The 53,950-nt window shown below is 73.6% G+C and carries 57 protein-coding genes, 1 tRNA gene and 2 pseudogenes (2 of these 60 running past the window's edge); 26 read left to right on the top strand and 34 right to left on the bottom strand.

What is annotated here, in order from left to right; genetic code table 11:
• Positions 1-2,080 carry the 3' portion of a transglycosylase domain-containing protein gene (locus ACTMS0_RS19610; protein WP_441156659.1) on the top strand. The gene continues 53 nt to the left of window position 1, outside the view, so only the last 2,080 of its 2,133 coding nucleotides appear in the window; its start codon lies off the left edge, out of view; its stop codon occupies positions 2,078-2,080.
• Positions 2,081-2,128: 48 nt separating this feature from the next.
• On the opposite strand, the gene ACTMS0_RS19605 is transcribed toward ACTMS0_RS19610, so the two are convergent.
• Positions 2,129-2,698: a GNAT family N-acetyltransferase gene (locus ACTMS0_RS19605; RefSeq protein ID WP_441156658.1), complete on the bottom strand. Its 570-nt coding sequence runs from the start codon at positions 2,696-2,698 to the stop codon at positions 2,129-2,131.
• Positions 2,695-4,095 (bottom strand): cobyrinate a,c-diamide synthase, encoded by a 1,401-nt coding sequence (locus ACTMS0_RS19600; protein WP_441156657.1) that lies wholly within the window; start codon positions 4,093-4,095, stop codon positions 2,695-2,697. Before ACTMS0_RS19600 ends, ACTMS0_RS19605 begins: the two co-directional genes overlap by 4 nt.
• Positions 4,096-4,261: 166 nt before the next feature.
• Between ACTMS0_RS19600 and ACTMS0_RS19595 the strand changes: the two genes are divergently transcribed.
• A complete protein-coding gene (locus tag ACTMS0_RS19595; protein ID WP_441156656.1) occupies positions 4,262-5,080 on the top strand; it encodes an SURF1 family cytochrome oxidase biogenesis protein in 819 nt (272 codons plus the stop codon).
• 6 nt (positions 5,081-5,086) lie between these two features.
• On the opposite strand, the gene ACTMS0_RS19590 is transcribed toward ACTMS0_RS19595, so the two are convergent.
• The 4 genes and pseudogenes from ACTMS0_RS19590 to ACTMS0_RS19575 all read right to left on the bottom strand — a co-directional run.
• The gene (locus tag ACTMS0_RS19590; protein ID WP_441156706.1) at positions 5,087-6,670 is read right to left on the bottom strand and encodes an ATP-dependent DNA ligase; all 1,584 of its coding nucleotides are present in this window, start codon (positions 6,668-6,670) and stop codon (positions 5,087-5,089) included.
• A 111-nt stretch (positions 6,671-6,781) separates the two neighbouring features.
• Positions 6,782-6,988 (bottom strand): hypothetical protein, encoded by a 207-nt coding sequence (locus ACTMS0_RS19585; protein ID WP_168001487.1) that lies wholly within the window; start codon positions 6,986-6,988, stop codon positions 6,782-6,784.
• An 85-nt stretch (positions 6,989-7,073) separates the two neighbouring features.
• The gene (locus ACTMS0_RS19580) at positions 7,074-8,426 is read right to left on the bottom strand and encodes a dipeptidase (protein WP_441156705.1); all 1,353 of its coding nucleotides are present in this window, start codon (positions 8,424-8,426) and stop codon (positions 7,074-7,076) included.
• Positions 8,416-9,294: pseudogene (locus ACTMS0_RS19575) on the bottom strand (uridine kinase family protein); the annotation flags it as partial. The gene ACTMS0_RS19580 and the pseudogene ACTMS0_RS19575, both read right to left, overlap by 11 nt.
• Between ACTMS0_RS19575 and ACTMS0_RS19570 the strand changes: the two are divergent.
• Positions 9,229-9,630, top strand: a complete 402-nt coding sequence (locus tag ACTMS0_RS19570) for a rhodanese-like domain-containing protein (RefSeq protein ID WP_441156704.1) — start codon at positions 9,229-9,231, stop codon at positions 9,628-9,630. The pseudogene ACTMS0_RS19575 and the gene ACTMS0_RS19570 overlap by 66 nt on opposite strands.
• Here ACTMS0_RS19570 and ACTMS0_RS19565 read toward each other — a convergent pair.
• The 3 genes and pseudogenes from ACTMS0_RS19565 to ACTMS0_RS19555 form a co-directional block, all read right to left on the bottom strand.
• Positions 9,526-11,211: pseudogene (locus tag ACTMS0_RS19565) on the bottom strand (cobyric acid synthase); the annotation flags it as partial. The gene ACTMS0_RS19570 and the pseudogene ACTMS0_RS19565 sit on opposite strands and share 105 nt — an antisense overlap.
• Positions 11,208-12,332, bottom strand: coding sequence for a cobalamin biosynthesis protein (locus tag ACTMS0_RS19560; RefSeq protein ID WP_441156655.1), 1,125 nt, complete (start codon positions 12,330-12,332; stop codon positions 11,208-11,210). The pseudogene ACTMS0_RS19565 and the gene ACTMS0_RS19560, both read right to left, overlap by 4 nt.
• A 291-nt stretch (positions 12,333-12,623) precedes the next feature.
• The gene (locus ACTMS0_RS19555) at positions 12,624-13,442 is read right to left on the bottom strand and encodes a single-stranded DNA-binding protein (protein WP_441156654.1); all 819 of its coding nucleotides are present in this window, start codon (positions 13,440-13,442) and stop codon (positions 12,624-12,626) included.
• Between the two features lie 312 nt (positions 13,443-13,754).
• Here ACTMS0_RS19555 and ACTMS0_RS19550 point away from each other — a divergent pair, with 312 nt between their 5' ends.
• Both ACTMS0_RS19550 and ACTMS0_RS19545 read left to right on the top strand, forming a co-directional pair.
• Positions 13,755-14,174, top strand: coding sequence for an HPF/RaiA family ribosome-associated protein (locus tag ACTMS0_RS19550; RefSeq protein WP_441156653.1), 420 nt, complete (start codon positions 13,755-13,757; stop codon positions 14,172-14,174).
• Between the two features lie 73 nt (positions 14,175-14,247).
• Positions 14,248-15,285 carry an alpha/beta hydrolase gene (locus tag ACTMS0_RS19545; RefSeq protein WP_441156652.1) on the top strand — a complete coding sequence of 346 codons (1,038 nt, stop codon included), beginning with the start codon at positions 14,248-14,250 and terminating at the stop codon, positions 15,283-15,285.
• Between the two features lie 167 nt (positions 15,286-15,452).
• Here the strand turns inward: ACTMS0_RS19545 and ACTMS0_RS19540 are convergent, their stop codons facing one another.
• Positions 15,453-16,139: a hypothetical protein gene (locus ACTMS0_RS19540; protein ID WP_441156651.1), complete on the bottom strand. Its 687-nt coding sequence runs from the start codon at positions 16,137-16,139 to the stop codon at positions 15,453-15,455.
• Positions 16,140-16,306: 167 nt separating this feature from the next.
• Here ACTMS0_RS19540 and ACTMS0_RS19535 point away from each other — a divergent pair.
• Positions 16,307-16,379 (top strand) — tRNA-Arg (locus ACTMS0_RS19535).
• A gap of 388 nt (positions 16,380-16,767) precedes the next feature.
• Here ACTMS0_RS19535 and ACTMS0_RS19530 read toward each other — a convergent pair.
• Positions 16,768-16,998 (bottom strand): hypothetical protein, encoded by a 231-nt coding sequence (locus tag ACTMS0_RS19530; protein ID WP_441156650.1) that lies wholly within the window; start codon positions 16,996-16,998, stop codon positions 16,768-16,770.
• Between the two features lie 10 nt (positions 16,999-17,008).
• Between ACTMS0_RS19530 and ACTMS0_RS19525 the strand changes: the two genes are divergently transcribed.
• Positions 17,009-17,818 carry an O-antigen ligase family protein gene (locus ACTMS0_RS19525; RefSeq protein ID WP_441156649.1) on the top strand — a complete coding sequence of 270 codons (810 nt, stop codon included), beginning with the start codon at positions 17,009-17,011 and terminating at the stop codon, positions 17,816-17,818.
• Between the two features lie 38 nt (positions 17,819-17,856).
• Here ACTMS0_RS19525 and ACTMS0_RS19520 read toward each other — a convergent pair whose 3' ends face one another.
• Complete coding sequence (locus ACTMS0_RS19520) at positions 17,857-19,494, bottom strand: esterase/lipase family protein (protein WP_441156648.1); 1,638 nt, start codon at positions 19,492-19,494, stop codon at positions 17,857-17,859.
• A gap of 431 nt (positions 19,495-19,925) precedes the next feature.
• Here ACTMS0_RS19520 and ACTMS0_RS19515 point away from each other — a divergent pair, with 431 nt between their 5' ends.
• Entirely contained in the window at positions 19,926-20,768 is an 843-nt protein-coding gene (locus ACTMS0_RS19515) for a glutamate ABC transporter substrate-binding protein (RefSeq protein WP_441156647.1), read from the top strand.
• A 183-nt stretch (positions 20,769-20,951) separates the two neighbouring features.
• Here ACTMS0_RS19515 and ACTMS0_RS19510 read toward each other — a convergent pair whose 3' ends face one another.
• The gene (locus ACTMS0_RS19510) at positions 20,952-21,512 is read right to left on the bottom strand and encodes an isochorismatase family protein (protein ID WP_441156646.1); all 561 of its coding nucleotides are present in this window, start codon (positions 21,510-21,512) and stop codon (positions 20,952-20,954) included.
• A gap of 60 nt (positions 21,513-21,572) precedes the next feature.
• On the bottom strand, positions 21,573-22,109 hold the full coding sequence (locus tag ACTMS0_RS19505; RefSeq protein ID WP_441156645.1) for a DinB family protein: 537 nt from the start codon (positions 22,107-22,109) through the stop codon (positions 21,573-21,575).
• Positions 22,110-22,297: 188 nt separating this feature from the next.
• Here ACTMS0_RS19505 and ACTMS0_RS19500 point away from each other — a divergent pair, with 188 nt between their 5' ends.
• The 5 genes from ACTMS0_RS19500 to ACTMS0_RS19480 all read left to right on the top strand — a co-directional run bounded on the left by ACTMS0_RS19500 (position 22,298) and on the right by ACTMS0_RS19480 (position 26,797).
• Positions 22,298-22,690, top strand: a complete 393-nt coding sequence (locus tag ACTMS0_RS19500) for a VOC family protein (protein ID WP_441156644.1) — start codon at positions 22,298-22,300, stop codon at positions 22,688-22,690.
• Between the two features lie 119 nt (positions 22,691-22,809).
• Positions 22,810-24,048, top strand: coding sequence for a sensor histidine kinase (locus ACTMS0_RS19495; RefSeq protein ID WP_441156643.1), 1,239 nt, complete (start codon positions 22,810-22,812; stop codon positions 24,046-24,048).
• Positions 24,038-25,291 carry a hypothetical protein gene (locus tag ACTMS0_RS19490; RefSeq protein WP_441156642.1) on the top strand — a complete coding sequence of 418 codons (1,254 nt, stop codon included), beginning with the start codon at positions 24,038-24,040 and terminating at the stop codon, positions 25,289-25,291. The genes ACTMS0_RS19495 and ACTMS0_RS19490 overlap by 11 nt, the downstream gene beginning before the upstream one ends.
• Positions 25,264-25,977 carry a response regulator transcription factor gene (locus ACTMS0_RS19485; protein WP_441156641.1) on the top strand — a complete coding sequence of 238 codons (714 nt, stop codon included), beginning with the start codon at positions 25,264-25,266 and terminating at the stop codon, positions 25,975-25,977. Before ACTMS0_RS19490 ends, ACTMS0_RS19485 begins: the two co-directional genes overlap by 28 nt.
• 97 nt (positions 25,978-26,074) lie before the next feature.
• On the top strand, positions 26,075-26,797 hold the full coding sequence (locus tag ACTMS0_RS19480) for a hypothetical protein (protein WP_441156640.1): 723 nt from the start codon (positions 26,075-26,077) through the stop codon (positions 26,795-26,797).
• On the opposite strand, the gene ACTMS0_RS19475 is transcribed toward ACTMS0_RS19480, so the two are convergent.
• The 5 genes from ACTMS0_RS19475 to ACTMS0_RS19455 form a co-directional block, all read right to left on the bottom strand.
• Entirely contained in the window at positions 26,679-27,659 is a 981-nt protein-coding gene (locus ACTMS0_RS19475; RefSeq protein WP_441156639.1) for a GlxA family transcriptional regulator, read from the bottom strand. The genes ACTMS0_RS19480 and ACTMS0_RS19475 overlap by 119 nt on opposite strands.
• Before the next feature lie 4 nt (positions 27,660-27,663).
• Positions 27,664-28,332: an isochorismatase family protein gene (locus ACTMS0_RS19470; RefSeq protein ID WP_441156638.1), complete on the bottom strand. Its 669-nt coding sequence runs from the start codon at positions 28,330-28,332 to the stop codon at positions 27,664-27,666.
• A 116-nt stretch (positions 28,333-28,448) separates the two neighbouring features.
• The gene (locus ACTMS0_RS19465; RefSeq protein ID WP_441156637.1) at positions 28,449-29,177 is read right to left on the bottom strand and encodes a lysophospholipid acyltransferase family protein; all 729 of its coding nucleotides are present in this window, start codon (positions 29,175-29,177) and stop codon (positions 28,449-28,451) included.
• Between the two features lie 129 nt (positions 29,178-29,306).
• Positions 29,307-31,355 carry an amylo-alpha-1,6-glucosidase gene (locus ACTMS0_RS19460; protein WP_441156636.1) on the bottom strand — a complete coding sequence of 683 codons (2,049 nt, stop codon included), beginning with the start codon at positions 31,353-31,355 and terminating at the stop codon, positions 29,307-29,309.
• Positions 31,355-31,726, bottom strand: a complete 372-nt coding sequence (locus tag ACTMS0_RS19455; RefSeq protein ID WP_441156703.1) for an SCP2 sterol-binding domain-containing protein — start codon at positions 31,724-31,726, stop codon at positions 31,355-31,357. The genes ACTMS0_RS19460 and ACTMS0_RS19455 overlap by 1 nt, the downstream gene beginning before the upstream one ends.
• Positions 31,727-31,913: 187 nt before the next feature.
• Here ACTMS0_RS19455 and ACTMS0_RS19450 point away from each other — a divergent pair, with 187 nt between their 5' ends.
• On the top strand, positions 31,914-33,008 hold the full coding sequence (locus ACTMS0_RS19450; protein WP_441156635.1) for a DNA glycosylase AlkZ-like family protein: 1,095 nt from the start codon (positions 31,914-31,916) through the stop codon (positions 33,006-33,008).
• A gap of 77 nt (positions 33,009-33,085) precedes the next feature.
• Here ACTMS0_RS19450 and ACTMS0_RS19445 read toward each other — a convergent pair whose 3' ends face one another.
• Positions 33,086-33,502 carry a CBS domain-containing protein gene (locus ACTMS0_RS19445; protein WP_441156634.1) on the bottom strand — a complete coding sequence of 139 codons (417 nt, stop codon included), beginning with the start codon at positions 33,500-33,502 and terminating at the stop codon, positions 33,086-33,088.
• An 87-nt stretch (positions 33,503-33,589) separates the two neighbouring features.
• Positions 33,590-34,060 carry a PPOX class F420-dependent oxidoreductase gene (locus tag ACTMS0_RS19440; protein WP_441156633.1) on the bottom strand — a complete coding sequence of 157 codons (471 nt, stop codon included), beginning with the start codon at positions 34,058-34,060 and terminating at the stop codon, positions 33,590-33,592.
• 53 nt (positions 34,061-34,113) lie between these two features.
• On the opposite strand from ACTMS0_RS19440, the gene ACTMS0_RS19435 reads away from it, so the two are divergent.
• Together ACTMS0_RS19435 and ACTMS0_RS19430 are read left to right on the top strand one after the other, a co-directional pair.
• Positions 34,114-34,914 (top strand): helix-turn-helix domain-containing protein, encoded by an 801-nt coding sequence (locus ACTMS0_RS19435; protein WP_441156632.1) that lies wholly within the window; start codon positions 34,114-34,116, stop codon positions 34,912-34,914.
• 45 nt (positions 34,915-34,959) lie between these two features.
• Entirely contained in the window at positions 34,960-35,418 is a 459-nt protein-coding gene (locus tag ACTMS0_RS19430; protein ID WP_441156631.1) for a VOC family protein, read from the top strand.
• A gap of 15 nt (positions 35,419-35,433) precedes the next feature.
• Here the strand turns inward: ACTMS0_RS19430 and ACTMS0_RS19425 are convergent, their stop codons facing one another.
• From ACTMS0_RS19425 to ACTMS0_RS19415, 3 genes are all read right to left on the bottom strand, one after another.
• On the bottom strand, positions 35,434-36,459 hold the full coding sequence (locus tag ACTMS0_RS19425) for an aspartate-semialdehyde dehydrogenase (protein WP_441156630.1): 1,026 nt from the start codon (positions 36,457-36,459) through the stop codon (positions 35,434-35,436).
• 345 nt (positions 36,460-36,804) lie between these two features.
• Positions 36,805-38,151 (bottom strand): M16 family metallopeptidase, encoded by a 1,347-nt coding sequence (locus ACTMS0_RS19420; protein ID WP_441156629.1) that lies wholly within the window; start codon positions 38,149-38,151, stop codon positions 36,805-36,807.
• Positions 38,148-39,440: a M16 family metallopeptidase gene (locus ACTMS0_RS19415; RefSeq protein ID WP_441156628.1), complete on the bottom strand. Its 1,293-nt coding sequence runs from the start codon at positions 39,438-39,440 to the stop codon at positions 38,148-38,150. Before ACTMS0_RS19415 ends, ACTMS0_RS19420 begins: the two co-directional genes overlap by 4 nt.
• Before the next feature lie 158 nt (positions 39,441-39,598).
• On the opposite strand from ACTMS0_RS19415, the gene ACTMS0_RS19410 reads away from it, so the two are divergent.
• On the top strand, positions 39,599-40,336 hold the full coding sequence (locus ACTMS0_RS19410; protein ID WP_441156627.1) for a phosphodiesterase: 738 nt from the start codon (positions 39,599-39,601) through the stop codon (positions 40,334-40,336).
• Here ACTMS0_RS19410 and ACTMS0_RS19405 read toward each other — a convergent pair.
• Both ACTMS0_RS19405 and ACTMS0_RS19400 read right to left on the bottom strand, forming a co-directional pair.
• Entirely contained in the window at positions 40,303-40,515 is a 213-nt protein-coding gene (locus ACTMS0_RS19405) for a hypothetical protein (RefSeq protein ID WP_441156626.1), read from the bottom strand. The genes ACTMS0_RS19410 and ACTMS0_RS19405 overlap by 34 nt on opposite strands.
• Before the next feature lie 102 nt (positions 40,516-40,617).
• The gene (locus tag ACTMS0_RS19400) at positions 40,618-41,772 is read right to left on the bottom strand and encodes an alkaline phosphatase PhoX (RefSeq protein WP_441156625.1); all 1,155 of its coding nucleotides are present in this window, start codon (positions 41,770-41,772) and stop codon (positions 40,618-40,620) included.
• Between the two features lie 305 nt (positions 41,773-42,077).
• On the opposite strand from ACTMS0_RS19400, the gene ACTMS0_RS19395 reads away from it, so the two are divergent.
• The 3 genes from ACTMS0_RS19395 to ACTMS0_RS19385 all read left to right on the top strand — a co-directional run bounded on the left by ACTMS0_RS19395 (position 42,078) and on the right by ACTMS0_RS19385 (position 43,760).
• Positions 42,078-43,175, top strand: coding sequence for a 3-deoxy-7-phosphoheptulonate synthase (locus ACTMS0_RS19395; RefSeq protein WP_441156624.1), 1,098 nt, complete (start codon positions 42,078-42,080; stop codon positions 43,173-43,175).
• A 78-nt stretch (positions 43,176-43,253) separates the two neighbouring features.
• On the top strand, positions 43,254-43,490 hold the full coding sequence (locus tag ACTMS0_RS19390) for a hypothetical protein (protein WP_441156623.1): 237 nt from the start codon (positions 43,254-43,256) through the stop codon (positions 43,488-43,490).
• Positions 43,491-43,562: 72 nt separating this feature from the next.
• Positions 43,563-43,760, top strand: coding sequence for a hypothetical protein (locus tag ACTMS0_RS19385; protein ID WP_441156622.1), 198 nt, complete (start codon positions 43,563-43,565; stop codon positions 43,758-43,760).
• Positions 43,761-43,811: 51 nt separating this feature from the next.
• Here ACTMS0_RS19385 and ACTMS0_RS19380 read toward each other — a convergent pair whose 3' ends face one another.
• From ACTMS0_RS19380 to ACTMS0_RS19370, 3 genes are all read right to left on the bottom strand, one after another.
• On the bottom strand, positions 43,812-44,342 hold the full coding sequence (locus ACTMS0_RS19380) for a DUF1360 domain-containing protein (protein ID WP_441156621.1): 531 nt from the start codon (positions 44,340-44,342) through the stop codon (positions 43,812-43,814).
• A 132-nt stretch (positions 44,343-44,474) separates the two neighbouring features.
• Positions 44,475-44,795 (bottom strand): hypothetical protein, encoded by a 321-nt coding sequence (locus tag ACTMS0_RS19375; RefSeq protein WP_441156620.1) that lies wholly within the window; start codon positions 44,793-44,795, stop codon positions 44,475-44,477.
• Positions 44,795-45,115 (bottom strand): DUF6158 family protein, encoded by a 321-nt coding sequence (locus tag ACTMS0_RS19370; RefSeq protein ID WP_441156619.1) that lies wholly within the window; start codon positions 45,113-45,115, stop codon positions 44,795-44,797. The genes ACTMS0_RS19375 and ACTMS0_RS19370 overlap by 1 nt, the downstream gene beginning before the upstream one ends.
• A 123-nt stretch (positions 45,116-45,238) precedes the next feature.
• On the opposite strand from ACTMS0_RS19370, the gene ACTMS0_RS19365 reads away from it, so the two are divergent.
• A complete protein-coding gene (locus ACTMS0_RS19365; RefSeq protein ID WP_441156618.1) occupies positions 45,239-45,667 on the top strand; it encodes a hypothetical protein in 429 nt (142 codons plus the stop codon).
• 25 nt (positions 45,668-45,692) lie between these two features.
• Positions 45,693-46,031: a DUF3817 domain-containing protein gene (locus tag ACTMS0_RS19360; protein ID WP_441156617.1), complete on the top strand. Its 339-nt coding sequence runs from the start codon at positions 45,693-45,695 to the stop codon at positions 46,029-46,031.
• 4 nt (positions 46,032-46,035) lie between these two features.
• Here the strand turns inward: ACTMS0_RS19360 and ACTMS0_RS19355 are convergent, their stop codons facing one another.
• Positions 46,036-46,563 carry a DUF6232 family protein gene (locus ACTMS0_RS19355; protein WP_441156616.1) on the bottom strand — a complete coding sequence of 176 codons (528 nt, stop codon included), beginning with the start codon at positions 46,561-46,563 and terminating at the stop codon, positions 46,036-46,038.
• A gap of 486 nt (positions 46,564-47,049) precedes the next feature.
• On the opposite strand from ACTMS0_RS19355, the gene ACTMS0_RS19350 reads away from it, so the two are divergent.
• Complete coding sequence (locus ACTMS0_RS19350) at positions 47,050-48,021, top strand: NlpC/P60 family protein (protein ID WP_441156615.1); 972 nt, start codon at positions 47,050-47,052, stop codon at positions 48,019-48,021.
• 79 nt (positions 48,022-48,100) lie between these two features.
• Here ACTMS0_RS19350 and ACTMS0_RS19345 read toward each other — a convergent pair whose 3' ends face one another.
• The 3 genes from ACTMS0_RS19345 to ACTMS0_RS19335 form a co-directional block, all read right to left on the bottom strand.
• Positions 48,101-49,090 carry a sigma-70 family RNA polymerase sigma factor gene (locus ACTMS0_RS19345; RefSeq protein WP_441156614.1) on the bottom strand — a complete coding sequence of 330 codons (990 nt, stop codon included), beginning with the start codon at positions 49,088-49,090 and terminating at the stop codon, positions 48,101-48,103.
• Between the two features lie 416 nt (positions 49,091-49,506).
• Positions 49,507-50,451, bottom strand: coding sequence for an N-acetylmuramic acid 6-phosphate etherase (gene murQ, locus ACTMS0_RS19340; RefSeq protein ID WP_441156613.1), 945 nt, complete (start codon positions 50,449-50,451; stop codon positions 49,507-49,509).
• On the bottom strand, positions 50,448-51,362 hold the full coding sequence (locus ACTMS0_RS19335; protein WP_441156612.1) for a MurR/RpiR family transcriptional regulator: 915 nt from the start codon (positions 51,360-51,362) through the stop codon (positions 50,448-50,450). The genes murQ and ACTMS0_RS19335 overlap by 4 nt, the downstream gene beginning before the upstream one ends.
• 285 nt (positions 51,363-51,647) lie before the next feature.
• Here ACTMS0_RS19335 and ACTMS0_RS19330 point away from each other — a divergent pair, with 285 nt between their 5' ends.
• Positions 51,648-52,340 carry an SDR family NAD(P)-dependent oxidoreductase gene (locus ACTMS0_RS19330; protein ID WP_441156611.1) on the top strand — a complete coding sequence of 231 codons (693 nt, stop codon included), beginning with the start codon at positions 51,648-51,650 and terminating at the stop codon, positions 52,338-52,340.
• Positions 52,341-52,353: 13 nt separating this feature from the next.
• Here the strand turns inward: ACTMS0_RS19330 and ACTMS0_RS19325 are convergent, their stop codons facing one another.
• Positions 52,354-53,079, bottom strand: a complete 726-nt coding sequence (locus ACTMS0_RS19325; protein ID WP_441156610.1) for a dTMP kinase — start codon at positions 53,077-53,079, stop codon at positions 52,354-52,356.
• 158 nt (positions 53,080-53,237) lie between these two features.
• Here ACTMS0_RS19325 and ACTMS0_RS19320 point away from each other — a divergent pair, with 158 nt between their 5' ends.
• Together ACTMS0_RS19320 and ACTMS0_RS19315 are read left to right on the top strand one after the other, a co-directional pair.
• Positions 53,238-53,834: a nucleotidyltransferase gene (locus ACTMS0_RS19320; RefSeq protein WP_441156609.1), complete on the top strand. Its 597-nt coding sequence runs from the start codon at positions 53,238-53,240 to the stop codon at positions 53,832-53,834.
• Positions 53,818-53,950, top strand: partial view of a hypothetical protein gene (locus ACTMS0_RS19315; RefSeq protein ID WP_441156608.1) — the start only. It continues 143 nt past the right edge of the window; only the first 133 of its 276 coding nucleotides appear in the window; its start codon is at positions 53,818-53,820; its stop codon lies beyond the right edge, outside the window. The genes ACTMS0_RS19320 and ACTMS0_RS19315 overlap by 17 nt, the downstream gene beginning before the upstream one ends.

Here is a 53,950-nt window from a genome sequence, read left to right as displayed (position 1 = left end):
CGGTCTCATCGCCGGCATCGTGGTCGCCGCCGTGGCCTATCCCGTCGCCGCCGCGACCGGCATCGGCGCCAAGGTCACCGCCCACGCGCTGCAGCACAAGACGAAGATCCTCACGACCGCCCTGCCCGCCGAGACCTCGTACCTCTACGCGCCGGACGGCAAGACCGTGCTGACGATGTTCTACGAGGAGTACCGGCAGTACACGAAGCTCGCCGACATGTCCCCGAACATCCAGCAGGCGATCGTGGCGGCCGAGGACTCCCGCTTCTACCAGCACCAGGGCGTCGACCCGAAGGGCGTCGCCCGCGCGTTCGTGGCCAACGCCCGCTCCAGCGGAGTCTCCCAGGGCGCGTCGACGCTCACCATGCAGTACGTCCGGATGGCCCTGCGGGACAGCGCGACGACGCCGAAGGAGGTGCAGGAGGCGACCCAGCAGACCAGCGTCCGCAAGGTCCGGGAGATGCGGATGGCCCTGGACCTGGAGAAGGAGCTGAGCAAGGAGCAGATCCTCGAGCGCTACCTCAACTCCGCCTACTTCGGGCACCGCGCGTACGGCATCTACGCCGCCAGCGAGATCTTCTTCTCGAAGACCCCGAAGGACCTCACCCCCGTCGAGGCCGCCACGCTCGCTGGCCTCGTCAAGTCACCGTCCGAGTACGACCCGGCCAGCTCCGACCAGAAGGACGCCACGGCGCGCCGCAACTACGTGCTGGACCGGATGGCCGGGCTCGGCTACCTCTCGCCGAACGCCGCCGCCGCGGCGAAGGCCGAGCCGATCCGGCTGAAGCTGAGCCACCCCTCCAACGACTGCGCCTCGGTCCCGGAGAAGTGGAACAGCTGGGGCTTCGCCTGCGACTACCTGAAGAACTGGTGGAGTGCCCAGCCCGCGTTCGGCGCGAACCCGCTGGAGCGGATGGACAAGCTGCGCCGGGGCGGATACCGGATCGTGCTGAGCCTGGACCCGAAGATCCAGGCGGCAGCGGAGAAGAACGTGGGCGCCAAGGAGAGCACCGGCAGCCCGTTCGCCAACGGCGTCGTGGTCGCGGAGCCCGGCACCGGGCGGGTGAAGGCCATGGCGGTGAACCGGACGTACTCGCTCAACCTGGACGAGAACCCGCCCAGCTCCAACCCGGAGGCCAGTCCCAAGGTCAAGGCCAACTACCCGAACACGGTGGCGCCCCTGCTCGGCGGCGGTGACCTACCGGGCTACCAGGCGGGGTCGACCTTCAAGATGTTCCCGATGCTTGCCGCCCTCGACGCCGGCATGACCCTGAACACCACCTTCAACGCGCCGTACCGGTACCGGTCGGAGGTCTACAACGGCTGGGCGCCGTCCAACGCCAGCGGCGCGATGTCCGGTACGCAGACCATGTGGTCCGGCTTTGGCAAGTCGGTGAACACGTACTTCGTCTGGCTCGAGGAGCAGGTCGGCGCGGACAGGGCGGTGCGCCTCGCCGAACAGCTGGGCCTGCGCTGGCGGACCGACGTGGACCGGGACCACGCGTCCCCGGCGAAGGCCAAGACGTGGGGCGCCTTCACCCTGGGCGTCTCCGACGCCACCCCGCTGGAGATGGCCAACGCGTACGCCGCCGTCGCCGCGGAGGGCCGGTACTGCGAGGCGATGCCGGTGCAGGCGATCTACAACCGGGACGGCACCCCGGCGATGTACCGGACCGCGTCCGGGATCCAGCGGGAGGTCGCCAAGCCGCGCTGCCGCCAGGTGGTCAACGCCGATGCCGCCCGGGCCGCCACCGACGCCGCCCGGTGCCCCACCGGGGACACCCCGGCGAAGGGCAGCTGCGGGGGCTGGTCGACGGCGGACAGCGTCCGCGGCACGGTGGGCCGCCCGGTCGCCGGCAAGACCGGTACCACGGACAGCACCCGGTCGGCCTGGTTCGTCGGGTTCACCCCGGAGCTGGCGGCGGCGAGCTTCATCTCCGACCCGGACAACCCGTTCAACGCGGTCGGCGACGGCCAGTCGCAGATCCCCATCGCGGCGGTCGCCAACACCCTGCGCGACGCCCTCAAGGGCAAACCCACGCGCGAGTTCACGCCACCGTCGGACGCGATCGTCGGCTGAGCGGGCCGGACCGGGTCCCGGGTGCCGGCCAAGCCGCCCCGCCCAGGCTCAGTGCAGGTCGGCGGCGACCAATGACCAGAGCTCCAGGTCGACCCGGGCGCCCCGCACGTACCCGGCGTTGCGGAGCAGGCCCTCGTAGCTGAAGCCGGCCTTCTCGGCGACCCGCCGCGACGCGACGTTGCCCGGCGCGACGCGAAGCTCGACCCGCTGGAACCCGTGCTCCAGGAGCAGCGCGATGGCCAGCGCGTCCACCGCCTCGACGGCCAGCCCGAAGCCGCGGGCGTGCGCGGCCATCGCGTACGAGACCTCCGTGCACCGGGCGCCCCAGTCGGTACGCCGCGTCCAGAGGCAGCCGACCACCCGGTCGTCCTCCCGCCGGAGCACCGCGTAGTGGTCCCCGTCGCCGCTGTCGCGCCGCTGCCGCGCCAGGTCGGTGCACCAGGCGTGCCCGTCGATCTGGCCGGTCTCCTCGGCCAGCGGCAGCCAGCGCTGGGTCTGGCGGTCGGCGAAGACCTCGTCCGCCGCCTTCGCGTCGGCCGCCGTCAGGGGCCGCACCTCCGTACGCGGCGTGGAGACCGTCAGCTCCGGGAACCGGCGGACCGCCACCTGACCGATCACGCGGGGACCCCGCCGGCCGGGGACTCCGCGGGCTCCGCCTGCGCGGCGGCGGCGACCAGCCGGGCGGCCAGCTGCGGGTGCGCGGCCCAGTGCAGCGCCAGCTGCGAGGCGTGCACGCCCCGCCAGACGAAGCCCTCCGGGGCGCCGCCCTCCCAGGTCCAGGCCGGCCGCTGCCCGGCGCGCGGCGTGAGCACGGCCCGATGCTCCTTGTGCCCGGTCACCGTCGCGCCGGCCGCGGCCACCACGCTGTCGGTGGCCGCGGTCGCGGTGCGGTAGCCCACCACGAGGCCGTCCCGGCTGCTGCCGATGGCGTCGATCACCCCGCACATGGGCAGGCCATCCAGCTCCCGGGCCAGCCACAGCAGCCCGGTGCCCTCGGCGACCACCGGCCGGCCGGTGCGCGCCAGCTCGGCGACCGCGATACAGAGCCGGCGGTTCGCCGACAGGCGGTCGGCGTACGACTCGGGCAGGCCGCCGCCGACGACCAGCGCGCGGGTGCCGGCGGGCAGGGTCTCGTCGTGCAGCGGGTCCAGGGTCACCACCTCGGCACCGGCGGCCCGCAGCAGCTCGGTCGTCTCGGCGTGGCTGTAGCTGCCGCCGGCGCCACCGGCCACCGCGATCAGCGGCCGCTCGCCGGTCACCGGCGTCTCGGCACCACCCGCCTCGGCCTCCGGCGACCACGGCGCCACGCTCAGCGGCGGGGCGGACCGGGCGAGCCCCAGCAGCCGTTCCAGGTCGACGGTCGCCGCCACCGCCTCGCCGAGCCGGCGGACCGCCCGGTCGGCCTCGGCGGAAGCCGTGACCACGGGGACCGTCCCGTGCCGGCGCGCCGGCAGCACCGGCGGCAGGTCCTGCCGGCGCAGCGCGCCGTAGACGGGCACGCCGATGTCGTCCAGCGCCTCGCGCAGCAACGTCTCGTGCCGGCCGGAGGCGACCCGGTTGAGGATCACGCCGCCGAGCCACAGCTGCTCGTCGTACGCCCGGAAGCCGTGCACCAGGGCGGCCACCGACTGGCCCATGGCGGCCACGTCGACCACCAGCACGACCGGGCTGCGCAGCGCGGCGGCGACCGCCGCGGTGGACTCGGTCTCCTGGTGGCCGGTGAGCGAGTCGTACAGCCCCATGCTCCCCTGGACGACGGCGAGCCCGGCGCCGGCGGCACCGTGCGCGACCAGCGGGGCGATCCGGTCCGCGCCGACCAGCCGGGGGTCGAGCGTGCGCCCGGGCCGGCCGGCGGCGAGCCCGAGGTAGGCGGTGTCGACCCGGTCGGGCCCGACCTTGAAGCCGGCGACGGTCACGCCCCGGTCGGCGAGCGCGGCGAGCAGCCCGATCGCCAGCATGTTCGTCCCATGCCCGGAGGAGGGCGCACTGAGCACCAGGCGCGGCACGACGGTCATCATCGACTCCCTCGCGGGCGGCGGCGGGTACGCGGGGTGGACCGACGGCGCGGTCCGCCCGCGTGACGATAGCGGACGGGACCGACGTGGGAGCGTCACCGGACCGGGCCGGTCGCGTCGTCGCGGGGTCGCGCGGGCCGGTGGCCCAGGTCATACGGGTAACCTCGTGGTCGTGTACCGGTTCCTGCTGACGCCGCGCTGGCTGGGCGCGCTCGCGCTGACCCTGGTCGCGGCGGCGGTGATGGTGCTGCTGGGCAACTGGCAGCTGGACCGCTACCACGAGCGGACGGAAATCAACGAGCGGATCGACGCCGGCCGCCGGATGACGCCGGTGCCGCTGCGCGACGCGGTGGCCGCCCCGACCGGGGGCGCGGGCACCGTCGGGGCCCCGCCCACCGACGAGAAGACCTGGACGAAGGTCACCGTCACCGGCCGCTACGACGACTCGAACGTGGTCCTGGTCCGGGGCCGCTCGGTGGACCGTACGGTCGGCTTCGAGGTGCTGACCCCGCTGGTCCTCGCCGACGGCACGGCCGTCCTGGTGGACCGGGGCTGGATCCCGCCCGCCCGGGGCGGCGACGCGACCGCGCAGCCGGCGGTGCCGGCGACGCCCGCCGGTGAGGTGACCGTGACCGGCCGGGTCCGCCCCGGCGAGGGCGGCTCGGTCCCGGTCGCCCGGCGCGAGGGCAAGCTGGAGACGCGCCGCATCATGCTGCCTCGACTGGCCCGCGAGCTGCCCTACCCGGTGCACGGGGCGTACGTGCTGCTCGACGAGCAGACCCCCGCGGCCGACCCGACCTTCGCGGCGATCCCCGTCGGCTACACGAACAACTGGCAGAACTTCGGCTACGTCGTTCAGTGGTGGATCTTCGCCGGGATGACCCTGTTCGGCTACGGCTTCTTCGGCCGGCGGGAGGCCCGCCGCCGCGCCGGCGTGGCGCCGGAGCGACCGGCCGACCGCGCGGCCGAGCACGCCCCGGTCTAGCCGCCGTCAGCCGGTGGCGCGGCCGGCGTGGATCGCGCGCACCGCGTCGATCGTGTCCGCCTCGGCCGCCGTCTTGTCGTCCCGGTAGCGCACGACACGGGCGAAGCGCAGCGCCATCCCGCCCGGATAGCGGGAGCTGGTCTGCACGCCGTCGAAGGCGATCTCGACCACCTGCTCGGGACGGACGCGCACCACCCAGTCGCCCTTCTCCACCGCCAGGTCGAGGAAGCGCTCGGTCTGCCAGCGCAGCAGCTCGTCGGTGAGCCCCTTGAACGTCTTGCCGAGCATGACGAACTCCCCGGTGCGCGGGTCGCGCGCGCCGAGGTGCAGGTTCGACAGCCAGCCCTGCCGCCGGCCGCTGCCCCACTCGACCGCGAGGACCACCAGGTCCAGCGTGTGCCGGGGCTTGACCTTGACCCAGGCGGCACCGCGCCGGCCGGCGTCGTAGGGGGCGTCGGGGTCCTTCACCACCACGCCCTCCTGCCCGGCGTCGAGGGCGGCGGCGAACGCCGCACCCGCCGCCTCCGGGCCGTCGACCTCCATCCGCCCGACCAGCAGCCGCGGGTCGACCGCAGTGGCCAACGCGGCCCACCGCTCCCGGCCGGACCGGTCGATCAGATCATCGCCGTCGAGGTGCAGCAGGTCGAAGAAGTACGGGGTGAGCACGGTCTCGCCGGTCGTCTCGGCGGCGGCGAGCACGGCCGGGGCGACCGGGGTGTCGCCGGTGGTGCTGGGTGTGGTGCGGCGGGCCGCCCGGCTGGAGGTCTCCTGGAACGGCAGCGGGCGCCCGGTGGCGTCCAGCCCGATGGCCTCGCCGTCGAGCACCAGTTCGCGGGCGGGCAGCGCGCGCACGGCGGCGACCACCTGCGGCACCCGGGCGGTGATGTCGTCGAGGCTGCGGGTGAACACGGCGATGTCCTGCCCCGAGCGGTGCACCTGGATGCGGATGCCGTCGAGCTTGACGTCGACCACGGCGGGCACGCCGGTGGCGACGAGCGCCTCGTCGACCGACGGGGCGCTCTGCGCCAGCATCGGTGCGAGCGGCCGCCCGACCTGGAGGTTGAAGGCGGCCAGCGCGGCCGCGCCGCCGTCGAGCGCGGCCACCGCGACCGCGCGTAGGTCACCGGCGAGCAGCAGCGCCCGCCGGACGGCCGCGACCGGCACCCCCGCCGCGCGGGCCACCGCGTCGGCGAGCAGCCCCGCCTGGGCGCCCTGGCGGAGTTCCCCGCTGAACAGCCCGGTCAGCAGCCGCTGCTCGTCGGCGGTGGCCGACCCGAAGAGGGCGTGCAGCAGCGCCCGACGGCGGCCCTGGGAGCCCGCCCCGCGCACCGATGAGATGCCCTCGATCGCCGCGTCCACCGCGGCCACGGTCAACGTCGGGGTGTCGGCCGGTGGCGGCAGGTCACGCAGGCTCGCCCAACCCACCCCGGTCTGGCGCTGGCGCAGCTCACCGGCGAGGTAGCCGGAGCCGGCCGCCACCTCGTCCGGCTCGAGGCGCCGCAGCGCGTCGGCGAGCAGCTCCACCTTGGCGCGGCGACCACTGGTCGCGGCGACGGCGGCGGAGGTGGCTGCCAGGTCCAGGAACCGCACGGGCTCCATCCTGCCAGCCACCCCCGACACCACCCGGGCATTGCCGTGCCCGGGCCGTCCGTCCCAGCCCCGGTGCGCCGGCCGTGCCGGCGCCCGCCGCGTCTCGCCGGATCAGGCCGAAACGGGCTCCTCGATGCGCAGGCCACGGGCGCGCACCTCGTCGGCGACCCGGGACAGCAGCGAGTCGAGCGCGACCAGGGCGGCGGACAGCTCACCGAGCTGTTCCTTGAGCGTGTCCTCGGACCACGCGGAGACGTCGACGTCCCCCAGAGCGCTGACGGCGGCCTCCAGGCGGGCCATCACCTCGTTCGTACTCATGTACGAAAGGCTATAACAGGCCCGCGCCCGACACACCGCAAACTCCCAGATGAACCAGGAAGTTACGGTTCCGACGCCGGGGGCCCTAGCTCACCCGCGTGCCCGTTTCGGCCACATTGCGCAGCAGCAGCGCCTCGGCGAGGCACACCCGGGCGAACTCGCCGAGGTGCAGGCTCTCGTTCGGGCCGTGCGCCCGGGCGTGCGGGTCCTCCACGCCGGTCACCAGGATCGCGGCGGCCGGGAACATCTCCTGGAACGTGGCGATGAACGGGATCGAGCCGCCGACGCCGATGTCCACCGGGTCGGTGTCGTCCCAGGCGGTGCGGAACGCGGAGCGGGCCGCGTCGAACATCGGGCCGGAGGCGTCGATGACGCACGGGTCGCCGTCGTGCTCGAACGTGACCGTCACCCGGGCGCCCCACGGCGCGTGCTTCTCCAGGTGGGCGCGCAGCGCCGCGTACGCCCGCTTGGGGTCGTCGCCCGGCGCGAGCCGCACGCTGAGCTTGGCCTTCGCGGCCGGCACCAGGGCGTTCGGGGCCTCGCCGGTGGCCGGCGCGTCGACGCCCAGCACGGCCAGCGCCGGCTTGGTCCAGAGCCGGTCGGTGATCCGGCCGGTGCCGATGAACTGCACGCCCTCGGCGAGGCCCGCCTCGGCGCGGATCCGGTCCTCCGGGTAGTCCACGGCGGCGCCCTCGCGGGCGACCAGCCCGTCGACGGCGACGTTCCCCGCGTCGTCGTGCAGGGTGGCGAGCAGCCGGACCAGCGCGGTCAGCGCGTCCGGCACCGCGCCGCCGAACATGCCGCTGTGCACGGCGTGGTCCAGCGTCCGCACCTCGACGAAGCAGTTCACGATGCCGCGCAGCGACGTGGTCAGCGCCGGTACGCCGATGTCCCAGTTGCCGGAGTCGGCGATCACGATGACGTCGGAGGCGATCTCGTCCCGGTGCTCGGCCAGCAACTGCTCCAGGGAGTCGGAGCCGTACTCCTCCTCGCCCTCGATGAAGAGCACCACGCCGACCGGGAGCGCGTCACCGAACGCGCGCAGCGCCGCGACGTGCGCCATGATGCCCGCCTTGTCGTCGGCGGCGCCGCGCCCGTAGAGGCGGCCGTCCCGCTCCACCGGCTCGAACGGGTCCGACTCCCACAGCGACAGGTCGCCGACCGGCTGCACGTCGTGGTGCGCGTAGAGCAGCACCGTCGGCGCGCCGGGCGGGGCCGCCTTCTTCCCGATCACGGCCGGCTGGCCACCGGAGCGCACGATCTTGACGTCGAGGCCGCAGCCGCGCAGCAGCTCGGCGACCGCCTCGGCGGAACGCTCCACGTGCGAGTGGTCGAAGCCCTCGAACGCGATGCCGGGGATGCGGACGAGGCGTTCGAGGTCGGCGCGGACGCCGGGCAGTTCCCGCTCGACGGCGGCCCGCAGGTCGGACTCGGACATGATCGGTGTGGTCATGACCGGCATCGTATTCCGGCCTTACCCGAGCGCACCCGCCGCAGGTAGTAGCGGGACCGGTCGTGGGGCAGCTCCGGCGCCCCGTCGACCACCAGGTCCGCCCGTTCCTCGGTGCCGTCGGCGGCGAAGTGCGCCCGCTCGCCGGCGTGCCAGCGGCGCAGCTCCGGGAGGATGCCCGGGCCGTCCCGCGCCACCGCGCGGGTGAGCCGCAGCTCCGGCGGGGCGGTGACGAACACGGCGAGGCTCAGGTCGGGCACCACCGCGGCGCGCGCCGCGCTCACCCCCTCCAGGAGGAGCACCGGCGCCACCGGCACCGGAACCGGGCGGGGCAGGAAGTCCCGGCGGACCCAGCTGTACCGCCGGTACGCCCCCGACCGGCCCTCCCGGACCGGCGCGAGGACGCACTCCTCCAGCCGGGCCCAGAAGGTGAGCTGGTCGTTCCAGCCGTCGAGCAGGTCGTCGGTGTGCACCACCGGTGGGCGGGTGCCGCCCGGCAGCTCGGCGAGGGCGTCCGCGAGCCGCGCCGCGAACCAGCTCTTGCCCGCGCCGCTGGCCCCGTCGACGGCCACCAGCCGGGTCCGCCCCAACCGCGCCGGCGCCGCCCGCACCCGGCGCGCCAGCTGGGCGTACGCCTCGAGCACCGCCACCACCACGGGCCGACCGTATCGGGTGGTGCCGGCGTGACGACGACCCGTCGCCCGTTCGGGCGGTCGTGGTGGGCAGCCGGACCGTTCGGGCGGCGGAGCCCCGGGCGGGACGGGATGATCGGCTCGTGTCCCACAGCGTGATGAGTCCGGGCGTCGACGCCCTGCTGGAACAGGCCCGCGCCGGGGTGCGCCGGCTGACCCCGCACCAGGCCGTCGAGGCGGTCCGCACCGGGGCGTTGCTGATCGACACCCGCACGGACGCGCAGCGGCGGGAGCAGGGCGACCTGCCCGGCGCGATCGTCATCGACCGCACGATCCTGGAGTGGCGGCTGGATCCGGCGAGCGCCTGGCGGATCCCCGAGGCCACCGGGTACGACCTGAAGATCGTCGTGGTGTGCCGCCAGGGCTACGCCTCCAGCCTGGCGGTGGCGAGCCTGCGGGCGCTCGGCCTGCACCGGGCCACCGACGTCATCGGCGGCGTGGAGGGATGGCGCGAAGCAGGACTGCCCATGTCCGACCGCCCCGCCGACATCCGCTACTGACCGCTCGATCATCCGTCAGGCCGGACCGGAATGCCTCAGGTCGCTCGGCGGGGCGCCGGGTGGGATGAACGGGAGGTCGGCCTGAGGGCCGGACTCGATGAGGCGCCACAGGGCGTCGGTGTCCAAGTGCTCCTCGACGAGGTCGCCGAGCAGGTCCAGCGAGCGCTCGCGGGCGGCGGCGAAGGACGTGTCCGGGGCGGCCCGGAAGCCGGCCCGCCCGGCCTGCCGGGCCACCTCGGCGAGGAAGCGGCGGCGGAAGGCGTCCGACTCGAACGCGCCGTGCCAGTGCGTGCCGTACACCGCCCCGGCGACCGCGCCCTCCCCGGTGCCGTCCGCGTACGCCAGCAGCGGGGTGAGGTCCGGGTCGGTGGACGAGACGTACCCGTGGTGGATCTCGTAACCGCGGACCGGGACGTCACCCCACGCCGTGCCGGCCGACTGGCGGACCGTCTTGCGGGGATCGAAGGTGACCTCGATCGGCAGCAGGCCGAGGCCAGGGACACTGCCCCGTCGGCTCTCCACCGGGTCGTGGATCGCCCGGGCGAGCATCTGGAACCCGCCGCAGACCCCGAGCAGGGGGCGGCCGGCGCCGGCGTGGGCCAGCACCGCGTCGGCGAGCCCGGTCTCCCGCAGCCAGGCCAGGTCGGCCACGGTCGACTTCGAGCCGGGTAGGACGATCAGGTCGGCGGCGGCGAGTTCGGCCGGCTCGACGGTGAGGCGGACCCGTACGCCGGGCTCGGTGGCGAGCGCCTCGACGTCGGTGGCGTTGCTGATCCGGGGCAGCCGGACCACGGCCACGTCCAGCCACTCGTCCCCGCGCGGGGCGGCCGGACGGCCCAGCACCCGCCCGTACGCGAGCGAGTCCTCCGCGTCCAGCCAGAGGTCGAGCGACCAGGGCAGCACCCCGTACGTGGGGCGGCCGGTGACCTGGCGCAGCATGTCCAGCCCCGGCCGGAGCAGCCCGAGGTCGCCGCGGAACTTGTTGATGACGAAGCCGGCGACCAGGGCCTGGTCGGCCGGGTCGAGCAGGGCGACGGTGCCGAACATCGAGGCGAACACCCCGCCCCGGTCGATGTCACCGACCACGATCGTGGGCAGGCCCGCGTGCCGGGCCAGTCCCATGTTGACGTAGTCACCGGCCCGCAGGTTGATCTCCGCCGGGCTGCCCGCCCCCTCGCAGATCACCACGTCGTACGCCGCACGCAGCTCGGCCAGCGCCGCGTACGCCGTCTCGGCGAGGCGGGGCCGCAACTGCCGGAAGGTGCCGGCGGTGATCGTGTCGACGGCCTCGCCGAGCAGCACGACCTGGCTGGCGAGGTCGCTGCCCGGCTTGAGCAGCACGGGGTTGAAGCGCAGGTCCGGTGCGAGGCCGCAGGCCGCCGCCTGCATGGCCTGCGCGCGCCCGATCTCGCCACCGCGCCCGTCCGGGCCGACCACCACGGCCGAGTTGTTCGACATGTTCTGCGCCTTGAACGGCGCGACCTTGACGCCCCGCCGGTGCAGCCACCGGCAGATGCCGGCGGTGAGCACGCTCTTGCCGGCGTCGGAGGTGGTCCCGGCGACCAGCAGGCCGCCGCTCACCGCCCGCTCCCCCGGCCGAGCCCCGCCGCGACCGGACCGGCGGCGGGCCCCGGCCGGCGGGCCCGGACGGCGGGGCCTGCCGCGACCCCGGGTGCCGTGGACGCGCCCCCGACCCGGCCGGCCGCGGCGCCGAGTCCCGCCGCGAGCCGGCGGCCGGCGGCGTTCATCAGGCGGCCGACAGTCAGCGGGTACGCCGCCGCCAGCCCGAGCGCGGCCAGCCCCACCGCACCGGAGATCCGGGCGGCCCGGGGTAGGTGGCGGGCCTCCGGACGCGGCCCGTCGCCGAGGAAGGGGCGGACCTCGGAGCGGCCGAAGTAGACGTTGCGACCACCGAGCCGGACGCCCAGCGCCCCGGCCATCGCCGCCTCGCACTGCCCCGCGTTGGGGCTGGGGTGGTCGTGGCGGTCCCGGCGCCAGATCCGCCAGGTCCGCGCCGGGTCGCCGTGCACCACCGGGGCCACGGCGACCGTCAGCAGCCCGGTCAGCCGGGACGGGACGAGGTTCAGCAGGTCGTCGAGGCGCGCGGCCGGGGTGCCGAACCGGCCGTATCGCGGCGAGCGGTGGCCGACCATCGCGTCGAGGGTGTTCGCCGCGCGGTAGCCCAGCAGGCCGGGCAGGCCGGCGACCGCTCCCCAGAAGAGGGGAGCGACGACGGCGTCGGAGGTGTTCTCGGCGACCGACTCGACCGTGGCACGCGCCAACTCGGGCTCGTCCAGCGCCGACGGGTCCCGCCCGCACAGGTGACCGAGGCGCTGCCGGGCCGCCGGCAGGTCGCCGTCGCGTAGCGCCCGGCCCATCACTCTGGCCTCGTGCCGCAGCGTACGCCCGCCGAGCACCGTCCACGTGCCGGCGGCCACCAGAGCGGCCCGGGCCAACGGCCGCCGTCGGGTGGCCACCGTCGCCGCCGCCCCGAGCAGCACCGGCACGCCCACCGCCAACGCCGTGTACGCCGCCCCGGCCGCCCGCTCGGGCCGGTAGATCCGCCGTTCCAGGGCACCGGCCGCCTGGCCGAAGCCCGCCACGGGGTGCCACCGGCGCGGGTCGCCGACCATGGCATCCAGCGCGTATCCCGCGACGAGTCCCGCCGCGGTCGCCATCGGCGTCGCCTGCCGCACCGGCATCACCTCCGGCCGGCCAGCCTAACGGAGCCCCGCCCCCTCCCACTCCCGCCCGCCGCCCCGCCCATCACGCTCCGTGTGCTGCCGTCGGGTGCCCGCGCCGGGTGCCCAGGATCGGATACGTCCCATCGGCTCGACACGCCGTGACGACAGCCGGTGAGAGATATCCGATCTTGGCGACCGCGCCGCGCCCGCCGCCCGGCGCGCGGGGTGACGGCCGTCGTCCGCCGCCACCCCGCCCCCGTCGCACCAGCCGGCCGGGCACAGCCCTCGCCCGGGCAGTGCCGACCCCGGTCAGGCCGGCGTCGGTACCCGGCCGCGGCCCCGCCGGCCCCGCCCGCCGGACACCGGCCCGGCCTCGGGCCCGCCGACCAGCTCCGTCTCACCGACCAGCTCCGTCTCACCGACCAGCTCCGTCTCACCGACCAGGTCCGGCCCGCCGAGCGGGTCGCCCGCCCCGCCCAGGTCCGAGCCGGAGCCACCGCCCGGACCCGAACCCGCACCGGATTCGTCGGTCAGGTCCGACTCGCCGTCCTCCGGGTCGGAGTCGTCCAGCGGGTCCACCGGACCGAGGCCCAGCGCCCCCGATCGGGCCCGCGTCACCGCGAACTCGGGCAGCTCGAAGTCGTCGTCGAGCGGCCGGGCGTCGAGCAGGGCAGGTGCCTCGGCGGGCGGCACCGGCTCGGTCGGCTCACCGTGGACGCGCTGCTCGGCCTCGGCGTCCTCCACGGCGCTGGTCGCCCTCGTCGGGCGGTTACGCAGGAACCGGCCGCGCCCCCGGGACAGGTCGTGCCCCACGGCGACGGCCTCCAGCTCGTAGAGGGTGCGGTGGTTGCCGGCGTCGTCGGTCCAGTCGCGGGTGTAGAGCCGCCCGCACACGATCACCGGATCGCCGACCATCACCGACGCGGCCACACCCTCGGCGAGCTTCCGCCAACAGTTCACGCGGACGCGGAGGCTGTTGCCGTCGACCCAGCGGCCGCTGTCGCGGTCGAGCCGGCGGGCGGTGGAGGCGACCTTGAAGTTGGCCACCAGGGTCTGGCTCTGGGTGGTCCGCCGCCACTCGGGTGTGGTGAGCACGTTGCCCACGATCGTGACGTACGTGTCGAACATCGTCCCTCCAGGGGGATCGGGCCTGACATCAGCGAGTCGACTCGACACCGAGCCTGTCGGTCGAGGACTTCCGCCGCGATCCCGGAGCGTCGATCTGTGGACAACGGGGCCGCCTGTGGACAAGAACCTGATCAAGGTCTCGGTGTGCTAGGGCGGCGCGGCCCCGGGTGGCCGCGCAGGTCACGAGCAGGATCGATCACGTTCCGGACCGGACGACGTGGGGTATGGCTTTGATCAACGGCACACCACCCCGAACGAAAGGTCAGCGATCATGACGACGACCACCACCACCGGCACCCGTCAGGTGCAGCGATGAGCGCCGTGACGAACCCGGCCACCGTCGCGGAGTGCCTGCGCGTCGGGGCGGGCTTCTCGCAGGGCGACCGGGCCTGGATCGCCGAACAGTTCGCCACCCTCGACGCCCGGCTGGCCGGCTTCCACGCCGACGCGACAGAACTGGAGGTGTCGGTCAAGGACCGCGCGGCCAAGGGCCAGAAGGTCACCCTGGAGTGCTGGATCGCCGGCCGGCAGAGGATCGTCACCACCTCCGCCGAGGAGGACCTGCACGCCGCCCTCAACGACGTCCGGGACGACCTGCGCCGCCGCCTGAACGACGCCAAGACCCGGCAGGAGCCCCGGCACAACAAGCACCTGCGCGACACCGGTCTCCAGGAGGCGGACCCGCAGGCCGTCGACACCGAGCCGGCCCGCGCCGACGCCGAGACCGTCTGAGGCGTACGCCCTCCTCGTCCGGCCCGCGGAGAAGGGCTACCGCCCGGTAGCTTGTCGGCGTACCGTCGCTGTCGTGGAACCGGACGTGCTGGGGCCGCCCTACGAGCGGCAGACGATCGACCTGGGCACCGACGACGAGGGTCCGGTGGTGGCGACGCTGGTCCGCCGCCGCGCCGACCGGCCCACCGGGCGCGCCGTGCTCTACGTGCACGGTTTCGTGGACTACTTCTTCCAGACCCACCTGGCCGACTTCTTCGCGGAGCGGGGCTGGGACTTCTACGCGCTGGACCTGCGCAAGTACGGGCGCAGTCTGCTCCCGCACCAGACCCCGAACTTCTGCCTGGACCTCGCCGAGTACTTCCCGGAGCTGGACGCCGCGGCGAAGATCGTCCGGGAGGACGACGGGCACGACATCGTGCTCGGCATGGGCCACTCCACCGGCGGGCTGATCATCTCGCTGTGGGCACACGCCCGGCGTGACGCCGGCCTGGTCGACGGGCTCTTCCTGAACAGCCCCTTCTTCGACCTCAACCTCCCGTGGGTGCTGCGGCGACCCGGCGCGGCCGCCGTCGCGCGCCTGGCCCGCAGCGCGCCCAAGCGCGTCGTCCGTCCCGGTCTCGGCACGGTGTACGGCGAGAGCATCCACGCCGACCACCGCGGCGAGTGGAACTTCGACCTGGCCTGGAAACCGCTCGCCGGCTTCCCGGTGCGGGCCGGCTGGCTGGCCGCGGTCCGCCGGGGCCAGCAGCAACTCCACGCCGGGCTGGACATCCAGGTGCCGGTGCTGGTGGCCGCCTCCACGCGCAGCTTCAAGGGGATGAAGTGGCAGGACGCGGCCGCCCTCGCCGACGCCGTCCTGGACGTGGAGCACATGGTCCGCTGGGCGCCCCGGCTCGGCCGGCACGTCACCCTGGCCCGCTTCGACGGCGGCCTGCACGACCTCACGCTCTCCGGTTCCGCCGTACGCGAGAAGGTCTTCGCCGAGGTCGGCCGCTGGGCCGACGCGTTCCTCGGCGCCGGGCCCACGGTCCGCGACGGCGAGGCTCCGGCGACCAGTGTGCCGCCGGCGCCCCGGCCGGCCGAGGCGGAGGCCGCGGCACCGCACGCCTGACAGCCTCCACGTCGTCCACGTCGTCCGCGAAGCCCTCGGCCGCGCGGCTCACGCGGCGCTCGCCCCTTGCCGCGCGGCCGACGTCGCCCTACCGCTCGCCCCTCACCCTGCGGCCGGCCGCACTGCCGCCGCACCGTCTCGCCCGGGCGCGGGCGGCAACGGCCGACTCAGTTGACGATGTCGGCGACCGCCGCCCGGATGCGGTCGAACGTCGCCACGGCGTGTCCACCCTCCTCGGCCGGGAGCACCAGCCCGAGGCAGCGCAGGCCGACTTCGCCGTCGCCGCCGGGCAGCACCCCGAAGACGGGCGCACCGACGTACCCGTCCGGCAGGTCGGCCGCGATCCGGACCGCGTCGCCCTCCCGCACGTACCGTTCGATCGCCACCTCCAGCGGCCGCCCGCCGCCCTCGGCGACGCCGAGCGCGAGGACGATGGCGGACCCCGGCTCCGCGCCGATCCCGGCGATCCCGTCCGCGTCGGCCGCGATCACCTCCGGCACCTGCTGGGTACGCCACCGCCAGCCGGCCTCCTCCGCCAGCTCGTGCAGCCGAGCGGTCGGCATGATCGCCGCACCCAGGCCCGGCCGGCGGCTCCACCACTCGGCGAAGTGCGGCACGGCGAGCGCGTCACCCGCCACGTCCGCCGGCTCGGTGACACTGGGTCGAAGCCCGAACTCGCCGACCGGCAACCGGGTGAGCGGCTCGGCGGTCACCAGGTACTCCCGACCACCGGCCGTCACGAAGAAGAACGCGGTGCCCAGCCCGTCGCCCGCGCGGACCGGCAGGATCGCCCGCCCGACAAGCTGGCACAACTCGTACGCGACGTCGATCTCGGTGTCCGGATCAAGCAGCACGACGCCGAGGGTACGACGGGGCGAGGGTGTTCCGGGCGACCGGGACAATCCGGGTGACCTGCGGCGGCCGTCCGTGGCAGGCTGAGCCGTCGACGTGGCCGGAGCCACCTGCTTTCCCGTTGACCGGGGACTCGGCGGTACCCTTCTCGCGCGACGATCCACGACACGCGCCCGTAGCTCAGCGGATAGAGCAGGGGACTTCTAATCCCAAGGCCGCAGGTTCGAATCCTGCCGGGCGCGCCTCCCCCGCCGCAGCTCACCGGCCTGCCGCGCCCGGCTCGGTCGATCACCACGGCCCCTGTACAGCCATTCGTACAGCCAACTCACCCGAAGAGGTGCCTCGCGGCCTCGTCCACGGCGGCCCGCTCGATCTCCGGCAGGACGTGGGCGTGCCGACCTTCGACGGGAAGACCAGGCCGTGATCCTGCCACCGCTCCCCCGCCGCCAGTCGGTCCGCGGCTTGCTGCCGGCGATGAGCCCGGAACAGCGCGAGGGTCTGGGCACGCACGGGCACCGTTCGCCGGGACCGCTCCGTCTTGGGCGCCCCGTCCGAGGAGGCTGGACGGTCTACGACTGCCCGACGAGGAGATCCGCTTCTAGTTACCAGCAGCGGTGCGGGACCAGGTGACTAGCTCGGCCAGCCAATAGCGTCGAGGAACTCCTCAACGGCGACCACGACTTGACTGAGCACCGCGATCGACTCGGTAAGCGGGCCGGGTACGTACATACCGTGGTCCGCGCCTTCCACCTCAAGCACCTGGGGCGACAGCCGGCGGGCGATGTCACCGTCCCATAGCTTGTCGGCAGTGCCACCCACGAGCAGGAACGGCGCGGTTGCGCGGCCCAACGCATCAGCCACCCACGGCAGGGTGAGCAAGGGCGTGAGCCACACGGCGGGCAAAGGATCTTTCGGCGGCAATCGTTGCCGCGTTCGTGCCGAGCGACTTGCCGATCAGCAGTGGGCAACCGCTAATGGTGTCGATCAGTGGAACGATCTCACCGCCAACCCAGCTCTCGATTTCACCGCGCTGCTCGCCGTCGCGATCGGCGGCTGTTGGGCGCTGGCCCGCGGCGGACTCCCGGCCACGGCGCGCGCCATCGGCATCGCCGTACCGGTGGCACTCACGACCTACTTCCTCGGCGGCTTCGACCACCTGCGTAACGCCGGATGGGTTGACTCCCTCGCGGGGAGGTTCATCACGCCCGACGGTTCCGACGTCCTCACTCACCGTCCCGTCGCCTGGCAGTTGACGACCGACTTGTTGGGTGCTCGGCCGGCAGAGGGCTACGGATACGCAGTCACCGGCTCCCTTTTCGAAGCCATCCGGCAGTCGGACTTCTTCGACTTCCCGGTGAATTCCGTGCACAACAGCTACCTCCAGTGGTTGCTGGAGTTGGGTGTGGTGGGAGGGCCAGCTCTCTTGCTCGTGGTGGCGGTCTGCCTCTGGGCCGTGATCCGGGGCAGACTCGCCGGGATCGGAGCTGGCCTGGTCTGGCTCGTCGTCGCTGGGCTGCTGGTGCAGACCATGGAGTCGGCCATGTTCGGAACCGGCCAGCCATACCCCTACGTGTTCTGGCTCGGGGTCGCGGCCGTGCTGGCCTGGACCCGCCACACTGAGTCGTACCATCCCCACCACCGACGTCCAGGCGCCGAACTGCCGCGCCCGCGCACGAATTAGATCTACGCCGCCACCGCCTCCAACCCTGGCGGTTCGGCTCAGGTCCGGCAGGGTTCCCGTCGCAATGCCGCGTCGGGCTGGTCGGCGGCATGCCATGCCGGGTTGAGTGCCAACGGCAGGGCTGGCGCCTGCCATGCCCCGGCGAACCGCTGGAGGGCCGAGTATTCCCAACGGAGCAGGTTGCTTGGCGGCTTGCCGGTGAGGTGATCGGCCAGGTGGCGCAGTCCGGCTGGTCGGTCGATCAGGTGGCCATGGAAGCCGGGCATTTGGATCACGGGAATCTGGGCGTTGAGCTCCGCCGGGACCGTGATGGCGTCGACAATCGGCAGTAGCGCGATCATCCGCACGCCCGGCACCGGGCAGAGCAGGCGGTTGCGGTAGAACGGCGCGTCGTCCAGCAGGGAGCGAATGAACGGCGAGTCGGGAGTGTCCGGTGCCTCGCTAGTGGCTTCCATCAGCTTGAACATGCCGCGCAGTTGCCAACCCGTGGCGATGCCCCAGCCCGAACGAGCCTGCGGCGGCGGGTAGTAGGCACGCCCGGCCCGCAGGATTGGGCTGTCCAGGACCACCGTGTCGACTGCGGGGTGCGGGAAGCGGTCCAGGTAGTAGAGGACGACGAGGGCGCCTTCGCTCTGTCCGACCAGGGAAACCGGTTTGCCGCTACGCGAGTGCAGCTGATCCACCTGGGTGGCGAGCAGTTGGGCGCTGGTGGACAGCGACTGGTGGGTGTCGACCGGTGAGTAGAACACCGGCTTCCCGTGGTGGTCGGTGCCCCGGTACGAAAAGCGCACCACGGGAGGTTGGGATTCTGACGGGTCGCCATGATGGGCCGAGTTGTAGCCGCCGAGGAAGATCACCGGATGGCCGATGTCCCCGAACTGTGGCAGGGCGTCGATGGGTTGCAGCGACTGGCCGGCGCCGCGGGCCCCCCGGTCCTCGGCATATTCGACCAACAGCAAGCTGCTCACCACCAAGGCGACGACCAGCGGCGTCACGGGCAGTCGGGACCACCGCACCCGTTGCTGGAGCACCGTGGCGCGCACCTTTCGCTGCCACAGCAGGCCGTTGACCATTCCGGTCACGGCGGCTGCCGGTACCGTCAACGAATCCGGGACGGACCAGACGAGCGCGGCGCCCGCGGTGAGGGTCACGAAGTTGAGCAGCGACCAGCCGACCGTGGCGGCCGACGGCAGGCCGCGCCACCAGTTCGGCACAATCCCGCCCCGCTGGAGCAGCGGGGCCAGGACTATCACCGGCACCAACTCAAGGAACTGGAAGTAGGCCAGCGAAACGTCCGAGGCGACCACGGCCAGCGCGGTCCACGGCGAGAGAATCACGACGACGACGGCCGCGAAGACCAGGTTGCGGCCGGCCAGCCGGCGAAACGACGGACACGGCCGCTCGGCCGGCCAGGCGAGCGCGACCAGTACGGCCGAGAACAGTCCGCGGAGCACGATGGCGCCCAGCAACAGGCCGGCGAACATGGCCCAGGAGTTGTGATACACCAGCACCCAGCGCAGGTCGAAGAACGCCCCGTACGGCGAGATCGCACTGGCCTGGGGCGCCAGGCCGAACGCCGAGGTGAAGTTGACGGCGTACAACACGGCCGCCACGGCCGCCGCCGGCACGGCAGTCAGGACGAGCAGCCACAGCAGACGTAACCGCTCAGGGCGCACGCTTTCCTCCCTTCCGCCGGCCGACCGGAGGGTGCGAGACCAGTTGGGGCCAACTTACCGTTCTGTGAATATTTCCGGACTAAGTAGGCGAGCCCGGGCAGCCTGTGGCACAGCACGTCAGGTCCCCTTGGGCTGCCCTCACCGAAATAATCGCAACTGACCCGTACGGCCGAGACGAGACAGTAGGATCGGGCGGGGCGATCGGCCGCCTGCTCATCCCGCTTGCCGCGGTCGACACGTGGTCAGCCGGCGCCCGCGCCGCTGCGGTGCAGCCCACGGCGATGCTCTTCGACGAATTGTCCGGTGCACTCGACCCGCACCCTCGTCGGTGAGCGAGCGGCCAAGGCCTTCCTGCCGACGATCCCGATGCGCGAGGGGTCCCGTGTGGCTGTGCGGCTCCGGGCCGTGCGCCGTCGAAGAAGGAGAGAGGAATGCGTGTCACGCGGGCGGCGGCGATAGTCGTGGTTGCGGCACTCTCATTCACCACCGGCGCCTGCGGTGGGGGCGACAGCGGCCCCGGTGTCATCGAAAAGGCCGCGAAGACAAAGACGCTCGCCATCGGCGTAATTCCCGACCAGCCGGGCCTCAGCCTGAAGACCGATGGCACCTACGTGGGCTTCGACGTCGAGATCGGGAAGATCGTCGCCAAGGGACTCGGCGTCGACCCGGCCAACATCCAGTGGAAGGACACCAGCCTGCCGGACCGCGAACAGGTCATCCAGGAGGGTACGGTCGACTTTGTCCTGGCCGCCTATACGATCAACGACGCGCGCAAGAAGGAGGTCAGGTTCGCCGGTCCGTACTACGTCGCCGGCCAGGACCTGTTGGTCAGGGCCGACTCGACCATCAGGGGGCCGGAGGATCTCGAAGGCAAGGTCGTCTGCTCGAACGCCGGCTCGACGTCGGCCAGGCGGATCCGGTCGGAGTACCCGAAGACCCGCTTGCAGCAGTACGACCAGGACATCAGGTGCCTGGCGGACCTCGAGTCAGGCGCGGTCGACGCAGTGAGCACCGACGACGTTGTCCTCCTCGGCTACTCGATGCGGCCGGAGAACGTGGGCAAGTTCAAGCTGGTGGGCAAGACCTTCTCCGAGGAGCCCTATGGCATCGGGATGAAGAAGAAGGACAAAGCCGGCTGCGAGAAGATCAACGAGATCCTGAAGACCGCCGCGCGGGACGGGTCGTACAAAGCGGCCTGGGACGCCACGTTGGGCAAGGGTGGCAAGTCGGTACCGCCGCTGGACACCAGCAAAATGACCCATTGCAGTGCGTGAGCGACCCCAAGGCCGGCGCCGGCAACGTCGCGATCAGCCCGCCGGGGGCGGATGGTCCGGTGTTGGTCCATCGGTCCTCGACATCAAGCCCTGGTTCTCCGCTCCGGCGAGGGCGGACGGGCTGACCGAGCCGCGGAGCGCTCGACCAACCCGTCGGCGTCTCGATCTGCGGTGGCGCTGGGGTCAGGACGCGGCAGCGAAGTCGACCTCAGCGGTCTTGACCGTGCCCCCCGTGCGGCCCGGCGCCGACTGGTACGTCCAGTAGAGGTTGGTGTGGGCGATCACCTGCGCCGGCGGCGGCGCACCCCACGCCGACTGGTCCTCCGTGGTGTGGGCGTCGCTGACGAGGGTCGCGTCGTAACCCCGGACCAGCGCGCCGTGCAGCGTCGACCGGATGCACGCGTCGGTCTGCGCGCCCGTGACGACGAGTCGACCGACGCCCAGCCCGGACAGCACCGTCTCCAGGGTGGTGGCCTCGAAGGAGTCGCCGTAGTTCTTCTCGACGAGCGGCTCGGTGTCGGCCGGCTTCAACTCCGGGACGATCCGCCAGTCGTCGCTGCCCCGGGTGAGCCCTTCGTCGGAGTGCTGGACCCAGACGACGGGGACCTGCTCCCGCCGCGCCTTTTCGACGAGGCCGGCGATGTTGGCGACGACCGCGTCGCGCTCGTGCGCCCCCGCGACGACGCCGTTCTGCACGTCGATGACGAGGAGTGCGGTGTTGGGACGGTTGTCCAGAGTGGTCATGGTCTCTCCCCCGGATCGGCTGCCTGCCCCGCAGACGCTAGCCCCACCCACCGACAGAAATCAGTGCGGCGGATCCTCGCCGACCAGCCCGTCGACCGACTCCCGGATGAGGTCGGCGTGGCCGACGTGGCGCGCGTACTCCTCGATGAGGTCGATCAGGATTCGCCGGAGGCTGGGCGACTCGCCCTCGGGGCTGGTCCACCGTGCCAACCCGTCCAGGCCGCCCTCGGCGAGCGCCTCCTCGACCATGAGCCGGGAGGTGGCGACGGTGTCCCGCCAGAGCGTCAGAAGCTGCTCGGGCGAGTCCTCGGCGGCGGATCGCCACTCCCAGTCCGGTTCGGCGTCCCAGTCCACGGTGTTCCACGGCGGCCCCGGGTCCCGGCCGCGCAGCCGGAGGCTGAAGTAGATGGCCTCGACGGCGGCCAGGTGCTTGAGCAGCCCGCCGAGCGTCATCGTCGAGGCCCCGACCGTCGCCCGCATGCCCTCGGCGTCGAGGCCGCCGCATTTCCACGCGAGGGTCCTGCGCGAGCGCTCGAGAGCGCCCAGGAGGGTCGCCGTCTCATCCCCGGCCACCGGTGGCCCCTGCACCACGGTCATGGGTGCGACCCTAGCGGTGACGTCGCCGGCCCCGCTGCCCCGAAGCACCGCCCGACGCACCATGAACCAGCGCTGCAGATCTTGGAAGCGCGCGGCCCCTGGAGGGGCCGAAGTCCTCCAAGGTCTACGACGAGCACGGTGAGAGCGACGACATCGGCGTGGACCGTCGCGGCCGGCATGATGGCGGCATGGCACATCTGGGACTGGTCGCGCTGGTGGTGCGCGAGTACGACGAGGCGATCGCCTTCTACACGGAGCGTCTCGGCTTCGAACTGCTGGAGGACACGCCGCGGCCGGACGGCTCGCGGTGGGTGGTGGTCCGGCCGCGCGGCACACGGGAGACCGCGATGCTCCTCGCCCGCGCGGCGACGCCGGAGCAGCGGGCGCGCGTCGGGGACCAGACCGGTGGGCGGGTCGGGCTGTTCCTGTACACCGAGGACTTCGCCGCCGACCACGCCCGGATGAGCGCAGCCGGCGTGCGGTTCCTCGAGGAGCCGCGGCACGAGCCGTACGGATCGGTCGCGGTCTTCGAGGACCTGTACGGCAACCGGTGGGACCTGATCCAGCCGCGGAGGGACTGATCGGTCGGCGACAAAACGCGCACCGTGGGTGATCGCGGGACCTTGCACGTGCTATTCTCCGGCGTCGATTTCTGCCGACCGGACCCGGATCGGGTCGTTTCGGAAGGACGTCTCGCCCGATGCCGGCCCTTCCCGCCGCGACCGCGTCACCCGGCACCGCGCAGGCCGCCAGGACCACGCCGCCCGGCTCCAGGCCGGCCGGCACGACCGCGGCACCCGGCACTCTGGACACGCCGGCCGGTGGCGCCCTCAACCTCATCTTCGCCACCATCCCGGCCCTGCTCCGGCTCACCTTCGGGGTGGTGGGCGCGGTCGTGGCGCTGTCGGTGCGTACGCCGCCGGTCGAGCCGGCACTGCTGCTGCCGGCCGTCGCGGCACTGACCGCCTGGTCGTTCTGGTACGCGGTCCGCGGGCTCCGGCACGGCGTGACCGCTCCGCTGGTGGCCGGTGACGTCGCGCTGACCACGGTCGCCTGCCTGGCGATCCCCGTGCTGGTGGCACCGGAGGTGCTGCCCGGCGAGGGGAGCTGGATCGCGGTCCTCGCGAGCACCACGGTCATCAACGCCCAGGCGACCGCCGGGGCCCGCTGGTCGGTCCCGGCGGGGCTGCTGGTGACCGCCGCGTACGCGACCGGCGCGCACGCGGCCGGGGATCCCGTCGAGGCGGGCGCCCACGCGGCGACGCTGCTGGCGCAGACCGGCTGCACCGCGGTGATGGCCGGCGTCATGCGCCGCCGGATCGGCCGTGCGGACCGGGCGTTCGCCGACCACCAGCGGCTCGCCCGGGAGAGCCGGGTCGCCCGGGCCACCCGGGAGGCCGAGCGGCAGCAGAACCGCGACCTGCACGACACCGTCCTGGCCACCCTCACCATGGTCGGCCTGGGCGCGGTGTCCGGCTCGTCGGCGGCGCTGCGCGACCGGTGCGCCCGCGACCTGCGGACCCTCGACGCCCTCGCCAACGGCCACCCGGCGGACCGGGACGGCCCGCTGGACGAGCGGCTGCGGCAGGTGCGGGCACGGCTCCCCGAGCTGCCGGTCACGGTGGAGCTGAGCTCGTGCGAGGTGCCGGCGGCCGTCGCCGAGGCCCTCGCGGAGAGCGCGTACGCGGCGCTGTCCAACGTGGTCCGGCACGCACCGGGCGCGACGGCCGCGCTGCACCTGACCCGGGCCGGCCGCACCGTGGTGGTCGAGGTGGTCGACGACGGTCCGGGCTTCGATCCGGCGAGGGTCCCGGCCCACCGGTACGGGCTGCGCGAGTCGGTACGCGGCCGGATGGCCGCTGTCGGCGGGCGGGCGGAGGTCCACTCCCGTCCCGGGGCGGGCACCCGGATCCGGCTGGAGTGGTCCGATGTCGACTGAGCTGACGGCGCCGCCGGTCCCGGCGGTGCCCGCACCGCGTACCCCCGGGGAGAGCCGGACCGGCGCGGACGCCGCGGCCGCGGTGGCCCGCGCCTCCGACCGCGGGGCGCGGATCGTCGTGGTGGTGATCGCGCTGGCGTGGCACACGGCGATCGGCCTGCCGGCGGTGCTGTCGGCCCGCGCGGACCTGGCGGCACCGTCGGCGGTGCTCGGCGGTTGGCTGCTGGTCGCGGCTCTGGGCGGCCTCGCGGGGGCGCGCCTGCTGCGCGGCTCCCCGCTGCCGGCCTGGCCGCTGGCGGGGATGCTGCTGGCCGTCGACGCGGTGGTCTTCGCCGCGACCGGCGAGCGGCAGCTCTTCACCGCCGCGAACTGGGTGTGGGGCACCCTCGGCTGGTTCTTCGTGCTGGTCCTGTGGGGCCGCCGGCTGGTCGGGCTGCTGCTCCTGCTCACCGCGCACTCGACGATCGCGCTGGTGGCCGTCCTCGGGTACGGTGCGACCGCCCCCGCCGACCTGGCGCGCTGCGTGATGTACGTGTACGGCACGTCCTCCCTGCCGGTCGCCGTGTTCGCCGGTGGCGCGGCGATCGCCGCGCTGGCCCGGCAGCGGGCCGCGACGGCGGCCGTCGCGTACGCCCTGATGGCCGAACGGGAGGCGGCCGAGCTGGCCCGGCGGGAGCGGCGGGAACGGCTCGCCCTGGCCGGCACCGCCGCCCGGGAGGTCCTCGCCGAGGTGGCCGACGGCCGGGCCGACCCGGCGGACGCGGACGTGCAGCGCCGGTGCGTGCTGGCGGCCGCGCGGCTGCGCCGGCTCATCGCCGAGTCCGACGACGTGCCCGACCCGCTGTTGCACGAGCTGCGGGCCGCGGCCGACCTGGCCGAGCGGAACGGCCTGCCGATCGACCTGGTGGCCATCGGCACGCCGCCGCCGCTGCCGGTGGAGATCCGCCGCCGGCTGGCCGACCCGCCGACCGCGACCCTGGCCGGGGCCCGGGACTGGGCCCGGCTGACCGTGGTTGCGGGGCCGGACGAGGTGGCGGTCAGCCTGGTCACCCCGGATCGCGGGCACGCCGGCCCTCCGGAGCCGGCCAGCGGGTCGCCGGCACCCGACGCCGGCGCTCCGGACGGCGGGACGGCGGCGGCCGACGCCGCTGCTCCCGTGCCGGACGGCGGGGACGGCCGGGTGGAGCACCTCGACGAACGGGACGGGGAGATCAGATGGACGCAGACCCGGTGGCGGCGGTGAGCGCGCGGCGGCCGGTCGGGGTGGCGATCGTCGACGACCACCCGGTGGTCGTCGACGGGGTGCGGGCGTGGCTGGCCAGCGAGCCACGCCTGGAGGTGGTCGCCACCGGGGACGATCCCGACGAGGTGCTACGCGAGGCGCCGCACGCCGACGTCGTCCTGCTGGACCTGCGGCTGCACGGCCGGATGGCGCTGGACAAGCTCGCCGAGCTGAGCGCGGCGGGCCGGCGGGTGGTCGTCTACTCCGAGCACACCGACCCGGCGACGATGCTCGCGGCGCTCGATGCCGGAGCGGTCGCGTTCCTCGCCAAGCACGAGGGACGGGAGCACTGCGTGGCGACGGTGCTGGCCGCCGCGAGCGACCGGCCGTACGTGCCGCCGGCGCTGGCGGGCGCGATGGTCGGCGACCCCCGGCCGGACCGGCCGGTGCTGTCCGACAAGGAGCGGGAGGCGCTGCTGCTGTGGTTCCAGTCGATGTCGAAGGCGTCGGTGGCCCGGCGGATGCGGATCAGTGAACACACGGTTAAGCAGTACGTCGACCGGGCGCGGATCAAGTACACCCGGGCGGGGCGACCGGCCGCCACGAAGGCCGCCCTGCTCGCCCGCGCGATCGAGGACGGCCTCATCCGGCCGGAAGAGATCGGCACCTACCGGTCACAGGCGTCGAACGACCGGCCGACCCCCTAACGGGCGTCATGACACTGATGGTGAAGGTCGGCGAGGCTGACGGTGAACAAGGGGTGATCCGGCAGCCCCACCGCCGTCTGCACGGGAGGTCGTGACGATGCACGATGACGCGTCCCCCTTCTTCATCGCCCCGCACCGCTTCGACGCGGCGGACGACGCCGGGCCGGTACTGGACCGGCGGCACGAGCTGGTCCCCGAGCCCGGCGAGCGGGTGCTCGGGCGGCACCGGCTGCACGCGGCGGGCTACCTGCTGGGCCCGACCGAGGCCTGGCGGCGCTGGACGTTGCCGGGGACGGTCGCGGTGACGGTCACCGACCGGCGGCTCGCGTACGTCGGGACGACCGCGCAGCTGTCGGTGGTGGGCGGTGGCACGGGCGAGCCCCGCCACCGGCGCGGGATGCGCCTCCCGGGCCTGGTCAGCGGCCAGATCCGCTGGCAGTGGCCGTCCCGACTGGAGGTGGTGCCGCCCGGCCCCGGGCGGCCGGAAGAGGTGCTGGTCGTCTGCGACGCGCTGCGCACGATCCACCAGCCGGCGCTCGCCCTCGGCGACCCGGAGGGGGTCGTCGACCTGGCCCGGCGGATCCGCCGGGCGGTGGCCGGGTTCCGGCTGACCCACCCCGAGCTGGTGGACCTGTCCCCGCCGGAGCGGGACGTGCTGGCGCTGCGCGCCAATGCCGGCCCGCTCGCTGCCGAGGCGCGGATCACCCTGCCCGGGTCGCTGCCGGTGGAGTTCCGCTCCCGGGACGACTACTACCGGCGGGACGGGTTCGAGGGGGTGTGGCCCGGGCCCGCAGCCGGCGCAGCATCCGGGCATCGGTGAACCCGACCGCGCGGGCCGCCGCCTCGACGGTCGTCCCGTGCCCGATCAGGTGTTCCGCGCGCTCGACCCGCAGGAGCTGCTGGTAGCCGAGCGGCGTCAGTCCGGTGGTCTGCCGGAACAGCCGGGTCAGGGTGCGCTCGGCCACCCCCACCTCGGCGCAGAGGTCGGCGAGCGGCAGCGGCCGGTCGTACTGTGCGTCGATCAGGTCCTGCGCCCGGTGCACCGCGTCGGAGAGGTGCGAGCGGTGCCGCATCATCGCGCTCGCCTGCTGTTCGTGGCCGTTGCGGCGGGCGTACACCACCAGGACGCGGGCGATGCGGGCGGCCGCGCCGGGCCCGTGCCGGGTGGCCATCAGGTGCAGCGCGACGTCGATGCCGCTGGCGATGCCGGCCGAGGTGACCACCCGGTCGTCGACCACGTAGAGCACGTCGCGGACCACCCGCGCCGCCGGGTGTCGGCGGGCCAGGTCGTCCTGCACCTCGTGGTGGGTGGTGCAGCGCCGGCCGTCGAGCAGGCCGGCGCGACCGAGGGCGTACGCCCCGGCGCACACGCTCGCCACGGTGCCGCCGGCCGCGTGGTGGTCCGCCAGCCGCCGCAGGTCGTCCGGGCCGACCGGCCCCGCCGGGCCGTGCGCGCGGGGCCGCCATCCGGGTACGACCACCAGGTCGTCACGGGTCAGCTCGGGCCACTCGCGCCCGGCCACCAGCGGTACGCCCTGCACGGTGGGCACCACCGCACGGTCGGCGACGTAGTGCAGGCGATAGTCGTAGCCGAGGTCGGCGGCGGTGGAGAAGACCTGGGCCGGCCCGGCGAGGTCCAGCAGGTGCAGCTGCGGGACGAGCAGGAAGACGACCCGGGCCATGCGGTCAGCCTCGCACGCCGGCGGGTTCGGGCTGCCCGGCACCGGCCCCGGTCCCGTCCCCCACGGCGTCGGCGGCCCGGCCCGTGACCGTGCCGGTGACCTCGGCGACGGTACGGACGGTGGCGAAGCGGCCGGCGAGGGCGTACTCGGTACGGGCGGTCATCTCCTCGACCGACAGGGTGCGCGGGTCGGCGAGGATCTCGGCGAGGGTGGCGGTCGCCGGCACGTCGCGGTGCGGCGTCGGGAAGGTGACGGTCGCGTCGGTCACGAACGTCATCTCGTACCCGAGGTCGCAGCCGACCCGGGCGGTGGTCTCCACGCACTGCTCGGTGCGGATGCCGCACACCGTGATGTCGCGGATGCCGGCGAAGGTCAGCAGCTGCTGGAGGTTGGTCGTGGTGAAGGCGTTGTGCGACGTCTTGACCAGCGTGGGCTCCCCGGGGACGGGCGTGAGACCGTCGATCAGCCGGACGTGACCGTTGGCCGGGTCGAAGACGCCGCCGCTGCCGGGCTCGGCGTGCAGGACCCAGACCACCAGGTCACCGCGCCGCCGGGCGGCGGTGACCAGCCGGTCGACCTGGCCGACGATGTCCGGCTGCGAGGCGTACGCCCAGCTGTCGCGCTGCCGGAAGGACTCCTGGACGTCGATGACGACGAGTGCCGCTCTGCTCATGACCTGAACAATGCCGTCGCAGGGCCGACCCACGCGAGACACCATCCCGTCCCACTCCGGAACGATCCGGCCAGGACGAATGCCGGTGAGCCTGGCCCCTCCCCTGACGGAGAGGGTCAGGCGCGGTCCAGGGTGGCGGCTTCGGCGAGGGTGGGGGCGGTGCCGCCGAGGTGGGCCGGGAGCCACCAGGTGTCGTCGGGGCCCGACGGACGGTCCGGGTACTCGCGTTGGGCGCGGTCGACCAGCGCGCTCAGCCGGGCGCTCAGGTCCTCGGTCATCGCGTTGCCGTCCGGGTAGGCGGCCGGGTCCATCGGCTCCCCCACCAGGATGGTGATCGGGGTGTGCCGGCGGGTCAGCGTGCGCGGACGGCCCTTCGTCCAGAGCCGTTGGGTGCCCCACAGCGCCACCGGCAGCACCGGCACACCGGCCTCGCGGGCCATCCGGGTCGCCCCGCTCTTGAGTTCCTTGACGGTGAACGAGCGGCTGATCGTGGCCTCCGGGAAGACGCCGATGACCTCGCCGCGCTTCAGGGCGCTGACCGCTTCCGCGTACGAGCCGGCGCCGGCCCTGCGGTCCACCGGGATGTGCCGCATCCCGCGCATGAGCGGCCCGGAGACCTTGTGCGTGAAGACCGACTTCTTCGCCATGAACCGGACCAGGCGCTTCGACTCGTGCGCGCCCAGCCCGCAGAAGATGAAGTCCAGGTAGCTGACGTGGTTGCTGGCCAGTACGGCCCCGCCGGTACGCGGGACGTGGTGGGCGCCCTCGATGGTGATCTTCAGGTCGAGGACCCGGAACATCGTCTTGGCGGCGGCGATCACGGGCGGGTACACGAGCTCCGGCATCCGGCAACTTTACCCCGAGTAAGTTACGCGACCGTAGGGCGGAGGGGCTCGGAAATCAGGTGTCACCAAGGGCCCCTCCCCGACGCCAGGCGCCGAGAAGGGGCCCGACCGCGCACCTCACTAGGCGAGCTAGTGCATGTCGAGCCGGCCGCGGGCGAAGGCGTCCACCCGGCCCCACCGGCCCGGGATGTCCAGCACCTCGATCCGGCCCATGCCGATCGGCAGGCGCGGCTCGACGGCGAGGTGGCCCTCGTGCGGCTCCAGACCGAGCATGGTCCGCAGGAGCAGCAGCGGCGTTCCGGTGGACCAGGCCTGCGGGCTGCACGCCGTCGGGTACTCGACCGGGAACTTCGTCAGGTCCCGCGGGTAGCCGCCGAAGGCCTCCGGCAGCCGGCCGTCGAAGTACCGGGCCGCGTCGAGGATGCCGCTGGCGATGGTGGCCGCCTCCTCGGCGAAGCCGTAGGCCCGCAGGCCCCAGGCGATGAAGGAGTTGTCGAACGGCCAGATCGTGCCGTTGTGGTAGCCGATCGGGTTGTAGCGGACCTCACCCTCGGCGAGCGTCCGCACGCCCCAGCCGGAGAAGAGCCGCGGCCCGACCAGGTGCTGGGCGATCTTCTCGGCACGGTCGGCGTCGACGATCCCGCTCCACAACAGATGGCCGATGTTGGAGCTGAGCACGTCACACTGCCGGCCGTCCGGGTCGAGGCCCAGCGCGTAGTACTCGCCGTCCTCCACCCACCAGTCCCGGTTGAACCGCTCCTTCAGGGCGGCCGCCTCCCGCTCCAGCCGGTCCGCGAACTCCGGGTCACCCCAGAACTCGCGAGCCATCCGGGCGGCGCGGACCTTCGCGTCGTACGCGTACCCCTGCACCTCGCACGTCGCCCGAGGGAACGGAGGCAGTTTGCCGTCGCGGTAGGAGATCGAGTCCCAGGAGTCCTTCCAGCACTGGTTCTCCAGACCCGTGTCGCTGTTGCGCCGCTCGTACCAGATGTAGCCGGTGCCGACCAGGTCGGCGTAGTCGTCGATCCACCTCAGTGCGGCTCGGCACTCGCCTTCCAGTTCCTTGACCAGCGCGACGTCGCCGCTCCACTTCTCGTACTCGTCGAGCAGCACGATGAACAGCGGCGTCGCGTCCACCGAACCGTAGTACGGCGAGTGCGGCTGCTCCTCGAAGGCGGCGGTCTCGCCGTACCGCATCTCGTGCAGGATCCGGCCCGGGTCCTCGTCCCGGAAGTCGTCGAACCGGGTGCCCTGGAGGGCGGCGAGGATGCGCAGCGTCGTCTTCGACAACTCCGGCGTGAACGGCAGCACCTGCAGGCAGGTCAGGATGCTGTCCCGGCCGAACATCGTCATGAACCACGGCAGACCGGCCGCCGGCAGCGACGCCCCACCCAGGGACAGCGGCGAGAAGCGCAGCGCCGCCAGGTCCACGAGACAGCGCCGGTATGTCGCGGCCAGGTCCTCGTGCTCGGTGTTGACCTTCGGCGCGTTCCTGACCCACTCCTCCAGGTCGTGCTGGAGGGCGAGCCGTTCGGTGCCGTGCGCCCGCAGCCCCATCCGCAGGTCCCGGTCCCCTGGCCCGAGCGCCATCGTCTTCACTTCGACCTGGGTGACCCACTGCTCGTTGGGTTCCAGGTGGACGGTGTACGCGAAGCCACCCCTGTCGTACCGGGCCGGCATCGACGACGAGACGGCCGTCTCCCGCCGGAAGTTGCCCCGCCGGTAGCCCAGCCGCAGCCCGTCCGGCTCGACCTCGGTGTAGATCTCGCCCTTCTTGTTCACGATCTCGTCCTTGACCTGGAACAGGTCCGCGAAGTCGGACGCCACGTCCATCCGGATCTCCAGGTCGACCGGCTTCTCGTCGTGGTTGAGGATGTTGATGGTCTCCCGGAAACTGCCCCCCACCGCCCGTTCCCGGATCACCGACAGCTTCGCGTCGATGTAGTGCGTCGCCAACCCGGGCACGAGGAAGAACCGTGCCTCGTAGTACTGCAGGTCGTCGTACGAGAGCGGGTTGAGTCGCTCACCGTTCACGGTCAGCACCCAGGTCGACAGGAACCGGGTGTCGAGGGAGAAGAGTCCGGTCGGTTCGCTTGGTGTCGCCTCGATGTCCCCGGTGTCCTCGGAGACGACGAACGTACTACCGTCCAGGATCCGGATGTGATTGCTCTTGGTCATCAGCGCGCCTCCCGGTGGAAGACCCGGCGCGGACCGCGCGAGTTGGGGTCGCCGGGGAAGAGCCGCTCGATCTGGACCGCAAGCCGGGGATCTCCGGAGACCGTCATGTCACCGCGCAGGATGGCCGCGATCCCGTCCTCCCGGCCGGAGGCGAGCTCCTCGAACAGCGCCGGACTGGTCCAGACCACCGTGTCCGCGTCCCGGTCCTCCTGGGTCACCTTCAGGTTCCCCCGGTCGATCCGGACCATCCAGTGGTGCGTCTGCGCTCCCTCGTGCAGGTCGAAACGCACGGTCCCCGAGGTCTTCGCCAGCAGGGGTTCGTATCCCCTCCGGTCGAGATCCTCGAAGAACCGTGTGGTCGCGTCCACCATCGGGTCCTCTCCTCCCCCGTCGTTCATGTCCCCCACCGCCCGGTGCAGCGGGTCCCGCCCGGTCGGTGACTCGACGTCCGAGCACGGGTCCCCGTCCCCGGCGCGGTCAACCTCGCCCGGATCGGGTGAGTCGGCCGGCGGAAGCGTCCGACGGCGGCGGTAGCCTGCGGACGACGGAGGGGGCGCGATGACAGCGGTCGATCGGCGGCGGGTCCTGGCCTACCGGGCGGCCGCCCAGGAGCTGCACCGGCCGGGTGGCCGGGCTGCCGACCTGGCGGTGGCGGGGCTGGGCGTGCGGGACACGCCGTACGGGTCGGCCCGGCTCGCGCTCGCCGCGCGTGGGGTCTCACCCGAGGACGACCGGCTGGAGCTGGTCTGGTCGATGCGTGGCGCGCCGCACCTGCACCGCCGCACGGAGCTGCCGGCCCTCGCCGCCGCCGTCTGGCCGCTGTCCGACGCGGACGCCACCCGGCGGATCGCCGGCCAGATCCGTGCGGGTGCCGCGCTGGGCATCGCCGCGTTCACCGCCGCTGCCGCCGCGTTCGCCGAGATGGTCACGGCGCCCATGCCCAAGGGCGAGGTGAGCCGGGCGGTCAGCGACCGGGTGCCGGCCGAGCTGACGTACGACTGCGGGCCGTGCGCCGCGCGGCACATCTCCGGGTCGCTCTTCCAGCAGGCGGGCCTGGCCGGCGGCGTCCGCCTGGCGGTGGCCGGGCGCTCGACCACGCTGGCGCCCCTGCCCGGGTGGCCCGGCCCGCCGGTGGCGGCCGAGGGCACGACAGCCCTCGTCCGGACGTACCTGCGGCTGCTCGGCCCGGCCACCCCGGCCGACGTCGCCGGGTTCCTGGGCACCTCTGCCGGTGAGCTGCGGGCGGTGTGGCCGTCGGAGCTGGCGGAGGTCCGCGTCGACGGCCGGCGGGCGTGGCTGGCACCGGAGGACGTGGCCGCGCTGCGGTCCGCCGAGCCCCTGCCCGGCGTGCGGCTGCTGCCCCCGGGCGACCCGTTCCTCGCGGCCCGCGACCGCGGGGTGCTCGTGCCGGAGAAGGCCCACCAGGCGCAGGTGTGGCGGATCATCGGCAACCCGGGCGCGCTCCTCGTGGACGGCGACGTCGCGGGGACGTGGCGGGCGAAGCAGCCCGGCCGGGGCGCACTGGAGATCACGGTGAGCCCGTTCGCCGGCCGGCTGTCCACGCGGGTGCGGGGGCAGCTCGACGCCGAGGCCGCCCTCGTCGCCGGGGTCCGCGGCGCCGCCGAGGCCCGCGTCCGCGTCGAGGCGGCGTGACGGGTGGCCTGATGCGGCGTCCGGACGTCGTGACGCCGGCCCCCGCGTCGCGGGAGCCGGCGCGTCCGCGGCGGACGTCAGTTGTTGGGCTCGTCGGCGCTGATGTCGGCGAGCACGGACTGGGGTTCGCGCTCCACCGCCAGGTCGCCCATCGACACCAGACCCACCAGCCGCCCGTCGTCGACCACCGGCAGGCGGCGTACGGCGTACGTCCGCATCAGGTCCGCCGCGGCCACCGCGTCGTCGTACTGGCTGACCGTGATGACGTCCTTGGTGGTGATCTGGTTCAGCTGGGTCGAGGCAGGGTTCATGTTCTCCGCCACGGCCCGGACCGTGATGTCGCGGTCCGTCACGATGCCGACCACGTTGTCGCCGTCGGTCACCACGACGTCCCCGATCGCGCTGTCACGCATCTCCTGTGCCGCCGCGATGAGCGTGTCGTTGCCGTCCATGGTCACCAACCGGGTCGTCATGAACTCTCCGACCGTTGTCATGGTGCTCCCCTCTCGGTGTCGGCACCGCGGTCTACCCGCGGCCGGACGGCAGGTAACGCGGCCCGGGGCCGGGCGGCGGAGGGGCGGTCAGCCGCGTGGGGGCAGGCCGTAGACACACTCGACGTGCAGTCGCAGCACCAGCCGGCGCTCCGCCACCATGGCCCGGCGGTAGTCGTCCCAGTCGGGGTGTTCGCCTCCGATCGCGCGGTAGAGCGCGACCAGTTCCTCGACGGTCGCGTCGTCCGGCCGCTCCGCCACCGGCGTCAGCTCGGCGCGCGCCTCCGCGACCACGTACGCCCAGCCGTCCTCGCTGCTGACGTGGAAACTGGCGCGAGGGTCCCGGCGCAGGTTGGCGGTCTTCGCCCGACCGTCGGTGACCGACACCCGGATGACGCCGGCCGCGCGGTCGTACGCGTAGATCACAGTGGACAGCTGGGGCCGCCCGTCCCGCTTGAGTGTCGCCAGCACGCCCAGCCGGCCGGCAGCGACGAGATCGGTCAGTGCTGCCTGGCTCCGGTCGTCGGACACGGCACCCTCCCTCGTCGAGTCACCACCCATCCAAGCACGCCGAGCGGATCGCCGGCGTCGTCCGGCGGTGGGAGGATGCGGTGGTGCCGCGGGAACTGGTGCCGCCCGGCGGGGCGCTCGCGCCGTACCTCGCCGGGCTCGGCTGGTGGGCGACCGACCTGCCGGCGGGTCGGGAGCGGCGGCTGCCCACCGGCGGGATGCAACTGGTGGTCAACCTCGCAGCCGACGAGGTCCGGTGGTACGACGCCGACGGCCGGGAACACCGGCGCGGCGGCGCCGTGGTCTGCGCGGCCACTCCCGGTCCGGTCACCATCGACACCGCCGACCAACGGTCGGTGATCTGCGTGCCGTTCCGGGCCGGCGGCGCGTATCCCGTGCTCGGCGTGCCCGCGACGGCGCTTGACGAACCGGTCGTGGAGCTGGCGGCGCTCTGGGGCCGCGCGGCCGTGACCCTGCGCGAGCGGCTGCTGGCTGCCGGCGGACCGCGCGCGGCCGTGTGGGAGCTGCGCCGGACGCTGACCCGGCGGCTGGACCACGGGCCGGGCAACGATCCGGCGGTGCCCGCTGCGGCGGCCGCCCTCGACGGTGGGATGGCGGTGGCCGACGTGGCGGACCGGCTCGGCCTGACGCCGGCCGGCCTGCGCCGCCGCTTCGCCGTCGGGACGGGGCTCACGCCGAAGCGGTACGCCCGGATCCGGCGGCTGCAACGGCTGCTGCGTCACCTGCCGGGCGCACCGGTGGACTGGTCCGCGGTGGCCGTCGAGGGCGGCTGGTACGACCAGGCGCACCTGATCCACGACTTCCGCGAGTTAACCGGTGGCACCCCGGGCGCCTACCGGCCCCGGTCAGCGGCGGAACCGAACCATCTCCCGGTGGTGGGGTGACTTTTTTCCAATCCGGGCGCGGACCGGGTGGCCAGGATTGGCGACATGACCACGTTCCGGGGCGTCTCGCCCTACCTCTACTACACCGACGCCGCCGCCGCGCTCGACTGGCTGGCGCGGGTCTTCGGCTTTGTCGAGCAGGTCCGCTATCTCGACGCGGACGGTGTCGTCCGGGAGGCGGAGATGACGGTCGGCGACGTGCCGATCCACCTCTGCGGGCTCGACCCGGACCACTGGGAGCGGCAGGGTCTGCCGGGCCCCACCGGCCAGCTGATGATCGTGTACGTCGACGACGTCGACGCCCACCACGCCCACGCCGTCGCCGCCGGGGCCGTCGCCGACCCACCCGAGACGAAGGACTACTCCGCGCGGACCTACCTGGTCCGCGACCCGGGCGGCAACAGTTGGTGCTTCTGGCAGCCGCTGGACCGGCCGGCACGGCTGCGCGACGGCTGGCGCGAGATGCGCCCCGAGCCCGTCACCGCCCGCCGGGGCGAGCGGTGACGGGCCGCGCCCGGCTCAGCGGCGCTCGGCGGCGACCAGTTCGGCGAGCTGCACCGCGTTGAGTGCCGCACCCTTGCGCAGGTTGTCGTTCGAGCAGAAGAGGGCGAGACCGTGCTCGACGGTCTCGTCGGCCCGGATCCGGCCCACGTACGTCGGGTCCTGGCCGGCGGCCTGGAGCGGCGTGGGCACCTCGGAGAGCGCGACGCCGGGCGCGCCGTCGAGCAGGTCGCGGGCGCGCTGCGGGGTGATCGGCCGGGCGAACCGGGCGTTGATCTGGAGCGAGTGGCCGGTGAAGACGGGCACCCGGACGCAGGTGCCGGAGACCTTCAGCCCGGGAATCTCGAGGATCTTGCGGCTCTCGTTGCGCAGCTTCTGCTCCTCGTCGGTCTCGTCGGAGCCGTCGTCGACGATCGACCCGGCGAGCGGGAGCACGTTGAACGCGATCGGCCGGGCGAACGAGCGCGGCGCCGGGAACTCCACGGCGGCGCCGTCGAAGGCGAGGCCGGCGGCGTGCTCGGCGACCTTGCGGACCTGCTCGTCCAGCTCGGCGACACCGGAGAGGCCGGCACCGGACACGGCCTGGTACGTCGACACGACGAGGCCGACCAGCTCCGCTTCGGCGTGCAGCGGACGCAGCACCGGCATGGCGGCCATCGTGGTGCAGTTCGGGTTGGCGATGATGCCCTTGGGGCGGTCCGCCAGGGCGTGCGGGTTGACCTCGGCGACGACCAGCGGCACCTCCGGGTCCGTCCGGAACGCCGACGAGTTGTCGATGACGACCGCGCCGGCCGCGGCGGCCCGGGGGGCGAGTTCCTTCGCGGTGCCCTTGCCGGCCGAGAAGAGGACGATGTCCAGCCCGGAGTAGTCGGCGGTGGCCGCGTCCTCCACGGTCACCTCGCCGCCCCGCCACGGCAGGGTGCGCCCCGCCGACCGTGCCGAGGCGAACAGCCGCACCTGCTCCGCCGGGAACTCCCGCTCCGCCAGCACCTGCCGCATCACGCCACCGACCTGGCCGGTGGCCCCCACAATGCCGATCCTCATGACGGCGAGGCTACCCAGCCCGGCGAGCCGACCGGGAATGCTTTCCCACCGCCCGGGCCACCGTCACACCGCCGCGGGCGGCGTGCCGAGCGGCCCGGACGGCTCCGCCGACCGGAACGACAGCGCCGATCCGCCGCCGGAGACGGAAGAAGCCTGGCCCACGACCCACCGGACCGCAACATCACCACGCCACCCCCGGCACCCCGGCCCCCACACGCCGACCGCCGCGCGACCCACGTCACACCCCCAACCCGCCGACCCGGGCCCGCACTTTCGCGGAAAGAGTGCCCTCCGGGGCCCGGTGACCACTCTTTCCGTGAAAGTGCGCCGGCCGGGTCGGGGCGGTCACGGGGTCGTCGTGACGATCTCGCCGAGGTCCGTCGCCACGAGCTCGTCGCGGATGAGGGCCGCGTCACCCTCGACCACCAGGGTGAGCGACTCCGGGTGGAGGTGGGTGGCGGCGGCGGCCGACACCCCGTCGACGTCCGCGGCGAGCAGCTCCTCGCGCAGCCGCGCGTGGTAGTCGTCGGGCAGGTCGTGGACGACCAGGGTGGCCAGCGCCGCGGCGATCGCGCGCGGCGTCTGCAACTCGACCGAGAGCTGACCGGCCCGCCAGGACCGCGCGACCGCCAGCTCCTCCTCGGTCACCCCGGTCTCCTGAGTACGGGTGATCTCGCCGACCGCCTCGACCAGGGCCGGCGCGGTCACCGCCGTCTGGACCCCCGACGCCACCGCGAACCGGCCGAACCGGCGGGACGCGGCGAAGTCCCCCCGGATGCCGTACGTGTAGCCGCGCACCTCGCGGATCAGGTGGTTGAGCCGGGAGGTGAACGCGCCGCCGAGCACGGTGCCGGCGAGCGTCGTCGGCACGTGGTCGGGGTGGGCGCGGTGCGGGGACGGGTGCCCGAGCCGCAGCGTCGACTGCACCGAGCCCGGCCGGTCGACGAGGATGATCCGGCGGCCGTCGCGCGGGGCCACCGCGATCGGGCCGCCCCGGTCCACCGCCCCGCCGCCGGTGCCGGCGAAGGCGGCCGCGCCGAGCGCATCCAGGTCGAGCCGGTCCAGGTCGCCGGCGACGACCAGGGTGCCCGGCCGGATGAACCACTCCGAGTGGAAGACGCGTACGTCCTCGACGTCCAGTGCGGCGACCGAGTCCGGGTCGCCGTAGAGGGGACGCCCCCAGCGGTTCTCCGCGCCGAACAGGTCGGCCCGCAACGCCGCGTCCGCGCGCGGGCCCGGGTTCGCCCAGTCCATCCGCAGCGCGGTGGCCTCGTCGTCGCGGACCCGGCGGACGTCGTCCGGGTCCAGCCGCGGGGTCCGCACCGCCTCGGCGAGCAACGCCACCGCGGCGGGCAGCCGGTCCACCGGAACCTGCACGCTCACCTGGAAGGAGTCCCAGTCCAGCCCGGTCACCAGCTCGGTGCCGAGCGCCTCGATGGCCAGGGCGTACGCGGTCGCGTCGCGCTGGGCCGTACCCTCCTCCAGGGCCTTGGCGAGTACCGCCCCGAGCCCCTCCTTGCCGCCCGGTTCGCGGCCGGCGCCGACGTCGATCAGCAGCAGCGCGACCGCGAGGGTCTGCCCCGGCAGGTGCGCGGCGACCACCTGCCCACCGGCCACGCCGCGCCGGACCACCTGCGGGAACCGGTACGGGCGCGCGGCTCCCGCACCGGGACGGGTGGTGATCAGCGTCATGAGGTCTCCTCGGGCAGGTAGGTCAGGGTCACCCGGTCGGCGGCGGCGAGCACGTCGGCGGCCACCTCGGCGATCTGCTCGGCGGTCACCGCGAGCCAGGCGGGCAGCCGGTCGGCGGCCTTCGCCGGGTCACCGAACTGGGTGGCGTACCGGCCGAGCACGTCCGCCCGACCCTCCACGGAGGACATCTGCCGCCACCACGCGCTGCTGAGCAGGGCCTTGGCGCGGTCCAGCTCGGTGGCGGTGACCGGCACGGTGGCCAGCTCGTCGACCACCTCGGCCAGCCCGGCGGCCAGCCGCTCGGCCGTCACGCCGGGCCGGGCGGTGGCGGTGGCGATCAGCGGGGCCGGGGCGTGCGCGAGGTCCACCCCGTACGCCCCGACCAGGTCCGGCTGCGCGATCCGTTCCCCGTCCGCGAGCCGCTGGTAGAGGCGGCTGCCCCGGCCGCTGCCGAGGACGGTGGCGAGCACGGTCACCACGTCGTACCCGGGACTGCCGAACGGGTGGGTGCGGTGGGCGACGTACACGCGGGGCGCGGGCACGTCGGTGGTGACGGTCTCCACCGCCGGCGTGCCGGTGCCCCGGACCTGGTGGCCGTCCGGCGCGGCCGGGATCTCCGCCCGGGGCGGGATCGCGCCGAAGTACTTCTCGGCGAGTGCGAACACCTCGGCGACGGAGGCGTCGCCGACCACGGTGAGCACCGCGTTGTTCGGGGCGTAGTACGTCGTGTGGAACGCCTGGAACGTGGCGAGGTCGGCGGCGTTCAGGTCGACCATCGAGCCGATCGTCGCGTGGTGGTACGGGTGCTTCGGCGGGTACAGCAGCGGCAGCAGGCGCAGCCACGCGTCGCCGTACGGGACGTTCTCGTAGCGCTGCCGCCGCTCGTTCTTCACCACGTCCCGCTGGTTGTCCAGCGTCTCCTGGGTGAGCGCCGGGACGAGCCCGCCCATCCGGTCGGCCTCCAGCCAGAGCGCCAGCTCCAGGTGTTCGGCGGGGACGGTCTCGAAGTAGTTGGTGCGGTCCGGGTTGGTGGTGGCGTTCAGCGACCCGCCGCAGCCCTGTACCAGCTTCATGTGCTCGGTCTTGGCCACGTTGATCGAGCCCTCGAACATCAGGTGCTCGAAGAGGTGGGCGAATCCGGTCTGGCCCTCCGGCTCGTGCCGGGAGCCGACGTCGTACCAGAGGTTCACCGCCACGGCCGGGGCGGTGCGGTCCTCACTCACCACCACGCGGAGGCCGTTGTCCAGTCGGGTCGTCTCGATGGGCCAGGGGTAACCGCTGTCGGGCATGGCACGACGCTATCCGATCTCGTGGGCCGAAACGGGACGCGCGGGTACGGCATGTGCCGGCCGGCGGCGCCGACGGTGGCCCGACGTGACGCGGGCGACACGGTGGCGCGGCGGCGGGCGACAGGTATCGACGGCGGGCCGCCGGGTACCGGAGGGGCATGCCGCCTGCCGCCGCCCTGGACCGCGCCATCCTCGTCGTGGAGGGGCTCACCGCCGCCCTGACCCGGCTGCGCCGGGCGCGGTTGCTGCATCCGCTGGGCCGGTCGTTCACCGGCGAGGTGACGGTCTGGGGCCGGCCGGGGCCGCCGACCGGGGTGCCGCTGATCGACCGGCCGGGTCGGTACCCCGCGACGGTGCGGCTCTCCAAGGGGGTGCCGACCCCGGACGGCTGGCCGGACGTCCTGGGACTGGCGGTACGCGTGCAGCACGGCGGCGACCGCCCGTTCGACCTGCTGGTCAGCTCGACCGGGGCGGCGCCGGTGCTGCGCCACGTCCCGCTGCCCCGGCGACGGTTCGCCGGGACGTACACGACGGTCATGCCCTTCCGGGCGGGCCGGCGCCGGCTGTTCCTGGCGGCGCTGGCCGACCCGGAGTCGGTGGACCTCGGTCGTCACCTGGCCGACGTGGCCACCGCGACCCGGTCGGACGCGCCCCGCCTGGTGCTCGCGGTGGCGTCCGCGGTCGGGCCGTGGCGGCCGTTCGGCCAGGTGAGCGTCGGCGCCCAGCTCGGTGCCCGGGAGGACGCGGCGCTCGCCTTCGACCCGATCGGCAACCTGCCACCCGGGCTCCGGGCGGTCGGGCCGCTCGCCTGGCTGCGCGACGTCACCTACCGCGCGTCGCAGCGCACCCGGGGCGCCGCGGTTCAGTCCGGCGGCTCGCTCGGGGTGACCGTCTGATCCGACGTGCGGTGCTCCAGGACGGTGTCCTCCGCGACGTTCCGGTCCTCCCGGATGTCGGAGTCGGTGAGGATGGCGTCGGCCTGCCCCGCCGGGTCGTCGCTGCCGACGGCCGACTCCTCCGGCAGAAGGTGCGCGCGGGACTCGATCCGGTCCTGGTCGCTTCGCTCGTCACTCATCCGGCCCTCATACCCCACGCCCGCCGCGCGCACGCGTGAAAGGAAGGGCCCCTTCCCAACGCCTGGCGTCGGAGAAGGGACCCTTCTTGACACGCCGTCCGCTCAGGAGCGGAACGGCCCGCGCACCTCGTACGTGATGCCGCCGGAGGACGAGCCGGACGTGCCCCGCTGGGACGAGAAGTAGAAGCGGGTGCCGTCGGGCGAGAACGCCGGGCCGCAGATCTCCGACGAGGACTGGCCGGTGATCCGCAGGAACGGGGCCACCACCTCGTCAGGCGTGATGATGTTGATTTCCATGTTGCCGCCGTCCTCGGCGACGAAGAGGTCACCGGAGCGGGCGCCGGTGATGTTGTCCACCCCGGTCAGCGGTGCGGTCCCGGAGACGAGCGAGTCGTCGTACACGAGGTCGATGCGCTGGTTGACCGCGTCGTACGCCCACACCCGGTTGTCGCCCTTGGTGGTGAACCAGCAGGTCCCGTCGGCGTACCAGGCGCCCTCACCGCCGTTGAACTTCTTCGCCCCGGACACCTGGGTGCGGGTGGTGGTGGGCGAGCCGTCCGGGTCTGGCACGCGGGCCCAGGTGACCGGGCCGCTGGTGGCGGTGCCGGCGACCAGCACCTCCAACGTCCCCGCGGAGAGGTCGCCCCAGGTGGTCGGCCGGAACCGGTAGAAGCAGCCGCTGCTCTCGTCCTCGGTCAGGTAGATCACCCGACGGTCCGGATCACACGCCGCCGCCTCGTGGTTGAACCGGCCCATCGCGGCCCGTCGCACCGCGGCCTTGCCGCCCTGCGGGTACGTCTCGTACACGTACCCCAGGCTGACCTCCTCGCAGGACAGCCAGGTCCCCCACGGGGTCGCGCCGCCTGCGCAGTTGCGGTTGGTGTTGGACAGGATCCGGTACGCCGACGCGACGCTGCCGTCGCTGTTGAAGCGCACCGCGGACGCGCCGCCGGTGGTGGAGACCTCCGAGTTCGAGACGTAGATCCAGCCGGTGCCGGCGGCGAAGCAGGCGCCGCCGTCCGGGGCGTCGTGCCAGACGTACGACGTGCCGGTGACCGCCTGCCGGGAGCGGGCGATGATCCGGCTGGTGAAGCCGGCGGGCAACTGGATGCCGCGGGCGTCGGCCGGCTGGAGCGGCCCGTACGGGCTGGCGCCGGGCTGGGCCGGGGCGCCGAGCGCGGCGCCGGCCCAGAGGCTGCCGGAGAAGGCGGCGGCGCCGCCGGCGACGCCGGCGCGCAGGAGAGTACGACGGTCCATCGGGAACCTCCGGTGGAAGCGGCGGACGGTGGCGCTGAAGTTACCGCGTGCTCCATCGATGGGGGTGAACGTGAGGCGAGGCTTACCCGACGACCGGGTGAGCCCCCGCCGTCGGATCGGGTACGCTGGCTGACGTGACGCGGTCGTATCGATGGTTTAGGCAGCCGGCTCGCCAGCCGGTGACCTCATCGTGATCTGACGTCACCGCACACGAGCCGGCCGGGCAGGAGCTTCCGTTCCTGCCCTTTTGCGTACGAGCAGCCGGCTCGTCCCGGGCACCGGCCCCGGGCACGGTCGGCGGAAGGATGCCCACCGTGACGACCCCGGAGACGGACCGGGTCAGCGATCAGCGGATAGACCGCGTGGTGCCGCTGACCACCCCTGCGCTGCTGCACCACGAGTTGCCTCTGGACGACGCGCTCGCCTCGGCCGTACTCACCGGCCGGCGCGCGGTCGGCCGGGTGCTCGACCGCGCCGACGACCGCCTGCTGGTGGTGGTCGGCCCGTGCTCGGTGCACGACCCGGCCGCCGCCCTCGAGTACGCCCACCGCCTCCGCGAGGTCGCCGAGCGGCTCGCCGACGACCTGCTCGTGGTGATGCGCGTGTACTTCGAGAAGCCGCGCTCGACGGTGGGCTGGAAGGGCCTCATCAACGACCCCGGGCTGGACGGGTCCGGCGACGTGAACACCGGCCTGCGGAAGGCCCGCGCGCTGCTGCTCGACGTGCTGCGGCTGGGGCTGCCGGTGGGCTGCGAGTTCCTCGACCCGATCACCCCGCAGTACATCGCGGACACGGTGGCGTGGGGTGCGATCGGCGCGCGTACGGTCGAGAGCCAGGTGCACCGGCAGCTCGCCTCCGGCCTGTCCATGCCGATCGGCATGAAGAACCGCCCGGACGGCAGCATCTCCACCGCGGTCGACGCGATCCGGGCGGCCGGCGTGCCGCACGTGTTCCCGGGCATCGACGTCTCGGGCACCCCGGCGATCATGCACACCCGGGGCAACGCGGACGGCCACCTGGTGCTGCGCGGCGGCGGCGGCCGGCCGAACTACGACGCCGGGTCGGTGGCGGGCGCGCTGGAGCTGCTGCGCGCGGCCGGGCTGCCCGAGCGCCTGGTGATCGACGCCAGTCACGCCAACAGCGGCAAGGACCACCGCAACCAGCCGCTGGTCGCCGCCGACGTGGCCGCCCAGCTCGCGGCCGGGCAGCGCGGCATCGTCGGCGTGATGCTGGAGAGCTTCCTGCTCCCGGGCCGGCAGGAGCTGGACCCGACCCGCGAGCTCACCTACGGCCGGTCCATCACCGACGCCTGCATCGGCTGGGACACGACGTCGGAGGTCCTGCAGGACCTGGCGGCAGCGGTCCGCACCCGCCGCCGCACACCCACCCCCGCCCTCCCCTGACCGCCCCCGCCCCTCCCCGCCCCTCTCGGGGGGCGGGTGGGGGCGTTTGGGGGGAACGGCGGCGGGTAGGTGGGCGGCGTGACCGATAACCCACCTGTGACCGAGGCCCCCGGGACCGAGTCCGCCGTCCGGCGCCTCGACGACCTGCTCGAGGACCTCTACCGCGGCCAGGAGCGGATCAGCCAGAGCGACATCTACCGCCGGGCCGTCGCCGCGGAACTGCCGGCGGAGCTGCTCACCCGGATCGCCGCGCTGCCCCAGGGCGAGTACTCCGTCGACGAGGCGGCCGACCTGCTCGGTGGTTCGGTCACCTGACGCCGGGCCCGCTCCCCGTCGGCGGGACCGCACGGACCCCCCAACCCCCAGCTCGACGCGAAGGAGAGCGACATGGCCCACCACGAGGAGCAGCACGAGAAGCCGACGGCGCTCGGCGAGCCCCCGGGCGGCCGGGACACGCTGCCGGACCCCGACTTCGCCAACGAGCACGACCGCACGGCGGTCGACCGGGACATCATCACCGGCGACGAGGACGAAGAGGAACACGAGGAGGAATCGCCGCGTGGCTGGTCCGGCGAGGAGAGCTGACCGGTACACGCGGAAGGGGCCGGCGCGGCAGCGCCGGCCCCTTCCGCGTGCTCAGTCCTCGTCGTAGCCCTCGGCCGCCTGCTGTGCGACGGCGTACGCCATCTGGAGGAAGTCGGACGCCGCCACGGCGGTGAGCGCGGTGGCGACAAGGCGGGTCAGCCGTGGCGCCAGCACCAGCCCGCCGGTGAGCCCGGTCGCCACCCACACGGCCATGCAGAACGGGCAGCTCAGCAACTCCCCGATCGCGTGCCGGGTGGGGCTGCCCGAGTCGCGGACCTCCTCCATCACCTCGCCGCTGCCGATCGGCCGCTCGTACCGCGTGAACGGCGCCCGGAGCGGGCTCGTCACCGCGTCCTTCGACAGCAGCCGGCTGAGCTTGTGCGTGGCGATGGACAGCAGCACCACGTCGGCCGTCGCCGGCCGCTCCGGCACCGGCCGGCCGGTGGCCTTCACCAGCGCGGCGATCGTGGCGGCCACGCCGGCGTACGTGCTCATGGCCACGAGGTAGCCGCCGAGCGGTCGGTGTTCGTGCGGCGCGTACGCCCGGCGCAGGCGCGCCACCTTCTTGTTCAGGTCGGTCACCCGGTCTCCCTCGATCATGTTTTCCGGGCCGGCGCCACCGGCCCGCACTGGCGCCGGCCCGGCCGGCTCGCGGTACGCCGGGGTCAGCGGCCGCGGGGGGCATGGGCCGGGACGGCCTGGCGGTCCGCCGACTCAGCCGGCCTGGAGGTTGTCGGCCACCTCACGGGCGAGGCTCGCCAGCGCCTCGTCGGCCAGCCGGTCGGCGTCGTCGCCACCGGTCAGGTCGAGCCGCGTCCGGGCGCCACCGGCATCGGCCGGATCGACCCGGAGCTCGGCCGTCCAGTCCCCCGCGGCCCGCCAGCGGGCGCTCAGCTCCTCCTCGCTGACATGCTCGGCCAGCGTCCCGTCGGCACGGAGCGGCTCGGGGAGCCACGCCGACGCCCGGTCCGGGTCGGTGGCCGTGTTGAACACCACCTCCGGCGGCGCCGACATCCCCCGCTCGACGGACGCCATCACGCGTCCCGCAGCCGGCTCGGGTCGACCTCGCGCCCCGGGTGCCGGGCCAGGTACTCGGTCTCCAGCTCCGCGGTGCGCCGCAGGTGGTGGGCGAGCGCCGAGTCGGTGGCGTGGCGCAGGGTGTCGAGCCGGGTGCGGTGCAGGCTGTGCATCTCGCGGATCAGGTCGTCTTCGCCGAGCTCGGCGGGGTCGATGCCGAGCAGCTCACCGTCGGTGTCCACGTCACCGCTGGCCATGTCGTGCACATGGTCCCCGTCCCACTCGGGCATCCGCTGCTCCGGGCTCGGGAACTCGTCCTGTCGTACGGATCCGGTCATCGTCGCCCCCCTGGTCTGGTTTGGGCTGGCGTCTAAACGGTTGCCCACACCGGGTGCCACCAAACCCACCCTGACTACGACACCGCGTCGGAGAACACGTCCGGCCCCGGTACCCTCGATGCCATGAAGCGGCTCTGGACCCCGGCGTGGATCGTGCGTCACGTCGCCATGGTCGTGCTGGTCGCGGGCTTTCTCGGCCTGGGCTGGTGGCAGCTCAGCCGCGCGGCCGGCGGCAACGCGATCAGCTGGGGCTACGCCGTCGAGTGGCCGGTCTTCGCCGGCTTCGTGGTCTTCGTGTGGTGGCGGGAGGTCCGGCACGCGTCGCGTGACCCCGCCGGGCCGTCCGACGAGCCGGCTGCCGACGCCGATCCGCGACCGGCCGAGGAGTCCCCGGCCACCGCGACGCGTCCGGCGGTACGCCGACCCGTGCGGGTCGCCCGCACGCCGGTTCCCGTGCCCGGCGGCGAGGACGCGGACCTCGCCGCCTACAACCGCTACCTGCGATGGTTGAACGACAACCCGGGCGCCCGGCCCGGCGACTACCCCGGCTGACGCCGGGTCGGAAGGACGGACGACGGTGGGCGCAGCCCTGACCCGGTACCGCGTGATCGCCTGGATCGTCGGCGTGGCGCTGATCCTGCTCGTGGTGATCGGCATGCCGCTGAAGTACGGCTTCGACAACCCGGTCGTGGTGGAGACGGTGGGCCAGGCCCACGGCTTCCTCTACATGGTCTACCTCGTGGCCACGTTCGACCTGGCCCGCCGGTCGGGCTGGGCGCTGAAGCGCATGATCCTCGTGATGCTGGCCGGCACCGTGCCGTTCGTCTCGTTCTTCGCCGAGCGGCGGGTGAGCACCTGGGTGACCGAGCGCTCCGAGGCGGCCCCGGAGCCGGTCGCCGGCGCGCCCACCCGCTGATCGTTCAGCGCATCGGCCGCCACGGGTCGACCGAGGCGAGCGGGTCCTCCCAGCCGCCGTACCGGTTCATCTCCACGGCCCGGCGCAGTGCGCGGGTCACCTGCCCGAACTGCCGCTCGTCGTCGCTGGAGAAGAGCAGTTCGTCGGTGCCACGGCGCCGGCCCCACAGCTCGTACGCCGGCGGCCGCCACCGGTCGCCGGCGACGGCCAGCAGCACCGGCAGCAGGAACACGGCCCCCAGCATCAGGTACGCCCCGGCGGTGAGCCGGTGCAGGCCGCCGGTGAAGCCCAGCAGCAGCCCGACGCCGGTGATCATTCCGCCGGTGACGAGAACGGCCCGGACGGCGACGCGGTCGTGCGGCCCGCGCGTGGTGTGCAGGTGGGTGAGCTCGGCCACCGGCCAACTGCTGCGGCCCACGGTGAACCGGTCGACGGTGACGACGATCCCGGGCCGGGCGTAGAGCAGGGTGGAGCGCGGCCGGGCGGCGCGGGTCGGTGACGGCTTCGGTCGTGTGCTGGTGTACGGGTCCACGGCTGTCCTCCCGCGGCTCGGCGCCGGGTCGGTGACTCCCGCGGAAGGCGGTATTGCTGGTCGGCGGGACTCCCGACTCCGGGCCCCATTGTGTGGCCCCTCCGCCAGCAGCCGGATCGAATTGCCGGGGCCCGCCGGACGCACAGCGGGTGGTTGCCGCCGGATAGAGCCCACCAAGTCCGGCTTGTCGGGCATAGCGCGCCAGTCACCGACAGCATCCGCCCAGAACGACGAAGGCGGCAGATCCGACTGGTGGGACAAATCATGCCTGCCCGCCCCGCGCGTCAAACACGTACCGTCACGACACTCATGTTCACTTACTGCTGTTTCGCAACATTCGCCCCTGCTTCCACTGCGGACGACTCCTGCCCCGGGTTACGTTGTCCGGGCCGGCCCGTCGACCGCCGTCCATCCGGACGGCGCGGGTCCGGCGCCGCCGGAGGCCTCAGCAAACCTTGGCGGCGGTGGGAGAGGAGCCTCACGCTCTTGTCGTCCATCCGGTACACGCTGCGCGCCCTCGCAGTCGCGGTGGTGTCGGCCACGCTGGTCGCACCGGCCGTGCCCGCCCGGGCCGAACCATCCCCCGCCGAGTTGACTCGGCGGATCGAGAGGGCCTCCGCCGAGCTGGAACGCGTCGTGGAGGCGTACAACGCGCTCGCCGAGCAGATCAAGGCGAACAAGGCGACCGTGGCCCGATTACAGGACCGGATCGGCCCACTGCAACAGCAGGCGGAGCAGAGCCGCGCCGACGTCAGCGAGCTCGCCGTGACCGCGTACAAGACCGGCAACCTCGACACCGCAGCGGCGCTGCTGCGTCCGGGCGACGCCTCGTCACTGGTGGACCGGCTCGCCACCGTCGGTCACCTGACCCGCGAGCGGCAGCAACGGATCGCCGCGTTCACCGACGACCAGCGCCGCCTGATCCAGGAGAAGACCCGCCTGGACGTCACGCTGGAACGGCAGGCGGCACAGGCACGGGAGTTGACCAACGCCCGCAAGCGGATCGAGCGCGACCTGGCGTCGCTGTACGAACTGCGCCGGCAGGCGTACGGGCGGGCCACCGAGGCTCCGGCCGCACGCTCGGACAGCGCCCAGCAGGCGCCCGCGATCGCCGGGTCCGCCGGTGTCGCGGTCCGCTACGCGTACGGGGCGTTGGGCAAGCCCTACCAGTGGGGCGCGGACGGCCCTGACGGGTACGACTGCTCGGGGTTGACCTCGGCGGCCTGGCGCGCGGCCGGGAAGTCCCTGCCGCACAACACCCGGATGCAGTGGAGCGTGGTGGCGCGCATCAGCCGCGCCGACCTCCGCCCCGGTGACCTGGTCTTCTACCGGGGTCTCGGCCACATGGCCCTGTACGTCGGCAGTGGCCAGATCATCGACGCGCCCAGCGCCGGACGGAACGTGCTCAAGCGCGACATGGACATCATGCCGATCGCGGGCTATGGCCGGGTCCGCTGACCCCGTCCCGGTACGGCGAACGGCCGGCGCCCCCCTATCGGACGCCGGCCGTTCCCCGTCATCATTCTTACTTACCAGCTCACGCTGCCTGGAGCCCCTCGGCGCGGGCCAGCTCGCGGAGCCGGCCGAGTGCCTGGATCTCCAGCTGCCGGATCCGCTCCCGCGAGAGCGAGAACCGCGAGGCCACCTCGGTGAGCGAGTGCTCCCGGCCGTCCTCGAGGCCGTACCGCGCCCGCATGATGCCGGCCGACCGGTCGTCGAGGTGGTTGAGCAGCCCCTCGATGCGCTGCCGCTCCAGACCGGTGAGGACGATCTCCTCCGGCGACGGCGCGTCGCTGTCGGCCACCAGGTCACCGAGGTTGGTGTCGCCGTCGTCGCCGACCGGCGTGTCCAGGGACACGGTGTCCTGCGACCAGCGCACCAGCTCGTTGACCCGCTCGACGGTGACGCCGAGCGCCGCCGCGATCTGCTCCGGCTCCGGGTCGCTGCCCAGCTCGCGGGTCAGCTGCCGGGCCACGTTGCGCATCCGGTTGACGTCCTCCACCAGGTGCACCGGCAGGCGCACGGTGCGCTCCTGCTGGGCGATCGCCCGGCTGATGGCCTGGCGGATCCACCAGGTCGCGTAGGTGGAGAACTTGAAGCCGCGCTCGTAGTCGAACTTCTCGACGGCCCGGACCAGACCGGTGTTGCCCTCCTGGATCAGGTCCAGCATGGGCATCCCGGAGCGGACGTACCGCCGTGCGATCGACACGACCAGCCGCAGGTTGGCCCGGATGAACAGGTCCTTGGCCCGCTCACCCTCGGCGACCACCCGCTCGAGATCCTCCCGCTCGACACCGGCCGGGACGCGGTCCTCGTCGAGCAGGTGCTCGGCGTAGAGACCGGCCTCGATCGCCTTGGAGAGGTCGACCTCCGTGGCGGCGTCCAGCAACGGCGTCCGGGAGATCTCGTGAAGGTAGACGCCGACCAGGTCGCGCTCCTCGGCGACCTCGTCGGTACGCATGCCGATGTTCTTGTCCACGTTGCCCACGGTCCCCTCGCTCGCGCCGGTTGCCCGGTTCCTTGCCATCCCCACGTCCGTCAGCTCCCTCCCCGTAACTTCCGCTGTGCCGCTCGGTGCTGACACCTACACAACAGCTAAGACGCGTCGGGGATTCCATGTCGTGAGTCGAAAGTGTCACGAATGCCTGATAATCAGCTGAGAGCACGGTCCATGTTTGCTGTCAGCACCCCATGTGACGGCTCTCCGGCGGACACCACCTACGGGCTGGTGGATCGACGGTTCACCGTCCCCCCGTGGTCCATGGCAGCACTGCCCGGTCCAGGGGCACAGCGACCCGGGTCACCACCGAGCTGCGATCCTGGTCACTGCCAGATACGCGTCGGTGGACCGGTCGGTTCATCCACGCCCGTGGTAATACCCCACCCCCCGGTGAACAATCCGGAGGGCGGATCTATGCCCGGCGCCGCGCGGGCCGGCGTGGGTCAGGAGGCGAGCAGCGCGAGAGCGTCGCGGACGTGGTGCGCGGAGCGGGCGAGAGCGGCCCGGGCGGCGGTGACGCCGGCCCCGGACACGAGCGAGACCAGGGCGGTCTTCAGGTCACCGTCGGCCTCGTGCAGCGCCCGCCGGGAGATCTCCTCGCTGCACCCGGTGGCCTCCATCAGGATCGAGATCATCCGGCCCCGGAGTTTGGCGTTGGTGGCCACCATGTCGATCATGAGGTTCGAGTAGACCCGGCCCAGACGGACCATCACGGCCGTCGAGAACGTGTTCAGGACCAGCTTCTGCGCGGTGCCCGCCTTCATCCGGGTCGACCCGGTGACGACCTCGGGTCCGGTGTCCACCCCGATGAACACGTCGACCGACCGGGCGGCCTCGGCCTCCGGGTTCGCGCAGAGCAGCACCGTCGAGGCCCCCTTGGCCCGTGCCGCGGCGAGCGCACCCAGCACGTACGGGGTGCGTCCGCTCGCGGCGAGCCCGACCACGACGTCACCGGCGTCGACACATTCGGCCGCCTCGGCCGCACCGCCCCGGTCGTCGTCCTCGACGTTCTCCACGGCCCGCCACATCGCGTCCGTCCCGCCGGCGAGGTGCGCGCAGAACCAGTGCCGCGGCGAGTTGAAGGTCGGTGCGAGTTCGGCCACGTCGAGCACGCCGAGGCGGCCCGAGGTGCCCGCACCGAAGTAGTGCACCCGGCGGCCGGCACGCAGCGCGGCCACCGCCAGGTCGACGGTGGTGGCGATCTGGTCGAGCACGGCGGCCACCGCGGCCGGCACCCGCCGGTCGGCCTCGTTGATCACCGTGAGGACGTCCCGGGTCGACATGAGGTCGAGGTCGACACTGCGCGGGTTGCGTCGCTCGGTGGGCGCGCCGACCCGGATCGCCGGTGGTGCCGTGTCGGCCACCTCGTCCGGCTCCACCGCCGTCATGCCCGCCTCCGGGCCGAGCCGACCCGATGCGACTGGACCGCCGCGGCGGTCACCTCCAGCGCCTTGCGGGCCCGGGCGCGATTGCGCGCCGCCACCCCGACGAAGAGGCAGTCGACCACGGTGAGCTGCGCGAGCCGGCTGGCCATCGCGCCCGAGCGGTACGTGGTCTCGCGGGCGGCGGTGGTCAGCACGAAGTCGGCCACGTCGGTGATCGGCGAGCGGGGGAAGTTGGTGAGGGCCACGGTGGCCGCACCGCGGGCACGGGCCTGCTCCAGCACCTCGATCACGTCCGAGGTGGTGCCGGTGTGCGAGATGCCGACCGCCACGTCGCCGCGCCCGAGCAGCGCCGCCGACGTGAGGGCGGTGTGCACGTCCGGGAAGTAGAAGGCGGTGCGGCCGATGCGGTGCAGCTTCTGCTGGAAGTCGGAGGCGACGAAGCCGCTGGCGCCGGCGCCGTAGACGTCGATGCGGCCGGCAGCGGCGATTGCCTCGACGACCTGCTCGCAGACCGCGGGGTCGAGCTGCTCCGCCGTCTCCTCGACGGCACGGGCGTCGTTGAAGGCGATGGTGGCGATGATCTGCGCGAGATCGGCCCCGGGTGGGATGTCACCGCCGACGACGCGGGCGTCCGGCGGCTCGATCCGGCGGGCGGCCTCGGCGGCCAGCCGGATGCGCAGCTGCGGGTAGCCGTTCATGCCGACCGAGCGGCAGAACCGGATGACGGTCGCCTCCGAGGTCTCGGCGGCGGTGGCGAGGTCGGTGATCGTCCGGCGCGCGGCGTCGGCGGGGTCGGCCACGACCAGCCGGGCGACCCGCTGCTCCGCGGGAGACAGCGACGGCAGGAGCCCGCTGATGTGGACGATCAGGCCACCGGGCTCGTGACTCGCAGAAATCTTCGGACTCTTCGCCACGGATGAAACTTACTTTCATGAAGCCTGAGCGTCAACCATCACCGCTCGTGTCGGGGAAAGTACCGCATACCGGTGGACGCCGCTCGCGGCCCAGCGTGCCACCCGCCCGGTGCCGGCGCCTCCACCGGCAGGCCGGCCGGGGCTGCCGGACCGGACGTCCGGCCAGGCCCGGAGGGCAGCTCCTCCGCCCGCACAGTGCGGGGGACGGCCCGGACGGGCGTCGATCCGACCGTACCGTCAGGGCCCGGCCCCCCGCACCCCGGGGACGGCACTAGCGTGTGGGCCATGGCGGATCGCAGTGTGCTGGTCACCGGAGGCACGGGCGGGCTCGGCGGGGCGGTCACCGCCGCCTTCGCCGAGGCGGGCTGGCGGGTGGTCGTACCGTCGCGGGAGAGCGGGCCGGCGACGGAGCCGGTTGCCGGCGACGTGGTCCGGCTCGCGGCGGACCTGACCGATCCGGCGGACGTGCGGCACGCGGTCGAGGTCGCCGCCGGCGACGCGGCCGCGCCGCTGCGCGCGGTGGTCAACCTCGTCGGCGGGTACGCGGGCGGCGGCCGGGTGCACGAGACCCCGGTCACGGAGCTGGAGCGCATGCTCACGCTCAACCTGCGACCGACCTGGCTGGTCACCGGAGCCGCCCTGCCGCACCTGGTGGCCGCCGGCGGCGGCGCCGTGGTCTGCGTCTCGTCCCGCGCGGCGGTCGCCCCGTTCCCCGGCGCGGCGGCCTACGCCACCGCGAAGGCGGGGGTGCTCTCGTTCGCCAACGCGGTGGCGGTGGAGTACCGGGCGGACGGGGTGCGGTGCAACACCGTCCTGCCGAGCGTCATCGACACCCCGGCCAACCGGGCGGCCCAGCCCGGCGCCGACCACTCCCGCTGGGTCACGCCGGCCGAGATCGCCCCCGTCGTCCGGTTCCTCGCCTCCCCGGAGTCGGCGCCCACCAGCGGCGCGAGCGTGCCGGTGTACGGCCGGGCCTAGGGCACCGGGCCGGTCAGGCCCGGAGCGGCACCGGCTCACCGTCGGCCGTCCGCGGCGGCACCGGCCCCGCGGGCGTGACCGGCCCGGCCGCCGTCGCCCGCTCCGCCGCGGCCAGCCAGCCGTGGAGGTGCCCCTGAATCTGCCGGGCCACCTCGTCGGCGGGGCGGCTGGCGTCCACCAGGACAAACGTCGGGTACTCCGGCAGTGTCCGGTACGCGTGGTCGGCCGCCGTCAGGTACGACATGCTCTCGTGGTCGGTGCCGCGACTCTCGATCCGCCGGTACGCCTCGGCCGGGTCCACCGCCAGCAGGAACGTCACCTGCGGCCGGGGGAACAGCCGGTAGCCGATGCGAGCCAGCCGCTCCCAGCGGTGCCCGCCGTGCGCCCGGATGCTCGCGTACTGGCAGACGGCGTAACGGTCCATCACCGCGACCCGGCCGGTCAGGAGGTGACTGAGCAGCGCGGCGGCGATGGCGAGCCAGCGCAGCACGGACTCCGTGGCCAGCAGGCCGGTCCGGCCGAGGAGACGCTGCGCGTCCGCGCGTCCCAGCCGCTGTGCCACCCGCCCCAGGAAGCGGCGGCCGCCGGCGTTGCGGTGATAGGTGGCGGGGTGACCCGCCGCGGTGAGCGCCTCGGCGAGCCGGTGCGCCTGTGTCGTCTTGCCCGAGCCGTCGATGCCGATCAGGGCGACGGCACGCAATCGGGCCCTGCCGCGCCGCGCCACCTTCGATCTGGCCACCCTGCCCACGCTATCCGACGGACGCTCGCAACCCCGGCGATATGTCACGTTTGGGGGTGGTTGCCAGCTACCCGCGCGCCTGCCAGGTGTGGCCGACGGGGATGCCGGGTACCCGACTTCGACGCCCTTCCCCCTGATCACCACGACGGGAGATCCAGATGGCCGAGCGCGGGGACGAGACCCTGCTGCACACCTTGAAGAAGGTCGCCGCCGTGCTCAAGCAGGAAGACATCCCCTTCGCGCTCGGCGGCAGCTTCGCGGTGTACGCGCACGGCGGCCACTCGAGCGAGCACGACGTCGACTTCCTCATCCGTGAGACGGACGTCGACCGCGCCCTGGAGGCCCTCGTGGCGGCCGGGTTCACCGCCGAGCGTCCGCCGGAGGACTGGCTGGTCAAGGTGTTCGACGACGGCCGCATGGTGGACCTGATCCACCGCCCCATCGAGACCCCGGTGACCGACGAGACGTTCGCCGAGACGGTCGTACGCCCGGTCGACGCGATCCACATGCCGGTTCTCTCGGCGACCCATCTGATGGTGCACAAGTTGCTCAGTTTCTCCCAGCACTACTGCGACTTCGCCCGCGGCCTGCCGTTGGCCCGCTCACTGCGGGAGCAGATCGACTGGGAGCGGGTACGCAAGGAGACGCAGCACTCGCCGTACGCCGAGGCGTTCCTGGTGCTGCTGGACCGGCTGGAGGTGGTGCCGTACGCCGGCACCCCGGAGGAAAGGGGACACCGTGACCGAGCATCGTGACGTCGCCACGGGACCACCCGACGAGTACGTGGAGGCGGAGATCCAACGGCTGCTCACCGAGGACCCCGACGTCGCCGAACAGGGCATCACCGTGGCCCGCAAGGAGCGCGGTCTGG

This window comes from Micromonospora sp. H33 (assembly GCF_052068455.1).
In the GTDB taxonomy this organism is placed as follows: domain Bacteria; phylum Actinomycetota; class Actinomycetes; order Mycobacteriales; family Micromonosporaceae; genus Micromonospora.
The sequence above is the reverse complement of the archived record's forward strand: the minus strand, read 5'-3'. Positions and strand labels throughout refer to the sequence as shown.

Coding starts and splice junctions, on each gene's coding strand:
- ACTMS0_RS19580 (WP_441156705.1), bottom strand. CDS start 8,426: ATGTCCGAGTCCGACCTGCGGGCCGCCGTCGAGCGGGAACTGCCCGGC.
- ACTMS0_RS19560 (WP_441156655.1), bottom strand. CDS start 12,332: ATGCCGGTGCGGCAGGCGACGCCGATGGCGACCGCGGCGGGACTCGTC.
- ACTMS0_RS19375 (WP_441156620.1), bottom strand. CDS start 44,795: ATGGCGTCCGTCGAGCGGGGGATGTCGGCGCCGCCGGAGGTGGTGTTC.
- ACTMS0_RS19550 (WP_441156653.1), top strand. CDS start 13,755: ATGAGCGCCGTGACGAACCCGGCCACCGTCGCGGAGTGCCTGCGCGTC.
- ACTMS0_RS19405 (WP_441156626.1), bottom strand. CDS start 40,515: ATGAGTGACGAGCGAAGCGACCAGGACCGGATCGAGTCCCGCGCGCAC.
- ACTMS0_RS19465 (WP_441156637.1), bottom strand. CDS start 29,177: ATGCCGGAGCTCGTGTACCCGCCCGTGATCGCCGCCGCCAAGACGATG.
- ACTMS0_RS19470 (WP_441156638.1), bottom strand. CDS start 28,332: ATGAGCAGAGCGGCACTCGTCGTCATCGACGTCCAGGAGTCCTTCCGG.
- ACTMS0_RS19445 (WP_441156634.1), bottom strand. CDS start 33,502: ATGACAACGGTCGGAGAGTTCATGACGACCCGGTTGGTGACCATGGAC.
- ACTMS0_RS19460 (WP_441156636.1), bottom strand. CDS start 31,355: ATGACCAAGAGCAATCACATCCGGATCCTGGACGGTAGTACGTTCGTC.
- ACTMS0_RS19345 (WP_441156614.1), bottom strand. CDS start 49,090: ATGGCAAGGAACCGGGCAACCGGCGCGAGCGAGGGGACCGTGGGCAAC.
- ACTMS0_RS19425 (WP_441156630.1), bottom strand. CDS start 36,459: ATGAGGATCGGCATTGTGGGGGCCACCGGCCAGGTCGGTGGCGTGATG.
- ACTMS0_RS19485 (WP_441156641.1), top strand. CDS start 25,264: ATGGACGCAGACCCGGTGGCGGCGGTGAGCGCGCGGCGGCCGGTCGGG.
- ACTMS0_RS19385 (WP_441156622.1), top strand. CDS start 43,563: ATGGCCCACCACGAGGAGCAGCACGAGAAGCCGACGGCGCTCGGCGAG.
- ACTMS0_RS19515 (WP_441156647.1), top strand. CDS start 19,926: ATGCGTGTCACGCGGGCGGCGGCGATAGTCGTGGTTGCGGCACTCTCA.
- ACTMS0_RS19420 (WP_441156629.1), bottom strand. CDS start 38,151: ATGACGCTGATCACCACCCGTCCCGGTGCGGGAGCCGCGCGCCCGTAC.
- ACTMS0_RS19415 (WP_441156628.1), bottom strand. CDS start 39,440: ATGCCCGACAGCGGTTACCCCTGGCCCATCGAGACGACCCGACTGGAC.
- ACTMS0_RS19555 (WP_441156654.1), bottom strand. CDS start 13,442: ATGTTCGACACGTACGTCACGATCGTGGGCAACGTGCTCACCACACCC.
- ACTMS0_RS19370 (WP_441156619.1), bottom strand. CDS start 45,115: ATGACCGGATCCGTACGACAGGACGAGTTCCCGAGCCCGGAGCAGCGG.
- ACTMS0_RS19480 (WP_441156640.1), top strand. CDS start 26,075: ATGCACGATGACGCGTCCCCCTTCTTCATCGCCCCGCACCGCTTCGAC.
- ACTMS0_RS19455 (WP_441156703.1), bottom strand. CDS start 31,726: ATGGTGGACGCGACCACACGGTTCTTCGAGGATCTCGACCGGAGGGGA.
- ACTMS0_RS19475 (WP_441156639.1), bottom strand. CDS start 27,659: ATGGCCCGGGTCGTCTTCCTGCTCGTCCCGCAGCTGCACCTGCTGGAC.
- ACTMS0_RS19450 (WP_441156635.1), top strand. CDS start 31,914: ATGACAGCGGTCGATCGGCGGCGGGTCCTGGCCTACCGGGCGGCCGCC.
- ACTMS0_RS19395 (WP_441156624.1), top strand. CDS start 42,078: ATGCCCACCGTGACGACCCCGGAGACGGACCGGGTCAGCGATCAGCGG.
- ACTMS0_RS19410 (WP_441156627.1), top strand. CDS start 39,599: ATGCCGCCTGCCGCCGCCCTGGACCGCGCCATCCTCGTCGTGGAGGGG.
- ACTMS0_RS19490 (WP_441156642.1), top strand. CDS start 24,038: ATGTCGACTGAGCTGACGGCGCCGCCGGTCCCGGCGGTGCCCGCACCG.
- ACTMS0_RS19495 (WP_441156643.1), top strand. CDS start 22,810: ATGCCGGCCCTTCCCGCCGCGACCGCGTCACCCGGCACCGCGCAGGCC.
- ACTMS0_RS19585 (WP_168001487.1), bottom strand. CDS start 6,988: ATGAGTACGAACGAGGTGATGGCCCGCCTGGAGGCCGCCGTCAGCGCT.
- ACTMS0_RS19505 (WP_441156645.1), bottom strand. CDS start 22,109: ATGACCGTGGTGCAGGGGCCACCGGTGGCCGGGGATGAGACGGCGACC.
- ACTMS0_RS19400 (WP_441156625.1), bottom strand. CDS start 41,772: ATGGACCGTCGTACTCTCCTGCGCGCCGGCGTCGCCGGCGGCGCCGCC.
- ACTMS0_RS19570 (WP_441156704.1), top strand. CDS start 9,229: ATGAGTCCGGGCGTCGACGCCCTGCTGGAACAGGCCCGCGCCGGGGTG.
- ACTMS0_RS19440 (WP_441156633.1), bottom strand. CDS start 34,060: ATGGGTGGTGACTCGACGAGGGAGGGTGCCGTGTCCGACGACCGGAGC.
- ACTMS0_RS19320 (WP_441156609.1), top strand. CDS start 53,238: ATGGCCGAGCGCGGGGACGAGACCCTGCTGCACACCTTGAAGAAGGTC.
- ACTMS0_RS19365 (WP_441156618.1), top strand. CDS start 45,239: ATGAAGCGGCTCTGGACCCCGGCGTGGATCGTGCGTCACGTCGCCATG.
- murQ (WP_441156613.1), bottom strand. CDS start 50,451: ATGACGGCGGTGGAGCCGGACGAGGTGGCCGACACGGCACCACCGGCG.
- ACTMS0_RS19430 (WP_441156631.1), top strand. CDS start 34,960: ATGACCACGTTCCGGGGCGTCTCGCCCTACCTCTACTACACCGACGCC.
- ACTMS0_RS19600 (WP_441156657.1), bottom strand. CDS start 4,095: ATGACCGTCGTGCCGCGCCTGGTGCTCAGTGCGCCCTCCTCCGGGCAT.
- ACTMS0_RS19510 (WP_441156646.1), bottom strand. CDS start 21,512: ATGACCACTCTGGACAACCGTCCCAACACCGCACTCCTCGTCATCGAC.
- ACTMS0_RS19330 (WP_441156611.1), top strand. CDS start 51,648: ATGGCGGATCGCAGTGTGCTGGTCACCGGAGGCACGGGCGGGCTCGGC.
- ACTMS0_RS19500 (WP_441156644.1), top strand. CDS start 22,298: ATGGCACATCTGGGACTGGTCGCGCTGGTGGTGCGCGAGTACGACGAG.